This window comes from Niveispirillum sp., assembly GCF_017996735.1.
GTDB lineage: Bacteria > Pseudomonadota > Alphaproteobacteria > Azospirillales > Azospirillaceae > Niveispirillum.
The window spans coordinates 1-56,709 of the sequence record NZ_JAGOGJ010000035.1 but is presented as its reverse complement, the minus strand read 5'-3'; the positions used below and the strand labels follow the sequence as shown (position 1 = coordinate 56,709).

Here is a 56,709-nt window from a genome sequence, read left to right as displayed (position 1 = left end):
CATCGGGGCCGACGGTGGGCAGGGTGACGCCCTCCCCATCGACATCGTCGAACACGGCCAGCGTACCCACGGCCTTCATGCCCAGCCCGTCGGCGGCGGCCTTCACCCAGTCGGCCAGTGAGGCGGGCGACAGCACGGCGGCAGCGTCAGCCCCCTGCATCATGCGGCGGATATGGTCGATATAGGCGTCCTTGCCCCCGAAGGCCGCCGGCAGCGGCAGCGGAGCCGGCACCAGGCCCGCGAACTGGCACGCCGTGAAGGCGCGCATGAAGTCACCATCGCTTTCGGCGATGATGGCCACGCGGTCGCCCTTCACCAGCCCCTTGGCCAGCATACGCTTCGCCAGGGCGATGCCCTGTTCGTACATCTGGCTGTAAGGCAGCGCTTCGGTCAGTTCGCCCTTGCCGGAATAGAAATTCAGGCCGGTCTCTCCCCGGGCGGCGTAAACGATCGCTTCCGGCACCGTGGCAAAATCCGCCCGGCGGGAGGCGAGCGCGTGCTTCGAAGGCGTGGGACTGACCATGGCATACTGTTCCGAAACAAGGTTTGAATGCCGTTCGTCCAAACATAGGACCGGCATCGCGCCCCCAGGTGAAGGAGGCCCGTCCATCGCGGCTCATACCAGAGCGGGAGGTTTCCGGCAATCCGTGCGGATGTCGTGGCACGTCTGTCCGGCGTCAAACGGCATGTGACAGCCATTGCGCCAGCAATTGGGCATTGTGCCGGCCGGGATTGGGGGTCGACAGGTCGAAATTGGCGGCAAAGGCTTTTTCCTGTGCCTCCCGCCATTCGCCATGGCGGACAAAGGCTGCGTCCAGATGCACCAGCAGTTGGGGTACATCCGCGGAGGACAGCACCGGCCCCAGGGTCCAGAAACGATAATTCGGGTTCCCCCGCCAACTGACATCATGGGTGTTCAGGAAAACGCAGGGCCGTGGCCGGCACAGGAATTCGTAGACCTGGCTGCTGACATCCCCCAGATAGAGATCGGCACCCATCGTATAGGTCATGTCGCAACTGGCATCGGACCCCAGGTCGATAAGCATGTGCGAAAGGCCCTTGTACCGGGCGAAAGGGGCGAGTTGCGCAGGAGCGGAGGAATGGAACAGCCGCATATGGGGCGCGAAGACCAGATTGTACCGGTCCTGCGCCGCCATAAGGTCCAGCACCTTCATGCCGACTCCGGGCCAGGATGACAGCGCCGGTTCAAAATGCGGATTATAGAGCACGGTTGGCCGGCCATTGGTGAACAATGGCGGCGGGGCCTTGTCCCGGCGATGGATGATGTCGAACTTGGCATAGGCAGACAGCGCGTAAGCCCCCTCGCGCAGGTAGCCTTCGTCCAGCAGCCGGCGCACGGTCTTGGGGCTGGGGATCAGGTTGAAATCGAATCTGGCGACACGCGGGTCGAAAGTGACGTCCCGGTCACCGGCCCCATGTTCGGTATTCACCAGTTTGGGATGGGTGACGCCGAACCGGCGCATCCACAGGCTGGTCTTCTCCGTCGTGACCAGCGCGTCGAAACGGTTCAGGAAAGCCCGGTTATGCAGCAGCGACCAGACCTTGGGCGGCAATGGCAGCGGCCGGAAATGACGGAACGCCTCCACCGCCAGCGGCTGGCGCAACAGGCGAAGCACGACGTTGGCCCCAGGATAGAGCGGGATAAAGCGGCCGACATAGTCCAGGTGCGTCTGCGACGGCACCAGGATCTCCACCTGCCAATCGGGATGCAGGATCGACAGCTCCAGCGCCGTGGGCAGCGAATGAAGGATCTGATGGTTCTGGCTGTTATAGAGGAAGCCGATCCTCATACCTTCTGCCGCTCCTCCGCCAGCCGATGCCGGAACCAGCGCACCACGGGAACCAGAAAGGCCACCAGCACCAGCACCGCCGAGAACATGCGGGCCCACCCCGCGCCGATCAAGCCATACCAGTGAATGGAAGCGAGGAGTACGGGAATATAGATGGCCGTGGTCCAGATGCGGACCACCAGCGCCTTGTGCGCATCACCCGCCGACACCATCACCGGTTCCAGCGGAAAGGACCAGATGCCGACCACGGCGGCAGCCACCAGCCACATCATCACCGGCCAGGCCGGCACAAATTCAGGCCCCACGATCAGGCGCAGCCCCACCTCTCCGATACCCCAGCAGATGACCAGGGCCAGGATGGCGCCGGCACCGGCCAGAAGGGCGGACCGTTCGATCAGGGATCGCATCTCCCCGAACTGCCGCGCCTCGATCATGCGGGACAGTTCGGGATAGATGGCGGGGATCAGCAGCTTGGCCGGCTTGGCCAGCGCTTCCCCCAACTGGCGCGCAATGCGGAACAACGCCGCCTCGCGCGGGCCCAGCATCCAGCCCACGGCCAGGGTGCCGATATGGGTATAGGCCAGTTCCAGGGTGGAGGCGAGGTTGGTGGACCAGACAAAGGCCCAGACCCCATCAAATCCACGGGACATGGGTTGCCCGTCGCCACGCCAGGTGAAGCCTTCCAGCAGGCCGCGCTTGCGCAGTTCCGACCAGCCCTTGGCGATCAGATAGATGCCGGCAATGGCCGTGGCGGCATACCAGGCGACCAGGAAGGCCACGATTCCCCCCCCCATCACCCAGGCGATGCCGCCGCCCAGCATGCGGATGATGGCACCCAGCGTGCTTTGCACCGACAGGATGTCGAACTTGTCGATCAGGCGCAGGATGCCCGTGGGCGTGGCCTGCACCATGAACAATACAGAGGTCACATAGATCAGGGCCGCGGGCATCAGGTCGGGCGGCCAGTCGAAGGACGGGCCCAGCATCCAGGCAACCGCCACCGACAGGAAGGTGCCGGCCACGGCACTCCACCCGTCCAGATGGGCCGTGAAGCGCAGCAGGCGCTGAAAATCGCCGATCCGCCCCTCGTTCAACGCGGGGGTGCCATAGCGCAGCACGGCCTGCCAGCTCTGGAACTTGGCGATTTCCCCGATGGTCTGGGTGAAAGTGTGGATCAGGACCAGCACGCCGAACTGTTCCACGCCCAGGGCCCGGGCGGCGATGGCCAGGCCCGCCAGACCGGCAATGGCATTCACCGTCTTGCCGCCCAGCAGGATGCCGGCATTGGCGAACAGCCGGCGCAGACGATCATCGCCGAACCAGACACGGAGAAGGGAACGGGAGTTTCTGGATGTCACGGGGCGGCGCTGTCGGACTGGCTGATTGGGATAGGACCGCCCATTTAGCAGCATGGCCGTTCGCCGCATAGGCCATGCATGCCGGGTTAGACAAATTGCAGCGTTGGCAATGACACGGTTAACTGTGACAGTTATCACTTTGCAGCGCGGCATAGCGGCCTAAATGAACAGGGTTCGCACCTGCCACGCTGCCCGCTCGCCTACGATTTCTTGAGGATTAGCATGTCCCGCCCGTCCACCACCGCTCTTCTGCGCCGCACGGCGATGGCAACGCTGCTGGCGCTGTCGGCCGCTACCCTTCCTGCGGCTGCACAGGACAGCGCGCCCGCGCTGAATGTGGACAATGCCGCCTTCGCCGACATGCAGGTGGCCGCCGGCCCGGCAGAAGATGTCAATGATCCGTTCGAACCCGTGAACCGGGCCGTCTTCTGGGTGAATGAAGGGCTGGACGTGGTGCTGATCCGGCCGGCGGCAAAGGTGTATCGCACCGTGCTGCCCACGCCGGTGCAGAAAGGCGTGCGTAATGTGTTGCGTAACCTGCGCTCCCCGCTGGACCTGACCAACCAGCTTCTGCAGGGGGACTGGCACGGGGCCGGCGACGTCCTGCGCCGCTTCACCATCAACACCACCATCGGGCTGGGCGGCCTGATAGATGTCGCCGCCGACCATGGCATGCCCTACGAGTATGAAAGTCTGGACCAGACGCTGGCCGTCTGGGGCCTCCCGGAAGGGCCGTATCTGGTGCTGCCGCTGGTGGGGTCGTCGTCGGTTCGCGACGCGGCCGGCTTCGCGGGTGAATATTTCGCCGACCCCGTCTCCAACTATGCCAGCAATACCGACCGGGACTGGATCACCTATACCAGGGCGACCCTGACAGTCCTGGACACGCGGGCCGAATATATCGAGGCGCTGGACGATGTGAAGCGGAACAGCTTCGACTATTACGCCTCCATGCGCTCCCTCTACCGCCAGCGCCGCGACGGCTGGATTCGCGATGGCAAACCCAATGTCGAACAGATGCCGGACATCCCGGATTATCAGTGATCCCGATCCGCCTGGACCGTGACCGGTCAAGGCGGAGTGGAGGTGCTTGATCAGGCCAGCCACCTGTCCACAATCTCCACCAGATTGCGCAGGCTGAGCAGCATGATGACGACAGCCACCAGGATCATCATCGGCTTGTCAGGCAGTTTCTGCGTGACCATGGCGGCGAAGGGGGCCGCCACAACGCCGCCGATGATCAGGCCCAGGATCGCGGGCCAGAGGTCCAGGCCGATGGTGAAGATGAAGGTGAAGGACACCGTCACCGTCACGAAAAATTCGGCAAGATTGGTGGAACCGATGGCATAACGCGGAGTCGTGCCGCCGCCGATCAGGGTGCTGGCCACCATGGGCCCCCAGCCGCCCCCGCCGATGGCATCCAGGAAGCCCCCCGCCAGACCCAGCCCCGCCACCTTGCGCGTGGACAATTCGTGGGGTGGCGGGGGATGCAGAGCCTTCCACAGGATCAGGCCGCCCATCACGATCAGGTACAGCGCCACCAGCGGCCGGATAAAATCGCCCTCCACCCCCGACAGGATATAGGCGCCAAGCGCACCGCCCAGCATACCGGGCAAAGCCAGACGCCAGACAAGATCCAGCCGGACGTTGCGGGCCCGCCAATGGGCAAAGCCGGACGCCCCCGTGGTGAACATCTCGGCCACATGCACGCTGGCACTGGCTGTGGCCGGTGGTACGCCCATCGACATCATCACCGTACTGGCGGTTACGCCATAGGCCATGCCGATGGCGCCATCCACCATCTGGGCCGCGAAACCCACGGCGATAAACAGCAGGATATCTTCGAGCATTTGTCCTCCTGCTGATCAACCTAAGCGTAAACGCCCACCCCTGCCAACCCCGTCGCGGTCAGCGTGGCGGCCATATGGGGCGGTGGCGGCGCTACCGCCATTATTTCGGAACCGGAACCATCGATGTTCGGAAAGCGGATGGACCGGGCCAGCAAATGAAGCGGACAGGGCGCCGGCCGGTCGGCGCCATAGATCGGATCGCCCAGGATGGGCATGGCCATATAGGCACAATGGGCGCGCAACTGATGCATGCGGCCGGTACGCGGATAGAGCTCCAGCAGCGCCAGCCCGCCGGCCCGGCCCCGGCATTGCCAACGGCTCAAGGCCGGTTTTCCCGTTACATCCACCACCACCTTGGACCCACCCGGCACCCAGACCTTTTCCAGCGGCAGATCGATCACGCCATCCCCGGCCTTGGGTCCCGTCAGGACGACGGCCCAATATGTCTTCTGGACCCGCCCGTCCAGGAACATGGCACCCAGCCGCGCCGCCGCTTCCGCATCCCGCGCCAGAACCAGACAGCCGGCCGTGTCCTTGTCCAAACGATGGGCAAGGCGTGGAGGTTCCGGCCGGTCGCCCTGGATCAAGGGCAGATACAGTTCCAGATGGTCTTTTGTTCTGGTTCCGAAATGAACGGGCAACCCATAGGGTTTGTCCAGGATGATGATACGGTCGTCCTGATACAGCACGCGCCGTTGCATCTCCTCCGCGTCATAGGGCATCCGCCGGCTCCGTCCATGGGCCGGCCTGTCATAGCGTGCATGACCATGCGCCGCCAAGAAGATCAGGTGGAACCGATCACAGCGCGGGCCTGCACCCGGACCCCGTCCAATATCCGCTCTGACAAGGCGGGGTCGGTGGCGGCGACAGCGCGGGCCAGGTTCAGCCCCCCCACCAGGATCGACACAAGGGCGGCGGCGCGTCCTTCCGCCACCGGATCGTCGGCGACCATATGGGCACGGATGGCAGCCACATACCGCGCCACCCCGTTGGAGAAATGGTCCCGGACAGGGCCGGACAGGCGGGATACATCGGCGCCCAGCGCCACCATGGGACAGGGCCCTTCCCGGTCACGATGCTCGGTGGACACATAATAGTCGATATACTCTTCCAGACTGGCCGACGCCTGCACCCGTCGCACGGCATTGCTGAAGCTGCGGTCACAAACCTCCGCCGCCAGCGCCTCCTTCGACGCGAAATGGCCATAAAATCCGCCATGGGTCAGGCCGGCCGCCTGCGTCACCTCCGCCACGCCCACCTTGTCGAAGCCACGGGCGCGGAACAGGCGTGACGCCGCGATCAGGATGGCGTCGCGATGCTCCCCCGCCTTCTGCTTTGACACCCGCACAACCCACCTCCCTTAAAAAGGCCGATGATCCCGCTTGACCGCTTTGATGATACACATCATGAATATTTTATCATTACGATCATCATCAATACCAGCGGCTTTCGCAAGACCGGTGGCGGGGGGTGTGGATTGTTCCTGTCTGATCGTCTGGCGGCACGGCTGGCCGCGCGCAACATCCATTATGGCTGGGTCGTGGTGGCCGCCACCTTCCTCACCTCCATCACCGCCGCGGGGGCCGTGGGGGCACCAGGCGTGCTGATGATCCCGCTGCAGAAGGAATTCGGCTGGACCGCGTCGGAAATATCGACGGCGCTCGCCATCCGGATGGTGCTGTTCGGCCTGATGGGGCCGTTCGCGGCGGCGCTGATCAACCGGTTCGGCGTGCGGCGCATGGCGCTGACCTCCCTTTCCATCATCGGCGGCGGGATGCTCCTGTCGCTGGGGATGAACAGCCTGTGGGAACTGATCCTGCTCTGGGGCGTCGTCGTGGGCCTGGGCACGGGCATGACGGCCCTGGTGCTGGGCGCCACCATCGCCACCCGCTGGTTCACGGCGCGGCGCGGGCTGGTGATCGGGCTGCTGACCGCCAGTTCTGCCACGGGGCAACTGGTCTTCATACCCATGACGGCCTGGCTGGCGGAGGAGATCGGCTGGCGCACCGCCCTGTCGGTGATCTGCGCCATGCTGGCGGTGGCGGCCACGGGTGTGCTGCTGCTGATGCGCGACCGGCCGGGCGATATCGGCCTGCGCGCCTATGGCGAGGCACCGGGCGCGCCGGAACCGGCCCCGCCGCCGCCCGCCGGGTCCGTCGCCTTCGCCGCCATCGACACCTTGCGCATGGCGGCCAAGACGCGGGTCTTCTGGGTGCTGTTCGCCACCTTCTTTGTCTGCGGGGCCAGCACGAACGGCCTGATCCAGACACATCTGGTGCCGATGTGTGTGGATTTCGGCATGCCGGCGGTGAAGGCGGCGGGCATGCTGGCGGTCATCGGCATCTTCGACTTCATCGGGACGGTGGCGTCGGGCTGGCTGTCCGATCGTTATGACAATCGCTGGCTGCTGTTCTGGTATTACGGCCTGCGCGGGCTGTCGCTGCTGTACCTGCCCTATTCGGATTTCACCTTCTACGGCCTGTCGCTGTTCGCGGTCTTCTATGGCCTGGACTGGGTGGCGACGGTACCGCCGACAGTCAAGCTGACGGTGGAGCGCTTTGGACGGGAAAAGGCCAATCTGGTGTTCGGCTGGGTCTTCGCGGGGCACCAGTTGGGGGCGGCCTGTGCCGCCTTTGGCGGCGGCTTCTCCCGCACCTATCTGGAAAGCTATATGCCGGCCTTCTATGTTGCCGGTGTGCTGTGCCTGTTCGCGGCCCTGATCTGCCCGTCGATGGGGCGGAAGGCATCACCCGTGGCGGCGTAATGCCAACGGCCGAAGATCGTGACCGATGGTCACTATCTTCGGCAACGCAAGCGGCGACCGTCACCGCCGGACCAGAGGTGACGGTGCCACCCCTAGAGCCCCGCCAGGAAAGCCGCCACGCGCGGGGCGATCAGGGCACGGTGGGTGAAGATGGCGGCATGCCCTCCCCCCTCCACCGTCAGCAGGTCCGCCCCCGGGATGCGGCGGGCCAGTTCCAGCCCATGGCGCTCGTAAGACAGCAACGGGTCGCCCGTGCCATGCACCACCAGCGTGGGAGCGCCGATTTCCGCCAGCGCGAAACGCTGTCTGCGGGTCACGTCGATATCATTCGCCGTCCCCGGCAATCGTTCGGCCAGCCGGTCGAACATGCCCACCCGCAATTGCCGGTACAGCGGCATGGCCACCGGATCGGCAAGCAGAGCCTCCCGTTGCTCCGGCTCGGGGATGGAGCGGGCGGAGATACGGTCGGCATTCCGCAACGCCCTGGCCTTCATCCACCTGACAAAGGCCGGCCATCGGGCCAGAAACACCATCAGGCCGAAGCCCGCCGGGATCGGCATCGGGTCCGGCCCGGCGCAGGTGGAGACCAGGACCAGTCCCCGGCAGCGGTCGGGATGGCGCAAGGCGAACATCAAGGCGGACGCCCCGCCGCCCGACACAGCGATCACCGCCACCTTCTCCAGCCCCAGATGGTCCAGCAAAGCGGCATAAAGATCGGCCTGCGCCTCCGGCGTCTTACCGGATGACAGGGGCGTGCCCGGATAGCCCGGCCGGGCCGGCGCAATGACCCGCCCGGCATCGGCCCCGGTGACACGCGCCAGGATCATGCCCTGATCGATGCCTCCCATGGCACCGTGCAGCGACAGGACCGCCGGGCCTTCCCCGGCATCGGCATAATGAAGCGGGCCGCGCGATGTGGCGGCCGTGAATTCAGCAATCGACATGGACATGGCTGTTCCCCGTCTGTCGTGCCGATCCTTGATGGATGTCGGTGGTCGCCGGCTTCCGACCTGGCACGGCTTTTCAGGAAAAGCGGTCGGTCGATGGAAAGGGGAATGATCGTGAAAACGGATTCGCGATGGCAGGTTTAGCTTTCCCGGAGGGGAACGGCGACGCCTGGGTGTACTGCCGACCGACGCGGAGCTTAGCGCGAAGGGCGATTATTGGCAATCCATCGCTGTGCTACGGCAATAGGCCGCCAATCGCGGCCCTGTCGCGCGGGCATAAAAAAGGCCGGCGTTTTGCGCCGGCCTTTTGTCTGGATCACGTATCCAGGAAGCTTCGCAGCTTGCGGCTCCTGCTGGGGTGCTTCAGCTTGCGAAGCGCCTTGGCCTCGATCTGGCGGATACGTTCACGCGTCACGCTGAACTGCTGCCCCACCTCTTCCAGGGTGTGGTCGGTGTTCATGCCGATGCCGAAGCGCATGCGCAGCACACGTTCCTCACGGGCCGTCAGCGTAGCGAGTATGCGGGTCGTGGTCTCGCGCAGGTTCGCCTGGATGGCGGCATCGAGGGGCAGAACAGCGTTCTTGTCCTCGATGAAATCACCCAGATGGCTATCCTCCTCGTCACCGATCGGCGTTTCGAGAGAGATCGGCTCCTTGGCGATCTTCAGGACCTTGCGGACCTTTTCCAGCGGCATCATCAACCGCTCGGCCAGTTCCTCCGGCGTCGGCTCGCGCCCGATCTCGTGCAGCATCTGACGGCTGGTCCGCACCAGCTTGTTGATCGTTTCGATCATGTGCACGGGGATACGGATGGTGCGGGCCTGATCGGCGATCGACCGTGTGATCGCCTGCCGGATCCACCAGGTGGCATAGGTGGAGAACTTGTAACCGCGCCGGTATTCGAACTTATCGACCGCCTTCATCAGGCCGATATTGCCTTCCTGGATCAGGTCCAGGAACTGCAGGCCACGGTTCGTATACTTCTTGGCGATGGAGATCACGAGGCGCAGATTGGCCTCCACCATCTCCTTCTTGGCGCGGCTGGCTTCCTTCTCGCCCTTCTGCACGGTGGAGACGATGCGGCGGAACTCACCGATGGGCAGACGGGCCTGGCTGGACACTTCCGAGATATTCTCGCGGACGCGGCCCACCTCATAGGACGAACGCTCGGCAAACTTGGCCCAGGCCTTCGACAGGCTCTTGCACCGTTCCAGCCATTTCGGGTCCAGTTCCGACCCGTAATAATGCTGCAGGAAATCCTCGCGCTTCACCCGGCAATCGGTGGCCAGACGCAGCAGACGGCCTTCGAAGCCCAGCAGCTTGCGGTTCAGGGCATAAAGCTGTTCGACAAGCTGTTCGATACGGCCATTGTTCAGGCGCACGGAATTGACCAGCTCGGTCAGCTCGGCCTTGACCTTGTCGTACTTCTTGTCGGAACCCTTGGGCAGATCCTGACCGCTTTGCAGCAGGGTGAGGCGTTCTTCCTGCAATTTGTGCAGGCGCTCATAGGCTTCCTCGATCTTTCCGAACGTCTCCAGCACCTTGGGCTTCAGCTCGGCTTCCATGGCGGAAAGGGAGACATTGCCCTCCTCCTCGCCCTCGCCTTCGGCGGCGGGACCGCCCTCACCCTCGGGCCGTTCACCTTCCTCTTCCTCACGCTCCACGGCGGGACCGTCCAGCGCTTCGGGCGGCAGCTCACCGGCTTCCGGGTCTACGCCGTAAGACGCGTCCAGATCGATGATGTCGCGCAGCAGCATCTTGCCGTCCTGCAGCGACTGGTGCCACTCGATGATGGCCTGGATGGTCAGCGGCGATTCGCAGATCGCGCCGATCATCATCTCGCGACCGGCCTCGATGCGCTTGGCGATGGCGATTTCGCCCTCGCGGCTCAGCAGCTCCACCGACCCCATTTCGCGCAGATACATGCGCACGGGGTCGTCGGTACGGCCGATATCGTCATCGTCCAGGTTACCGGACTGACGGCCCTCGCCCTCGCTCTCGCCGCCACTGGCCTCGTCGGCTTCCTCAGCCTCGACGACATTGATGCCCATTTCGGACAGCAAGGCCATCGTGTCTTCGATCTGTTCGGACGAGGAGCTGTCCGGCGGCAAAGCCGCATTCAATTCGTCATAGGTGACGTACCCGCGCTCCTTGCCGCGCGCGATCATCTTCTTGACGGCAATGGCCATGCCATCCATCAGAGGGCCATTGGCTTCCTCTTCCCGCTGCTCCGACACTTCCGCCGTCTGCGCCGCTTTCGTCGCCATTCGTTCGCTGCCCCCGCACTTCACAGGCTGCCACCGGTAAACGCAAATGGACGACTCGGGCAAGTGCCCGGCCATCCGTCGAAACTCTTCCTGGCTATAACTTAGGTAAGCGGCCGGAAACTGTGTTCGCCAAGACACAGTTTTGCCGGACAAATGCGTTGCACGACGCCCGAGAACCCGGCCGCCCGTCTGTCATCCGTCCATCTCCGTCAGATTGTCGGCATGGCCCCGGAGAATCAGCAACTCCTTCTGCAGTGCGCGTAGTCTCGCCAGATCATTCTCATGGAATGTCTCGGCAAACCGTCTTTCGGCATCGCGCAGCTCACGCTGGAGCAAACCATCCTCGGAACTAAGCCAAACCTCCTGCCAGCCACTCTTCGCGGTTTCGAACGACGCTCCTGGTTGCGCGAATTTCGGCGCGTCCGCACTCAGCAGACTGTCCAGCGTCTCGGAAAAACCACGACCAGACAGGTGGCGCTTCAAGCCCTCCGCGTCAAGTGCTGATTCGGCCGTCAGGCATGCGACAAGCGCTTGGCGGAGCGCCTCCATCTCGCCATCGGCGAATTCCGCCCCGGCCAAAATCTCCCCAACATCCTGGAAAAGCTCCGGGTGATGGATGATGGCCAGGACAAGATACCGCTCCCGGCGACGTGGTTCGGTGCGCAGCGTGCCCGACCGGAACCGGCTGTCCCACAGGCGGCTGACCGGTACCTCTCCCGGGATCTGCCGGCGCTGGCGACCGCCCCCGGCGGCAAAGCCCGCCCCCCCGAACCCGCCGCCGCCGGCCCGGATGGCGGCGCGCAGCTTCTCCCGCAGGACGGAGCGGTAGCTGTACTGGACCGCCTTGTCGGCCACCTTCTCCATCATCTGGTTGATGCCGGTTTCGATGCGCAGGCGGCCGTCGGCGGTCTTCGGGTCCTCCCCCTGGCGCACCATCTCCCAGATAAAATCCTCCAGCGACAGGGCGCGGTCGAGAATGGCGGTGAACGCGTCCGGCCCGCCGGACCGGATCAGGCTGTCCGGGTCCTCCTTGTCGGGCATGAAGGCGATACGGACCGTGGCGTCGGGCACCAGAATGGGCAGAACCCGTTCGACGGCCCGTTGCGCCGCCCGCCGGCCGGCATTGTCGCCGTCAAAGCAGAGGATCGGGTTGCGCTGGCCCTCGGGCGCCAGTTTCCACAGAACCTGGATCTGTGTCTCCGTCATGGCGGTACCCAGGGGCGCCACCGCCCCCTCGAACCCCGCCTGGACGCAGGAAATGACGTCCATATAGCCTTCGGTGACGATCAGCCGCTGCCCGTCCGCCGCCGCCTGACGGGCGCGCGACATGCCGTAGAGCAGGTTGCCCTTGTGGAACAGCGGGTTCTCGGCCGAGTTGATATATTTCGGCCCATCGCCTTCCAGCACACGCCCGCCGAACGCCACCACCTGCCCCCGCCGGTCCGTCACGGGGAACATGACGCGGTTCCAGAAGAAGTTGCGCAGGGGCCGGCCCGGTTCGGCCCGCTTGAACAGGCCGACCTCCACCATGTCGGCCTCGCTATAGCCTGCGTCCGCCAGCAACGCCTTCAGCGGCCCGCCCTCCTGCGGGGCGTAGCCCAGGCGGAAGCGCGCAATTCCCTCATCATCCAGCCCCCGGCGCCGCAGGTAATCCAGGGCATTGCGCCCGGAGGGGCCGTACAGTTCCCGCTCGTAATATTTCGTGGCGCGTTCAACCAGATCATAGAGCGATTTCTGCCGCTCATATTGCTGGCGCTCCTGGGGGCTCGCCTGCGGGACCTGCATCCCGGCTTCACTTGCCAGATGTTCGACGGCCTCCATGAACGACATGTTGTCATGGCGCATGACAAAGCCGATCTGATCACCATGGGCGCCGCAACCGAAACAATGAAAGAAGTTCTTCTGGTCGTTGACGTAGAAGCTGGGCGTCTTTTCATTGTGGAAGGGGCACGGGGCCTTGAACTCCCGGCCCGCGCGCTGCAGGCGCATACGTTTCATCACCACTTCCGACACGGAAAGGCGGGAACGCAACTCTTCCAGGAACTGCGGCGGCAGGGCCATCAGGGACGCAATCTCAAAAGCTTCAGGTGCGGATCAGCCGGGCAGCATAGCCCAGGCGGCAGGGCAAACACCATGCGGACCGGTTTTTATCCCCACATTGCCCCGCAATCCACACCCTGTGGATATTTTCAATCTGGTTCGAATTTCGTCGGTACGGAGATTGCTTGACTTCGGACATAAAATGTCCCGACCAAAGGCATGCACCATGAATATCGGCTCCATGTTCTCCCCTTCCGCGATTCTGTCGCGGTTACAGGTGAAGTCACCGACCGGTACCCCCACCCAGACACCCGCCGCCAAGGCCGGTGGCACCCCCGTCGATCCCGCTGCCCAGCAGAAGGAGGAGATGGCATCCCTGAAGAAGGACCGCGCCGCCTATGACGCGCAGCGGACCAATGAAATCGGCAAGCGCCAGCAGGAATTCGAACAGACATATGGCCGCAAGTACGGGCAGGAAGGCGACCCGCCCCTGGCCTTCCAGATGGCCATCCCGGTCAATGCGCGCGGCTATCAGCCCTTCGTCACCGCCGACCAGCAGAAGACCATCGACGGCATCACCGACAAATACCGGAACCAGGAAAATCTTGCCCCCATGTGGGAAGAATTGACCGCCATGGGGCTGAATTCCGACCAGTTGGCCAAGTCGGCAAAATATTTCATCTCCATGGATGGCCGCATGGTCACGCGGGAGGAGGCCACAAAGGGCGTGGATATCAAGGTGTGAGGATGGCGCCGATCAGCGTGGGGCCATGCGAACTTGGCAATAAGGAAACGCCCTATCCCAGCAGGACGATCCCGTAATCGCCGATGATCCGGAAGCCAAGGGCCAGATAGGCGCGGCGCGCCGGCGCATTCTCCTTGCCCGTGAACAGCACGGCGGTCTTCGCCCCGTCTTCGCGGGCCGCCAGCAGGGCGGCCGCCACCGCCGCCCGCGCCAGGCCCTGGCCACGCAGCCGAACGGGCGTCCAGACGCCACCGATCTGCACCGTATCGGGGATGCGGGCATTGTGGGTGGCCATGGAGAGTGGCGTACCGTCGGGGCCGGTTATCAGGAACACATCCCCCGCCGCGACCCAGGCGGTGACATCGGCCATGGCCCGGGCACGCAGCGCCTCGTCATCCGCCTCACCCAACGTTTCCAGGCAATAGTCGCAGCGCCATTGCGACAGAAGCGGCAGATCCCCCTCCCGCGCCCGCCGCCATGACATCACCTCCCCCGACAGGCGCGGAGGAAGCTGCACATCCGTCAGGCGAAGATCGAAAAGATCCTCCGCCCCGTCCTTCAACAGGGGCCGGTCGGCCAACAGGGATTGGACGGCGCGCACGGCGGGCAACGGACCGATGATGCCCTGCACCTGCCTGTCACCCGCCGCCATATGGAACCGGGCCAGAATGACCGCGTCGGCGGGTTCAGCCTGGATCAGCAGATTGCCGTTCCAGGCGTGCGAGACGACCCCATGGACAAGACCGGCATCATCGACCAGAGCTGCATAGCGGCCCTGGTAGCGCTGGCCCCGATCCTCCAGGCCCGCACGCCGGATGTTGGAGCGCAGGAACAGCGATGTGGCAGGATGCAGGGCCAGATAGGCGTCAAGCCGCCCCTCGTCCCCCGGTCCCAGCCGTACAATCCGCGTCGTCGGTTCAGCCGACAAGCTTTTCGCGCACAAGGGCACTGGCCTTGGTGAAATCCATCTGGCCGGCGAAGCGGCCGCGCAGTTCGGCCATGACCTTGCCCATGTCCTTGACCCCGGTGGCGCCCAGTTCGGCAATAAGGCCGGCGATGGCGTCGCGCGTGTCAGCCTCGTCCAACTGCTTGGGCAGGAAGGCTTCGATCACCTCGATCTCTTCCTTTTCCTGCTGGGCCAGTTCGGTGCGTCCGCCCTGTTCATACATGGTGATGCTTTCGCGGCGCTGCTTCACCATGGTCTGCAGCATGGCCAGGATGGCGGCATCATCAATGCCGTCCTGATTGCCCGTGCCGCGTGCCGCGATGTCCCGGTCCTTCAACGCCGCCAGGATCAGCCGGACGGTGGCGACGCCGCGGCTGTTCTTGGCGCGCATCGCATCCTTCAGGGCTTCGTTCAGCGTCTGACGCAACATGGGTGACCTCTGGGGGCAGGGTGAAACAGCCGGCAACATTATCCAATAGGCCCGGCGGATGCCAGCGAATAGGAATGGCTTGCGTCGCCAACTGGAAACGCAGGCCGGTTCACCCGACACCCAATGATGGCGCGTGGCAGGGCCGCGCCCACGTTGGTTGACCAACACCGCCCGAATGGCTAATTCAGCTTCAGAACCGTACCGGCCCTGGCCGGCGCGCGGCATCGGCGCGGCCCTTCACCCGGCGGGAGCAATCCCGGCGGATGTTCGGACCCGCGACGCGACTGCGGGCAGGCCGCCCCGCCATCCGGCGGGAAGGCCCGGCCTTTCCAACGGCGCTCCCGCGCCGCTCTCGCTGATAAAAGGTGCCCGCCATGTCCGACACCCCGCCGATGGGTTCCCCCACCCGCGCGCCCGCTCCCAAGGGAGCCACGGGCGTTCTCGTCCTGGCCGATGGCTCGGTCTTCTGGGGACGCGGTGTGGGCGCCGTGAACCATAGCGTGGGCGAGGTCTGCTTCAACACCTCCCTGACCGGCTATCAGGAAATCCTGACCGACCCGTCCTATGCCGGCCAGATCATCACCTTCACCTTCCCGCATATCGGGAATGTGGGGACCAACCCCGAAGATATCGAAACCGTCACGCCGGTGGCGCGCGGCCTGATCATCAAGGCCGACATCACCGAGCCCGCCAACTGGCGCGCGACGCAGCATCTGGATGCCTGGCTGAAAAGCCATAATCTGGTCGGCCTGTCGGGCATCGACACCCGCCGCCTGACCCGCCGCATCCGCGACAATGGCGCCCCCAACGGCGTGATCGCCCATTCCCCCGACGGCGTGTTCGATATCGACGCCCTGGTCACGATCGCCCGTGAATGGCCCGGCCTGGAAGGCATGGATCTGGCCAAGGAAGTCACGACCCGCCAGACCTATAGCTGGGATGAGACCATCTGGTCGCTGAAGGACGGGTACGGCACGCAGGACCAGCCGAAGCACCATGTCGTCGCCATGGATTTCGGGGCCAAGCGGAACATCCTGCGCTGCCTCGCCACTTCGGGCTGCAAGGTGACGGTGGTTCCCGCCACGACCACGGCCGAGGAAATCCTGGCGCTGAACCCCGATGGCATCTTCCTGTCCAACGGCCCCGGCGACCCGGCGGCCACCGGCATCTATGCCGTGCCGACCATCGCGCGGCTGGTGGATAGCGGCAAGGCCGTGTTCGGCATCTGCCTGGGCCACCAGATGCTGGCCCTGGCGCTGGGCGGACGTACCGTCAAGATGGACAAGGGCCATCGCGGCGCCAACCATCCGGTGAAGGACATCGCGTCCGGCGTGGTGGAGATCACCAGCCAGAATCACGGCTTCGTCGTCCTGCGCGAAAGCCTGCCGGAGGAGGTGGAGGTCACCCACGTCTCCCTGTTCGACGGCACGAATGAAGGCATCCGCCTGGCCGGCCGCCCCGTCTTCTCGGTGCAGTACCATCCGGAAGCCAGCCCCGGCCCCGAGGACAGCCACTACCTGTTCGACCGCTTCATCGACGCCATCGAAGGGCGTTACTGAGGTGACGGCCGATCCGGGCGTCATCAGACTTGGGCAATGGGACCGTCCTTCCGGCATGCCGGAAGGGCTGGCCGGCCTGGTGGCCGGCTGGCCGGTCGTCAACCGCTCGCCCGCTTGTGAGGCCTTTCTGGATGAAAGCGGCCTGATCCGGGTCAGTGATGTCTGGAACCTGGCCAATGGTGCCTTTCCCACCGACCGGCCCATCGATATCCATGCCGGCTGGGCCGTGGCCCGTCTGGTCGACACGGCGTGGAAAGTAATCGAGATCGCGCCCGCGCATGCACGCGATGCCGGTCGCGCCCTGCTGCGTGACCGTGCCGAACGGCTGCTGCAGGGTCGCCGCTGGACCGGCGGCGATCTGGAGGCGCTTGACAGTCTTTTGAAGATGGCACCGGTGACGCAGGCCGAATGGCTGTCCGCCGATGCCGGGCGTGACCGGGCGCTGAAATCGCTGATGAAGCTGCGTCTGGTCAATCTGGCCGAGGCCACGCACCCTGCCCTGCCCGCCGCTGTCACCGATCTTCTGTCCGGCGGGCCCGTGCTGTGGCTGGATGCGGATGCGCATGAAGTGGCCGAACTGGTCATGGCACACAGCCGCCGCCGCATGGAAGTGTCGGCCAAGCGTGTGGCCCGTGACGACCGGCAGCGCGGGTCGGAGCTGAAGGACAGCATCGCCCAGGCAGTGAGGGCCGTGTTCCCCGGCATGCCCGAGGATGTGTGCCTGTCGGTCGCGGCCCGTCTGGCGCCCGCCGCCATCAAGCTGGGCCGCCGCCCCGGCACCCAGGCCATTGTCGATTGCACCGCCGAGATCCGCCTGGACCGCTGGCGGCAGGTGATCATCGGCGAACCGCGCGTGGCGGCGCGGCTGGCCGCCATGCAGGCCAAGGGTGACAATAACCGGGCCCGCAAGCGGTACCGCGACCAGCGCGCCCTGGAACGCGTGGCCGAGGAAATCGCCCATTGGCGCCGCGATCTGGAGCCCGTCACCTCGCGCTGGCTGGGCGACGCGGTCTGAAACGTAGGTCAATACGTATTGACCTACGTATCCGCGCCGACTGGCGCGGCGGCGGCAGTCGCCGCCGTACCATCGGTCAAGAATTTTGACCGATGGTATAATTTCGTGTTGCCTCACGGCGCCGGGCGGCAGAGGGGCCTTATCGCCCCAGCACTTGCTTGCCCGTCACCGGATCATCGGTGATCAGGCCGTCCACCCCCCAATCGATCAGCCGTTTCATGTCGGCCGGATCATTGACGGTCCAGGGCAGGACCTTCAGGCCCAACGCCTGCGCTTCCTTCACCAGGGCCGGCGTCAGGTTCAGGTGATAGGGCGACCAGATATCCCCACCCGCCGCCTTGATCGCGGCCGGCAGACTGTCGCCATGGCGCACGGGATCAAAACCCGCCGTCCAGGGGCTGCTGCCCGTCATCGATATGGTGCTTTCCTCCGGATCGATGATGGTCAGATAGGCGGTGGGAATGTGCGGCGCCAGCTTATGTACGGCCTGCAGGGTGCGCCAGTCGAAGCTCTGGATCGTCACCCTGTCCTGCATGCCCGCCTCCCGCACCTGCCTGACCAGCAGGGCGGAAAATGTTTCGGGATCGATACTATCGGCGGGGGCCGTGGGATCTATTTTCGTTTCGATATTGAAACGAACTTTGGTGTCGCCCCGCTTCTTCACCAAATCGAACAGGGCGGCCAGGGTCGGCACCGGCGTGCCATCCATGGGGGTCTGCCGAGAGAAGCGCTTGGCATAGGGCGTGTCGGGGCGGATGCGTCCCACATCCAGCACCCGCGCCTCCGCCAGGGTCAGGCTGTTCCAGGTGGGCTGCGGTCCTTCCACCCATTGTCCATCCCGCCGCGCCAGATTGGCATCGACATGCCGGTCATGGGCAATGATCAGCACCCCATCCCTGGTAACACCCGTATCCAGTTCCAGCGTATCGACGCCCAGGTCCAGCGCCCGCTCAAAGGCCGGCAGCGTATTCTCCGGCCAGAGCGCCCGGCCGCCACGATGGGCCTGCAGGTCGAAGGCGGCGGCGGGTCCGGCGGCCAGGATCATGGTCATCAGCAGGGGCAAAAGGCGCATATCGGCATCCGTTCTTTCGGTCTGCTATGGACCATAGGGCGGATGCGTTACGGTTTCATGGCATGGTCAAGGGCAGGCCGTGCCGTTCCCGCGCCATCAGACAGGCCTCGTCCCCCGCCACACAATCGTGACAGACGATGGGCCGGTCGGCATAGATGGTGCAGGCCACATGTTCCCCCACCGTGCCCGCCAGTGCGGCACAGCGTTCGCCGGTCCATCGCATGCCCGACCCGTCGGGCGCCACCATCGCCTCCGGGATACGGGCAATGTCGGCATCCTCCTCCAGGGAGAATCGCGGCCAGTCGGCGGCATAGGCGCAGCAGGCCCCGCATTCCTGACAGGCGAAGGGGGGTGGATCGTCTTGCTGGTCCAAGGGTGCCGCCATGAAAGGGCCGATGCGGGTTTGTGACCGACGCCGGCCCGCTTGGCAAGGGAACATGCTCTGCTATACAGGGCACGAAGCCTGAGGAACGCGCCTATGCTGGAAATCTATGTCGATGCCGATGCCTGCCCGGTGAAGGAGGAGACGTTCCGCGTCGCCGAACGCTACGGGATGCCGGTGCATCTGGTGGCCAATGGCCCGCTGCGCGTGCCGACGGGCGGGCTGGTGCGGCTGGTTGTCGTCTCCGACGGATTCGACGCCGCCGATAACTGGATCGCGGAAAATTGTGGGCCCGGCGACATCGTGGTGACGGCGGACATCCAACTGGCCAAACGCTGCCTGGACAGGGGGGCCAAGGTGCTTGGCAATAATGGCCGCCCCTTCACGGCCGCCAATATTGGTTCCGCCCTGGCGTCACGTGCCCTGATGCAGGATCTGCGCGACATGGGCGTGGTCCAGGGCGGCAATGCCCCCATGACCAAGGCCGACAAGAGCAAATTCCTGCAGGAACTGGACAAGATGGCGAATGAGGTGAAGCGGGGGCGGTGACGCCCTATCCCCTCGTTCTCCTCAAGCGCCGGCGCTGTTTCCGGTCAACCGAAAACAGCTCTACAGATACCGCGCCCGCAGGTGCGCCTTGAAGATGCCGGCATCCAGCGGCTTGCCCGTGGCGCGGATCAGGATGTCGCGGGCCGAGAGGTAGCGTCCCCAGCGATGCACATTCTCGCCCAGCCAGACCACCAGCGCGCGGAAATCCCCCCGCCCGATCTGATCGGGCAGATCGGGAATGGCCGCCAGGGCCGCCTGAAACAACTGGGCCGCCATCATGGCACCCAGCGTATAGGTGGGGAAATAGCCCCAGGCCCCGCTGGGCCAATGGATATCCTGCAGGCATCCCTGCGCCAGATCGGGCGGCGTGATGCCCAGCAGGTCGCGCATGCCCTGGTTCCAGGCGTCGGGCAGATCAACCAGTTCCATCCGCCCCTCGATCAGCGCCTGTTCCAGACGCCAGCGCAGGATGACATGGGCGGGATAGGTCACCTCATCCGCATCGACGCGGATGAAGGTACGGTCCACGCGGCGGAAACGGCGGCGCAGATTCTCTGCCGACCAGGCATCCCCTTCACGGTCAAACGCCTCAGCCAGTTGCGGCGCCAGCCATTCCAGGAAGCGCGGATGCCGGCCCACCTGCATGTCGAAGGTCAGGCTCTGGCTTTCATGCACGCCCAGCCCGCGCGCCTGCCCCACGGGCTGTGACACCCAGGCGGCGGGCCGGCCCATCTCATAGAGCGCGTGCCCCGCCTCATGCAGGCCGGATTTCAGTGATTTGAAAAAATTGTCCGGGTCCAGGCGGGTGGTGATGCGCACATCCCCCGTGGCCCCGCCACAGAAGGCGTGCAGCGACTGATCAACCCGACCCTGGAAACCCAGGATGCCGGCCAGCTTCTGCACCAGGGCGCGCTGTGCCGCCACCGGGAACGGACCCTCGAACGGCTCCGCCCTTGGCTCGCCGGCCTGCGCGGCCTCCACCTCCGCCAGGAAGCCCGGCAGGAAGGCGGCATATTCGTCGAAGACCGGGCCGTAATCGGCCACGCGGCTGCCCGGCTCATACAATTCATGCAGCGCGTCATAGAGGCCGCAATCCAGCACGGCGGCATTGGCGGCCGCGATCTCCCGCTGATGGTTCAACACCTTCTGCAGGTGCGGCAGCAGCAGGGCAAAATCATTCTCTGCCTTGGCCGTGCGCCAGATCACCTCGCACCGGGCCGCGTCGCGGGCATTGGCCTCGACCAGATCGGCGGGCACGGCGGTGGCCAGCCGATATTCGCGCCGCATCTCGGCCAGATTGGCGCGCTGCCAATCGTCAAGGGCGCGCGCGTCCGACTCGGCCCGGTCCAGCCAGTCGGCCACCGCCGGTTCCAACAGGGCCGCATGGATGGCGCCTTCCAAAGCCGCCACCTGATCGGCACGGGCCGGAGACGCGGCCGCCGGCATCATGGTGCGGCTATCCCAGTTCAGGATCCCCAACGCCCCCTGTAAACCCGCCCGGCGGGCAAAGTGCTTCTCCAGGGCGGCATAGGCGGTCTGTGTCATGGTTCTTCCCGGCGGCGGAAACTGGCGGCGATGAACACGCCGACCAGGGTCAGGGCCAGCCCGTACCAGGTCAGCGCATAGGAAAGATGGTCATTCTTCAAGGCAACGATGGTACGCCCGCCGATGGGCAGCCCGCCAGGGTTGGCGCCGGCATCGGCCTGCAGGACCAGCGGCGCCAGCCTTTCGGTCCCGGCGATGCCGGCCAGGGCCTGCATATCCAGCCAGAAGAAGGTGCGTTTGGCGGGGTCATTGTCGGGCTGCATGAAGGCCCGGTCCTGCGGCACACGGGCAATGGCGCCGATGGTGACGCTGCCCGCCACCTGGCCCTCGACCCGCGTCGCGGGATCACGCTTGTCCAATGGAACCCAGCCGCGATCGATCAGAACGATACCCGCCCCGTCGTCGCGGAGCAGCGGTGTCAGCACATGCACGCCTTGCTCCTGCCGCCCGTCGGGGCGCGGATAAAGGCGGGGGCCGATATAGGATTCGCGGTCATGCAGGAACCGCCCCGTCACCCGCACCCGGACATAGTCCCAATCGGCGGGCTTATCGATGGTGGCGGGCAGGTCCACGGGTTCGGCGGCCAGACCCGCCTCCACACGGCGGATCAGATCGGTCTTCCAGCCCAGCCGCTCCACCTGCCAGGTGCCAAGACCCAGCAGGATGACAAGCGCCAGCAGCGTGGCGATTGAGGGCAGCAGGCGCGGCCGGAACGAACGGCGGGCGGCGGCAGGCATCGGGTTCAGCCTTCCCCGCCCTCTTCCTTGTCGCCGCCGAACTGATCACGGCGGTACCGGTACTGGGCGGCAATGGTCAGCGCCTTGGCCGGGCGCATCAGGCCCAGCGTGGCGCCGATGATGATCGGCCCCCACATCAGCAACAGCACCCATAGCGGCCAATCGACCTTCAAGGCGAAGATCAGGGCGGCAGGCACCAGTGTGAAGCCCAGGATAAAGATCAGAAAAACAGCCGGGCCGTCCCCGCTGTCGGCGGCGGCCAGTTCAAGGCCACATACCGGACAGCGGTCGACGACCCGCATGAAGCCCCTGAACAGGGCGCCCTCGCCGCAGCGTGGGCAGCGGCACCGCAAACCCACGCTGAGCAGGGAGGATGGCGTCTCCGTCACGGGAAGAACCCCGTCCCGGATCAATGGGCGACCCAGGCCCCGCCAGCACCCCACCAGTAGATGGAGATGAACAGGAACAGCCAGACCACGTCCACGAAGTGCCAGTACCAGGCGGCAGCTTCGAAGCCGAAATGGCTTTCGGCGGTGAAGTGGCCCTTCTTGGTGCGGAAATAGCAAACGGCCAGGAAGATGGTGCCGATCAGCACGTGGAAACCGTGGAAGCCGGTCGCCATGAAGAAGGCCGACGAGTACACGTTGGCGCCGAAGCCGAAAGCGGCATGGCTGTACTCATAGGCCTGGAAGCAAGAGAAGATGATGCCCAGCAGGACGGTGATGCCCAGCGCGCGGGCGGCTTCCTTCATCTTGCCTTCCACCATCGCATGGTGCGCCCAGGTCACGGTGGTGCCGGACAGCAGCAGGATGACGGTCATCAGGAACGGCAGGTCGAACGGGTTGAAGGGAACGGTGCCCTTCGGCGGCCACACGCCGCCATTCGCCTCGACGCGGGCATACTGGATGGCCTCGTTATGGAAGATCGAGGCATCGAAGAAGGCCCAGAAGAAGGCCGAGAAGAACATCACTTCCGACGCGATGAACAGCGACATGCCGTAGCGCAGGCCGATCTTCACGACGGGGGAATGGGCCTTTTCGACCACCGATTCCTTCACGATGTCGCGCCACCAGCCGAACATGCAGCCCAGCACGGCGGTCAGGCCGGCGGCCAGCAGGTACCAGCCATGGCCATGGAACTGCATCACAAGACCCGTGGCCAGCAGACCGGCGGAGAACGAGCTCAGCAGCGGCCAGGGGCTGGGATTGACCAGGTGGTAGGGCTGCGGAATGCCATCCCCGGTATTGCCGCCACCGATATGGGCGTTGACGTCAGCCATCTCTCTTTTCCCTCAAACCAAGGAACTTTGGATCATACGTGACTTTCGGGACCAGACCTTACGACCTGTTCCCCGGGGCAGCACCGGGTGTCGGTTTATCCACCGAACCTTGAGCATTCCCTTGGTAATCCTTCCCCTCCGCGCCGTCCAGTGGTCCGGCTGCCGCACCCTTCCCCGGGGTGGGCAGCGCGGCACTCTGACCGGCCGCGCGGAAGAAGGTATAGGACAGCGTGATGGTCTTCACGTCGGCCATTTCCGGGTCGTCGGCCATGGCCGGATCGACATAGAAATTGACCGGCATGTCGATCGACTGTCCGGGTTCCAGCTTCTGCTCCGTAAAGCAGAAGCATTGAAGCTTGTTGAAATACTGCCCCGCCTTTTCCGGCGTGACATTATAGGTCGCAGTGCCGATGACGGCGTGATTTTCCAGGTTCTTTGCGCGATAGGCGATGGTCATCGCCTCACCCACATGCACATTCACGGCATGGGTTTCGGGCTTGAATTCCCAATTGATCGAATTGTTCACGTCGGCATTGAACCGCACCGTGACCACCCGCTCCAGCGCCTTGTCGGGCGCCTTCTCGGCCACCATCGTGGCGCCGCCGAAACCGGTCGCCCGGCAGAACATGTCGTACAACGGTACCGACGCGAAGGACAGACCGACCATACCGGCCACGACCACGCCCAGCTTCACCGCCATGCGCGCATTACGAGGACCAAGATCCTGGGAATTGCCCGGCTTGCCGCTCATGGGAAGGTCCCCCCGCTCATCCGGATCATCGCCACCACATAGATAATGGCCACGAAGGCGAACAAAGCCGCCAGCACGGCGAGGTTCTTGCCCCGCTGGCGCCGATGGACATGGGAATCGCCACCATGCTTGCGCGTCGGTGGGGGTGTTTGTTGCTCGGTCATTGGTCTGTCTCTCCCGCTCAGGCCGCCAGATGTTCGCCGATCAGGATCGCGAACAGCAGGAACAGATAGAGGATGGAGAAGGCGAACATGCGCTTCGCCGGCTTATGATCGTCACTGCGCATCACCTGAACGGCCAGCACCACGAAGGCCAGACCCAAGATGATGGAACCGACCAGATAGGTCAGGCCGCCAATGCCCAGGAAATAGGGGCTGACCGCCAGCGGCAGCAGGATCAGCGTGTAGATCAGCATCTGCTTCTTCGTTTCCGCCTCGCCGGCGACAACGGGCAGCATCGGCACGCCCGCATGCTGGTAATCCAGCTTGCGGAAGATGGCCAGCGCCCAGAAATGCGGCGGCGTCCAGAAGAAGATCAGTGCGAACAGAACGATGGACGCAATCGAGACCTCACCCGTCACCGCGGCCCAGCCGATCATCGGGGGGAAAGCCCCGGCGGCGCCACCGATGACAATATTCTGCGGAGTCCGACGCTTCAGCCACATCGTGTAGATGAAGATGTAGAAACCCGAGGCCAGCGCCAGCAGACCGGCGGCCACCCAGTTCAACGCCAGACCCATCAGGGCCACCGATGCGATGGTCAGGATGACGCCGAAGGCCAGCGCCTCGTCAGCGGGGACCAGACCCTGCGGGATCGGCCGCTTGGCGGTCCGGTCCATCATCGCGTCGATGTCGCGGTCGTACCACATGTTGATGGCACCGGCGGCACCCGACGCCAGCGCGATGCACAGCACGGCCACGAGGGTCAGCACCGGATGCAGATGGCCGGGCGCCACCATCATGCCGGCAAACCCGGAAAACACGACCAGCGACATGACGCGCGGCTTCAGCAGCGCAACATAGTCGCGCACCGTGCCGCTCGACACCTGACTGTCCATGATCTCGGGGGCGATCACGCTGTCGGTCATGATGATGGTCTCTTCAAACTCTAAAAAAGAACTGATGCGGTACCTGGCAAAACCGCGCGACGGTCACCCGCCGCGCGGTTTTTCCGAAGGATCAAGGCCGGTTGAGGACCCTGGCCCTGCTTACTTGATCTTCGGCAGGGTTTCGAACTGGTGGAACGGCGGCGGGGAGGACAGGGTCCATTCCAGCGTCGTGCCACCGGTCTGCCAATAGTCACCCTCGACCTTGCGGCCGAACAACTGGGTGTAGATGGCCATCACGCAGAAGAAGATGGTCGAACCGAAGGCGATATAGGCGCCGTAGGAAGAGACCATGTTCCAGAAATGCAGCGCGTCCGGATAGTCGGGCATGCGGCGGGCCATGCCGGCCAGGCCCAGGAAGTGCTGCGGGAAGAAAATCAGGTTCACGCCGACAAAGGTCGTCCAGAAGTGCAGGTGACCCGCCCAGGCCGGATGCTGACGTCCCGACATCTTGCCGACCCAGTAATAGTAACCGGCGAAGATGGCGAACACGGCACCCAGCGACAGCACATAGTGGAAGTGCGCCACCACATAGTAGGTGTCGTGCATGGCGATATCCATGCCGCCATTGGCCAGCACCACACCCGTGACGCCGCCGATGGTGAACAGGAAGATGAAGCCGATCGCCCAGACCATCGGCACCTTGAAGTCGATGGAGCCGCCCCACATGGTGGCGATCCAGGAGAAGATCTTCACGCCCGTGGGAACGGCGATGATCATGGTGGCGGCGGTGAAATAGGCGCGGGTATCGACCGACAGGCCAACCGTGAACATGTGGTGAGCCCACACGATGAAGCCGACAACGCCGATGGCGACCATGGCATAGGCCATGCCCAGATAGCCGAACACCGGCTTCTTGGAGAAGGTCGAGATGATGTGGGAGATGATGCCGAAGGCCGGCAGGATCATGATGTACACTTCGGGGTGACCGAAGAACCAGAACAGGTGCTGGAACAGGATCGGGTCACCGCCGCCGGCCGGATTGAAGAAATCCGTGCCGAAGTTACGGTCGGTCAGCAGCATGGTGATGGCGCCGCCCAGGACGGGCACAGCCAGCAGCAGCAGGAACGCGGTCACCAGCATGGCCCAGACGAACAGCGGCATCTTGTGCAGCGTCATGCCCGGAGCGCGCATGTTGAAGATGGTGGTGATGAAGTTCACCGCGCCGAGGATCGACGACGCACCGGCCAGGTGCAGCGCGAAGATCGCCATGTCGACCGACGGCCCGCTATGGCCGTACTCCGAGGAGGAGAGCGGCGGATAGACGGTCCAGCCCGTGCCGGCGCCGGGGCCGACAAAGGCGGAACCCAGCAGCAGCAGGAAGGCCGGAACCACCAGCCAGAAGCTGATATTGTTCAGGCGCGGGAAGGCCATGTCGGGCGCGCCGACCATCAGCGGCACGAACCAGTTGCCGAATCCGCCGATCAGGGCGGGCATGACCACGAAGAACACCATGATCAGACCATGGGCCGTGATGAACACGTTCCACTGCTGACCGCTGTCCGCCCCGAAGGCCATCATGTACTGGATTCCCGGATCCTGCAGCTCGAGGCGCATGATCACGGAGAACAGGCCGCCGATGAGGCCCGCCAGCACCGAGAAATACAGATAAAGCGTGCCAATGTCCTTGTGGTTCGTCGAGAACAACCAACGCTTCACAAAACCAGGCTTGTGATCGTGGTGATCGTGGGCGTGCGCCCCGGTGACAGCACCCATGGTATTACCCTCTCTTCCGAACCGTTACTGCGCGGTCGCTTCAGCGACCTGACGCGGCGCGGAGCCATTGCTGTTGAAGGCCTGCTTCTGCTGGCCCAGCCATTCCTGGAAACGCTCCTTCGACACGGCTTCGACGGCGATGGGCATATAGCCATGGCCGGTGCCGCAGATTTCGGAGCATTGTCCGTAATAGACACCCTCGCGGGTGACATTGAACCAGGTCTCGTTCAGACGGCCCGGCATCGCATCCTTCTTCACGCCCAGGGCGGGAATGGCGAAGGAGTGAATGACGTCGGCGCCGGTGACCAGGACACGCACGTCAACGCCGACCGGCACGATGATGCGCTGGTCAACTTCCAGCAGGCGCAGCTGGCCCGGCTGGATTTCATTTTCCGGGATCATCCGCGACTCGAAGGCCAGGCCTTCATGGTCGGGATATTCGAAGCTCCAGTACCACTGGTGGCCCGTGATCTTGACCGTCAGCTCCGGATTCGGCGCCTTGTCCATGAAATAGAGGACGCGGAAGGACGGAATGGCGATCAGCAGAAGGATGATCACGGGAATGCCCGTCCAGGCCACTTCCAGCCAGGTGTGGTGCGTCGTGGTCGACGGCACCGGATTGGCCCGCTTGTTGAAGCGGATCATCACATAGAGCAGCAGCAGGGTGACGAACACGGCGATGGAGATGATCGTCCACAGCAGGATGTTGTGGAAATCATGCAGCTGCTCCATCACGGGCGAAGCAGCGGGCTGCAACCCCAACTGCTTGGGCTGCGGCGCGCCAATGGCCTTGGCCGCCTCCTGCGCCAAGGCCGAGCCCCCGGCCATCGCGCTGACAAACAGGGCCGTCACAGCGGCGCCGATCTTGCTTACAGACATCCCTTACCACTCTCGTCGTTGCCGGGGGTTATCCCCCCGCTTGAGCCAGCCGGACCGCCCGCCCATCCCCCTCACCACCCGCCAATGGCGGTGGGCGGGAAAGTCGCGGCGTGAGGCAGACCCGGAACGGATCAAACCGTTTCGGCGGGACACTACACGCGCGTGGGGCTCACGAACAACACATGCGCCACCAGGACGGGGCGCACATATCGTCGCAGACCATACAGGCAAGCACCGTCAAACGGCAAGATCGTCCGGTATCCGCGCCCTGCAAGGCCGGTGGTCATTGCGTCGCAGGGTGGGCACGGATTGATCTGGCGCATGGCGGGGCCTTGTCGCCGCCGCTGGCCCTTGCCCCCGGCGCGCCGCATCGCCATTGTGACGGTGAGATGTCTTCCGCTTGCCATGAAAGCCTTGCGCCATGTCGCTTTTGACCCAGACCGACGAGATCTTCTTCAACCAGGCAGGCCTCGACCTCGGACGCACCGGCACCCTGGTCGGCAATGCCCTTCGCGGCGCCGATGATGGCGAACTCTTCCTTGAATATGCGCAGAGCGAGAGTTTCGCCTGGGATGACGGCAAGCTGAAAAGCGCATCCTTCGACACCAGCCAGGGATTCGGCCTGCGCGCCGTCGCCGGCGAGGCCACGGGCTATGCCCATGCCTCTGTCCTGACGGAGGATGCCATCCGCCGGGCCGGCGAGACGGTGCGCGCCGTTCATGCGGGCCATAGCGGCATGATGACCGGCGCCCCCATCGGCACCAACCGCCTGCTTTATGCCAGCGACAACCCGCTGGTACTGGTGCCATTCGAGGCGAAGGTGAAGCTGCTGGAGCAGATCGACGCCTATGCCCGGGCCAAGGACAGCCGCGTCCGTCAGGTCTCGGCGTCACTGTCGGGCGAATGGCAGGCCGTGCAGGTGGTGCGGGCCGATGGCAGCCGGGTGGCCGATATCCGTCCGCTGGTCCGCCTGAACGTCTCCGTCGTGGTGGCGGAGGGCGACCGTATGGAGTCGGGCAATTACGGCGCCGGCGGCCGGCGCACCTACCAGCAGTTCCTGGAACCCGAGGTGTGGCAGGGCTTCGTGGATGAGGCGCTGCGCGGTGCCCTGATCAATCTGGGCTCCACGGAGGCCCCGGCCGGCGAAATGCCGGTGGTGCTGGGGCCGGGCTGGTGCGGCATCCTTCTGCACGAGGCCATCGGCCACGGGCTGGAAGGCGATTTCAACCGCAAGCAGACCTCCGCCTTCTCCGGCCTTCTGGGCCAGCGCGTCGCGGCGCCGGGCGTGACGGTTGTCGATGACGGCTCCATCGAGGGGCGGCGCGGCTCCATCACCGTGGATGACGAAGGCACGCCCAGCCAATGCACCGTGCTGATCGAGGATGGCATCCTGAAGGGCTACATGCAGGACCGGCTGAACGCCCGTCTGATGGGCGTGGCCCCCACCGGCAATGGCCGCCGCCAGTCCTATGCCCATATGCCCATGCCCCGCATGACCAACACCGTGATGCGCGGCGGCGACAAGGACCCGGCGGAGATCATCGCGTCGGTGAAGCGCGGCATCTTCGCCGCCAATTTCTCCGGCGGTCAGGTCGATATCGTGTCGGGCAAGTTCGTCTTCTCGGCCAGCGAGGCCTATCTGATCGAGGATGGCAAGTTGGGCCCGGCCGTGAAGGGCGCCACCCTGATCGGCAACGGCCCCGATTCGCTGACCAAGGTCACCATGATCGGCAATGACAGTTGCATGGACCCGGGCATCGGCGTCTGCGGAAAGGCCGGCCAGGGCGTACCCGTCGGCGTCGGCCAGCCCACCCTGCGCATCGACGGGCTGACGGTGGGGGGGACGAAGGCGGCGTGAGCGCTGACAAGTTGTTGCCTTCCGACGCGATGGCAAATCGCGCCGGAAGGCATAGTCTTGAGCGATCCTGAGGAGGCGTCCTTGTGAATAGCTCAGCCCACCAACTCCCGCTTCAAGAGCGAACAGTGACACGGGTGCATGAGGGCAAGCTGGGTTAAGGAGCCCCTTCTGGACGCAATCGCGGACCTTCAGGCACTGGCAGCGCGGTTCGGTGATCCTTCACGCAGCCTGGCCGATGAGTTGATTGCAGAACGTCGGGCCGCTCGTGGGGAATGACCTCGTCTTGGACAGTCGGCGCGCTGCTGTTCTGACGGCCGATGGGGCCTGATGCCAACTCGACGGCGACCTCGGGTTCAGCATCACAAATATTCGCCAGCCGACCTGACCCAGCAGAAACAAAAAAGCCCGCCAAATGGCGGGCTTTTTCGTAATTCGAACCGGCCAGATGCTCAGTGCAGCTTGGACGGCAGCTCGCTGATGGCGGCGTCGACCAGCACGCTATTGCGGGCTTCATCGACATTCTGGACCAGCAGCTTTTCGGTAGCCTGGACGGCGATTTCGACGGCCAGATCGCGAACCTGCTGGATGGCCAGCGCTTCGGCCTGGGCGATCTTGTCGACGGCCTGCTGCTCACGGCGCTTCAGGCTGGCCTCCAGATCGGCAGCGGCATGGGCACGCAGCCGGGCGGCTTCTTCACGGGCCTGCGTCAGGATGGCCTCGGCCTCCTTCAGCGCGTCACGCTGCTTGCGCTGGAACTGTGCCAGAGCGGCCTGCGCGTCTTCGCGCAGCCTCTGGGCCTGTTCCAGCTCGTCGGCGATGCGCTTGCTGCGACCATCGAGACCCGCAAGGATGCCCTTGCCGGCAAGGCGGGCAACCACGACCACGAAGATGACGAACGCGACGGCATACCAGAAAGTGCTATCGAGATGCATCACGCACGCTCCTTCAGAACGCTCTCCACCGCGGCGGCGGCGGCTTCCGACGACGGCGCGGCACCCGACAGACGGGCCGTGGCGGCCAGGGCAGCCTCCGCGGCGACGCTGCTGAGGTTGGACAGCGCTTCCTGCTTGGCGACCTGGATGCGGACTTCCGCATCACGAGCCTTGGCGGCCAGCTTGGCACCCTGCTCCGTGTTGGAACGGGCGGCCTCGGCATCGGCGGTGGCGACAGCGGCGGCCACTTCCTTCTGCGCGTTCGCCCGGGCATCCGACAGGGCCTTTTCATAGGCCTGCATGACGCCTTCGGCTTCCGCCTTCAGGGCAGACGCCTTCTCCAGGTCATTGGAGATCTTTTCCTGGCGGGCTTCCAGCACCTCGGCGACGCGCGGCAGCGCCACCTTGGACATCAGCCAGAACAGCAGGCCGAACGTCACCACCCACCAGAACACCTGGGAGGCGAAGCTATCCGGATTGAGCTGCGGCAGGCCCTTCTTGGCATGCTCGCCCTCAGCAGCGGCCAGGACGGGCGCGGCGAAGACGATGGCCGTGGTCAGCGCCGTCACGGCGCCGGCGCACAGGCGCGAAAAGCGTTGGACAGGCATAGAAGCACCCATTCACTGCTGACCACCCGCAATCCGGGCGATCACGCCAAATTCCCGTCAGCGCCTGAGGGAAAAGCTCGATCAGGCGGGCCATGAGGCCCATAGAGCGACCGCCGCTGTCGGATGATAACCCGGCAGCGGCGGCGATCCCGGCGCTGAAGCCCCGACGCCCAAAGGCGCCGGTTCTAAGAAACTGTCCGCCGATCAGGCGAACAGGATCAGGAAGGCGATAACCAGCGCGAACAGACCCGTCGCTTCGGTCAGCGCGAAGCCGATGAAGACGAAGGTCTTGTAGGAGTTCAGAGCGGCCGGGTTACGCGAAGCAGCCTGATACAGGCCGGAGAACAGGTTACCCAGGCCGATACCGACGCCCAGCAGGGCGAGCATGGCGAGACCAGCACCGATGAACTTTGCGGCTTCAGCTTCCATTTTGAAGTTCCTCTAGGTTGGAAGTGTCTTTTGTAACGAAGACGGGTTGGACAGCGGAGATGCTTAGTGCATCTCCAGCGCGTCACGCAGATACACGCAGCTCAGCAGCGCGAAGATGTAGGCCTGAATGCCGGCGACCAGGAATTCCAGGGCGAACAGCGCGACGTTCAGGAGAACCGGGAGCATGCCAACCGCAGCCATGCCACCACCAGCGGCGACCATCGACACCGTGAAGCCCGCGAAGACCTTCATCATGGTGTGGCCGGCCAGCATGTTGGCGAACAGACGAATGGACAGGCTGATGGGGCGCACGAAGTAGGAGATCAGTTCGATGGGAACGATCAGCGGCGCCAGCCACAGCGGCGTGCCATGCGGCAGGAAGAAGTGGAAGAAGTGCAGACCGTGCTTCACGAAGGCAACGATGGTCACCACCACGAACACGAACAGCGCCATCGCAAAGGTCACGATGATGTGGCTGGTGAAGGTGAAGGACCAGGGGATCAGACCCAGGACGTTGCCGAACAGCACGAAGATGAACAGCGAGAAGATGAAGGGGAAGAACTTGCGGGCCTGCGGGCCGGCATTGTCCCGAACCATCTCCGCCACGAACTCGTACAGGATCTCCGCGATCGACTGCAGACGACCCGGCACCAGGGCGCGGCCGCGCATGCCATAGACCAGCAGGAAGGTCGAGGCCACGACAGCGATCACCATCCACAGCGCGGAATTGGTGAAGGACAGATCAAGGTTGCCAACCGGCAGGCTGACCAGGCGCTTGATCTCGAATTGCTCCAAAGGACCAGCCACGATGCCCTACTCCCCACCGTCCCGCTTTTGGGACTTGTCGAACCCCGCCGCATACCCCTGACCGGAGGTCAGGCGGTACACATTCATAAATCCGGCGATCGCGCCCAGGAAGATCAGGATGATCATTCCCCAGGGTTTGGTATCCAGCCACCAGTCGATGCCATATCCGAGCGCGAGCCCGAAAAGCACACCGGCGACCAGTTCCACCCCAACGCGCAGACCCAGTGCCATGTCTCCGTTCGACACGCCCCCGGCCGGTTGCCCCGGTGGGGCATCTGGCGGGTCCATGCCGGCGACGCGGCGGGCCTCACGCAGGCGGGCATCCAGTTCCTCTAGCGAGGGGGGCGTGCGCTCATCGGACATGAAGCGGGCTCCCTTCCGCCAGAATGTTAGATACCGTGCGAAAGCGGCGGCACCATACGGTTAGGCCCTGATACTGTCAAGGGTAAGGCACCCCTACTTAAGTACCTGAAAATCAATGATTTCCACCCCGCGCATAGGTCCGATGCCGCAGCGCATCATACCTTTTGCGTGGGAAACGGCCCTTTTACCCCCCAAAAAGCCGGTAACGGCCGGCGTCACGTTACACAAAAGCAGGGTCAGCGTCCCCTGGCACGATGCGCGGCGATGGCTTCCACCATCTGTTCAGGTGTCGTGTCCTTGGCGAAAACAGTGACGAATGACCCGTCGGGCGCCATCAGATAGGAGAAGGTGGAATGGTCCATCAGATACTGGGTCGGGTCCGGTTCCCCCTGGGAACGGGCGTAATAGACACGGTATTCCTTGGCCACTGCCGCAATCTGGTCCGCCGTTCCCGTCAGGCCGATGATGGAGGGATGGAACAGCGCGACATATTCCGCCAGCACGGGGGGCGTATCGCGGGCGGGATCGATGGTGATGAACAGCGGCTGCACATCCGCACCGGAGTCGCCCATCTGATCCATCGCCTGCGCGATGGTCTGCAGCTCCGTCGGGCAGATGTCGGGACAGAAGGTGTAGCCGAAGAAGACCAGCCGGTACTTGCCCTGGAAATCCGTATCGGAGACGGTACGCCCGTCGTGCGCCATCAGGGTGAAGGGACCGCCGATGCTGGCCGGCGCCACACCGGTGGCCACCCCGCCCGCCTGGCGCTGATCATGGCGGACGGTCATCCAGGCGATGACGGCCGCCATGATCAGGCCCACCAAAGCCGCCAATGCCATGCGGATCATGCGTTCCCGCTTCATCGTCCCTCTCCTGCCTGCGCAACCGGTGCTATGTTTGCCCCATGGGGGATGCTTCCACAACCTGATAGGGGAACAAGATGGCGATGGGAATGGCCGGGGTCGCGGCATTGGCTTTGACGCTGGCCCTGACCGGGGTGGCGGGGGCGACGGGAAAACCTTCCTGCGAGGATGAAAGCTTCGGCTGGAGCGCCACGGAACCGTCCATCAACCTGCGCCACGTGCTGTGCGGGGAGATCAAGAAGAATGGCGACGTCGTCGGCATGCATTCCCGCGCCATCATCGACACGGCCCCCGTCAAGGAAGTGCAGACACAACCCGCCCAGCCTGACGGCCTGTACAGTACGCGCGTGTTCTTCGAGAACGGCAAGGCCAAGAACTCCACCTTCTATCCCGACAATTGCAGTGTCGAGCAGGTGACGAACTCCATCCTTCATGCCGTGAGGAACAGCCATGGCCCGGCCAAGCCGTGGGGCAAGCTGGGCTGTTCAGCCCCGGCCAAGCCGGATGCCAGATATTGCACGGGTCCGGGCGGCGAACGATTCGTCATCCGTTTCGCTGAATTCGACGACGGGCGCATCAACACCGCCTTTCCGCAGATGGGGGAGACCTGTCCGAAATGAACCATGATCCTGCAGAATGGCTGGCCGACTGGCTGCAAACCGATATGAGCGGCGACCATCAGGGGATTTCCGCCTTCATCACCGGCCTGACCGGCGGCACCAGGCCCGAGCGGCGCGTGGGCAATCTCTATGCCGCCAGCGTCTCCGACGACGGGCTGGTGCTGGAGAACATCATGCAGGACGATTGGCCACCGGTTCTGGTGCCGGCCGCGATGGCATTGACGGCGCTGACCGTAGGACGGGACCCGTCGGAGTCGGTCATCGGATAAGGCGGGATCAGAACCCGATCAATGACCGCGGGAGCCACCCGCCGCCGGCCCCTGCGCGCGGGAAAACTGTCCGGCGGGATGGCCATTTGTGCCGCCGGATCAGGGCTTTGCCTCCTTGGGCATATCCTCCCCCGCCGGCTGTGGCAGGAAGAACAGGTTGCGCAGGAAGCCCGGCGCCAGAACCGCCAGCGGGTTGACACTGACATCCAGGTTGTCCGTCGGTCCCTTCACCTTGTAGGTGGCCGCGAACAGCCCCTGCCCTTCCCCACCGACCAGCAGGTCACCCAACAGGGGAATGACGCCCAGCAGCTTGTTGACGGTGGTGAAGGGCACGATCGTGCCCTGCAGCGCCACATCGTTGCGCTTGATATCGACATTGCCCTCCAGCGTCAGGCCCACCTGTGACCCCGATGTGCGCATGTCGCGCAGGGTGATGCCATCCTTGTGCCACAGCCAGTCACCCGACAGGCGGGAGAAGGCGATGGGCTGGCCCGACATGAAGTTGGCGAATCCACGCGGTGACGCGGCGGAGAGCAGCCGGGCCAGGACCGGCGCATCCTGCACCTGATAATTGGTCAGATCGGCCTTGCCCACCAGGGCCTGTCCGGGGTCATCGGTCATCGACCGTCCGGCCAGGGTCAGCTTGCCCCCCTTGATCTGGCTGATCACGTCCAGTCCGCGCAGCGTGGCGCCGGCATCGTCGGTTTCCGCCACCAGGGTCAGGATACGGGCATCGGCCGGGTCGGGCGCATAACGGACACGCAAGGTGCCCTTCTCCCCTACATCGGCGTCAAGGTCGGTGCGGTACCAGATACGCGTGTCACGTTCCATCCGGCCCTTGGCCTGCCTGATCTCCCGGCCATCATCGCCCATGATGGCGCGGCCCAGATCGAAGGAGATGGACAAGGGGGTCTTGGGCGCCGCCTCCTCCGCCGGGTCGGGGGGGATCACCTTGCCATCTGGACCCTTGTTGCGGCTGCGGAACGGGCGCACGTCGAAACTGTCGCCGCGCACATCGATGGCCAGTCCGCCCTTGCCATCCGTATCCCGGATATCGATGCGCGCATCGCTGTTGCCCAGCTTGAACTGGTCCAGCAACAGGTGGGACAGGCCGTAATCCACCTCGCGCAGTTCCATCGACCCGACGGCGCTCAACTCCTCCGTCGTCACCACGAAGGCGGGGATCAGCACGGGCTTGCCATCCTTGAACCGCGCGGTGACGCGGCCCTGGCCCGGCTTGCCCGGCTCCTTGCGCCATTTCAGCATATCGATGCGCAGGGTCGACGGGGTGATGTCGAGATCGGCCTGGATGGTCTGCTGCCGCCCCTGGGCCGTGCGCTCGCTGGTATAGACCATGTCGACAGCGGCCGGGCCGTTCAGCCAGTCCGGGAAATCCAGGCGGAAGCGGCGGCGCTGTTCATCATCCAGCCGGCCGCGCACCCGCACCTGGGTGCCGATGGGCGCGTCGGCGGGGAAATTCTCCACCCATTCCACCTGCGACGGCACGCCATTGAGCTGTGCCGTGCCCGTCATGTGCAGGTCATGGCCGGTGACCGTCAGGTCCAGCACCCCGTCGGTCGCATCGATATCCGACACGATGTCGGGCACGGCGACGCCGGTCAGGCTGGCCTTGCCGTCCAGTTCCACCATGTCCATGGTCAATGCCGCCACCAGCGGGAAGGCGAAATGCAGTTCCGCCCTGGCCTGCCCCGCCGCCTTCTCCGGCACCAGATTGACCTTGGCGGCATAGCCCAGCGGCGGGTGGTCCAGCACGGTCAGGGCCGAGGAAAGCGCCCCTTCCAGCGCCACCCGGATATCGATGCGATGGTTATTGTCGGTGTCCAGGCCCAGAATGCGAATCCGGCCCGGCCCCGCCTTCATATCCAGCAGCGCCCCTTCCTTCACGTCGATATCGAAGCTTTTGCCGTCGAAGGTCGCGGTGGCGGACACGTTGGTCACGGGCGGCAGGGGCGGCCGGTAATGAACGGTGAAACCGGACAGGGAAAAATCGCCCTGCATCTTGGCGACATGGAAATTGCCGGGATCGTCCACGGGACCCGACCCTTCCAGCCGGAAGGTCGTGCGGTCGAAGGTGCCGTCGGCCAGGTTATGGACCATCCATTCGCGGGTATTGTCCTTCACACCCTTGGGCCAGTACCGGTGCAGGTCCGCCATGGGCAGGCCCGTGATCTCCGTCGTCAGGGCCAGTTCGATGGTCTTTTCCCGCTGGCGGGCCGTGCCGCTGATGGTCAGGTCCGTCGGCCCGGCCATGTCCAGGTTGAAGCGCGTCAGTTCCAGATGGCGCCCGGCATCATCCAGCGTGCCATGCAGTTCCACATGGTCGAATTCCAGCGGTTCGGGCAACTGGTCGGGCAGCGACAGCCGGCCCTTGCCGCCCGTCAGTCCCAGCACGAGGTTCTGGGGCGTCAGGTCGGATTTCAGTTCCAGCATGATGGTGCCGGCCAGCGTCACATCAAGGGCGCGCAGCGGGTGCAAGACGGGGGCGATCTCCGCGAATTCGGCCGGCACGATGTCGGCGATCTCACTGCGGAGGGTGATGCCACCATCCTCGGCCCGCCAGACGATTTCGGCCGAAATCTGGTTGATCTGCCCACCCATGTCGATATCGGCGGCGGCCGTCCCGCGCACGCCGCGCACATCGCGGCGCAGACGCAGGTCAAGGCGCGGCACCTGCCATTTCGTATCGGTGGCCAGATTGGCGACCACCAGCCGGCCGCGGGTGATGCGCAGGTCACGCAGGGCCCCCATGGTGGCCTCCGGGTCCGGCGGACGGCGCATCTGTTCAATCAGGTCGGACAGGATGCGGGCGCCGGCCTCCGGATCGGAACTGTCATCGCCGATATCCAGGCGAAAGCCCCCATCGGCGGTGCGTTCCGCGTAAAGGCTGGGTTCCACCAGATCGATGCGCGTCGGCGCCACACGACCGCGCAGCAGGGCCGGCACGGACAGGCCCAGGCGCATTTCGGGAACGGCGGCCAGCAGCGCACCCGTGGCGCCATGCGCCTCCACCCCCTTCACCCGGATGTCGATGGGCGTGCCAAAGCCGACCCAGGCCAGTTCCGTGCGGTCGACCTCCAGCCGGACCGGTCCGTCGCGCGACAGTTCCTGCACCAGATAGGGGGTGATGAAATCGATGGCGATCGGTCCCTGCTGCGTCAACCGGAACGCCGCGTACCCGCCCGCTGCCAATACCACCAGCAACAGGCCGGTGACCAGTTCAAGCAGGATAAGGGCAGTGCGACGCAACATCGATCTCGGTTCTCCGGCGGACCTGGCCGGGCATTACGGGCAGCTTGACCTGATGCGCGGACGATGGGCAGTCTGGCCCCCCGCCAACGCGGCACGCTTGGGATAGCCCGGTAGACGCCCCATGTTCAATCAAGAATCCCTTCCCCGCCTTGGCGATCCGCAACGTGCCGCCGTCGGACTGGAACATTGGCACGAAGCGACAGGTTCCGGCTGTGACCCCGATCTCGCCGCGTTTGCACGATCCTATGCCGCCGACCCCAGCGGAAAGCGCGTGCTGGAAGCGGTTTTCGCCAACAGCCCGTTCCTGGGACAGGCCCTGGTGCGGGAGATGGGTTTTTTCCGGCGCCTGCTGGAAACCGGCTTTGACGCCGCCTTCGACGACCTTGTCCAGGCACTGTGGCGCGATCATGGCGCGGAAACCAGCGCCGACCGGCTGATGAAGGCCCTGCGCATCGCCAAGCGCCGCGCGGCCCTGCTGATCGGGCTGGCCGACATGGCGCAGGATTGGCCGCTGGAAAAGGTGACGGGCGCCCTGTCCGACTTCGCGCAGGCGGCCCTGCAACTGGCCGTGCGCGTCGCCCTGCGCCAGGCGGTGAGCAGCGGCAAGCTGGAGGTTCCCGATCCGGCGCAGCCGGAAAAGGGCAGCGGCTATATCGTGCTGGCTATGGGCAAGTTCGGCGCGCGCGAACTGAACTACTCCTCCGATATCGACCTGATCGTGCTGTATGATGACGGCATCGTGCAGGTGCCGGATGGGGAGATGACGAAACATTTCGTGCGGGTGACGCGCGAAATGGTGCGCATCATGGATGACCGCACCGCCGACGGCTATGTCTTCCGCACCGACCTGCGCCTGCGCCCCGACCCCGGCGCCACGCCCGTGGCTGTCAGCGTGTCGGCGGCAGAAGCCTACTACAGCAGCCTGGGCCAGAACTGGGAACGGGCGGCCATGATCAAGGCCCGGCCAGTGGCCGGCGATCTGGAGGCCGGCAAGGGCTTCATGGACATCATCCGGCACTTCATCTGGCGCCGGAACCTGGATTTCGCGGCCATCCAGGACATCCATTCCATCAAGCGCCAGATCGGCGCCCACAAGGGCCACCGCGAAAAGACCGTCAATGGTCACAATATCAAGATCGGGCGCGGCGGCATCCGGGAGATCGAATTCTTCGCCCAGACCCAGCAATTGATCTTCGGCGGCCGCGACCGGTCCTTGCGCACCTGCGGCACCGTGGAGACGCTGTACGCCCTGGTCGCGTCCGACCGCGTTGAACGGCAGGTGGCGGACGATTTGTCGGAGGCCTACCGCTTCCTGCGCACCGTGGAACACCGGGTGCAGATGGTGGATGACCAACAGACCCACCAATTGCCCAAGACCGATGATGGCGTGGACCGCATCGCCGCCTTCCTGGGCTTTCCCGATACGCAGGCGTTCCGCGACCGGCTGATGGCCACGCTGACGGTCGTGGAGGATCATTATGACCATCTTTTCTCCGAAAGCCCGGCCCTGTCCGGCTCCGGCAGCCTGGTTTTCACAGGCACGGAGGATGACCCCGACACGATGGTCACCCTGCGGGAGATGGGATACCAGAACCCGTCGGCCGTGGCGGGCCAGATCCGGGCCTGGCACCATGGGCGTTACCGCGCCACACGCAGCCAGCGGGCGCGGGAGCTGCTGACCGAACTGGTTCCCACCCTGCTGGCCGCCTTTGGCCGCACGGCCCATCCCGATCAGGCCTTCCTGAAATTCGATGAATTCCTGTCGCGCCTGCCGGCGGGCGTGCAGTTGTTCAGCCTGTTCTATGCCAATCCCAACCTGCTGGACCTTGTGGCGGAGGTGATGGGTACCGCACCGCGTCTGGCCGAACAGTTGGCGCGGCAGCCGCAGGCGCTGGATGCCGTGCTGCTGCCCGGCTTCTTCGGCACCCTGCCGGGGCGGGAGGAGCTGGAGGCCGGGTTCGAGGCACTGGTGGGCGGGGCGCATTATTTTGAGGAGGTGCTGGACCTCACGCGGCGCTGGACCAACGAACACCGGTTCCGCGCCGGCGTCCATATCCTGCGCCATGTCAGCGATGCCGACCGGCTGGGCGCCTTTCTGAGCGATGTGGCCGAGGTGGCGCTGGTGGGGCTGCAGCGCGCCGTGGAGGATGAATTCGCCAAGCGCCATGGGCGCCTGCCCGATGCCGGCATGGCCGTGCTGGGCCTGGGGCGGCTGGGGGCGCGGTCGCTGTCGCTTCGTTCCGACCTGGACCTGATCACGGTCTATGAGGTGCCGGACGACGTTGTGCAGTCAGATGGGGCCAAACCCCTGTCCCCCAACGATTATTTCATCAAGCTGACCCAGCGTCTGGTCAATGCCATCACGGCCCACACGGCAGAGGGGCAGCTTTACGAAGTGGATATGCGCTTGCGCCCGTCCGGCAATGCCGGGCCGCTGGCCGTCAGCTTCGAAGGTTTCGCCAAATATCAGCGTAACAGTGCGTGGACCTGGGAACATATGGCCCTGACGCGTGCCCGCGCGGTGACCGGCCCCGACAGCCTGCGCGCCAGGCTGGCCGGGGAAATCAAATCCGTGCTGACCCGCCCGCGCGACCCCGCCAAGCTGCGCGAGGATGTGGCGTCCATGCGGACCCGCATCGATCAGCAGCACCGCACGGACGATATCTGGACCGTGAAATATGTCCGGGGCGGCATGATCGATATCCAGTTCATCGCCCAGTACCTGACCCTGCTGCACGCGCCGGAACGGCCGGATATCATTGATCCCAACACGACCGGTGCGCTGGCCTGGCTGGGGGATAGCGGCTTTATCGATGTGGCCACCGCCAATGTGCTGATCGACGCGCACAAGACCTGGCGCCGCGTGCAGGGCTTCCTGCGCCTGACGGTGGAGGGCGGATTCGACGCCGCCAAGGCGCCGCCGGGCCTGAAGGCCGGTCTGGCCCGCGCCGCCCTTCCCGATCTGCCCGAAGGCACCGCGTTCGAGGTGGTGGAGGCGGCGCTGAGGGAAAAGGCGACGAGGGTCAAGGACGCTTTCGACCGGATCGTCGGGGCGGCCTGATACCAATCTTCCTTGATCGTGACCAATCCAGGAAGATTGCGTGTTCCTCAGACGCCGGGCGCCGCCATCCGGCGGCTTGGCTTTCGGCACCACGCGGTGCCGGGCCGGCCGTCGCCGGCCTCCAATCTGCCAAGCGTCAAAACCTCGGCAGATTGGTATGACCCGACCCGGCATGCGGAAATCATGCACCGCGTTGCGCAAACAAAAAGGGCGGCGTCCGGGGGGAGGACGCCGCCCTTTTGACCGGAGCCGGCCTTCAGGGGGAGGGGGCGGCCGGCCCCGGCATGTCAGACCCTGTCAATCAGGCCGCACGCGGCAGATCGGCCAGGATCAGCTCGGCCTCTTCAAGCACCTCGATGGTCAGGACCTCTTCATCCTTCACCGCGGCGCCGTCACGGGCGTCAAGGGTCAGGCCGTTGACCTTCACCTTGCCCCGGGCGGGGACCAGATAGGCCAGTCGATCACCCAACCGATGCGTCAACACCGTACCGGCCGGCAATGTTCCACCCAAAAGTGCGGCATCCTGGTGAACATAAAGCGCACCTGAGTCCTTGTCCTGATCACGGCCGGAGGCCAGCACGCGCAACTGACCCTGGGCGTCGGTGCCCTTGGGGAATTTCGCGGCTTCCCAACGCGGCTTCACGCCACGCTTGTTGGGGATGATCCAGATCTGGAACAGGGTGGTTTCACCCGGTTCGCGGTTATATTCGGCATGCACGATGCCGGTACCGGCCGACATGACCTGCACATCACCCGCTTCCGTGCGGCCCTCATTGCCCAGGAAATCCTGGTGCGTGATGGCGCCCTTGCGGACATAGGTGACGATTTCCATGTCCTGATGGGGATGCGGGTCGAAGCCGGTATTGCTGTCGATCGTGTCGTCGTTCCACACCCGCAGCGGTCCCCAATGGACCCGCGACGGATTGTGATAGCCGGCGAAGCTGAAGTGGAAATTGGCGCGCAGCCAGCCATGGTTGGCCTTGCCCAGGCCGGCGAAGGGGCGATGTTCGATCATGACACGTCTCCTTGATGGCTCCCCGTACCGTCCCGGAAAGGCGGCGATACGGGGACCGTGGGTCATGGGATTATGGGCCGAAGGTCATCCCGTGATGACCTTCGGACGCCGGCGACCGCCGGCCCGGCGCTCATGCGCCGTGAGACAAGCCGCCGGACGGTGGCGCCCGGCGGCTTGAGGAACAAGCACTCAATCAAGCCGACAGCTTGGCCGCCAGGCGGGCAACATGGGCACCCTGGAAGCGCGCACCCTCCAGCTCGTTCTCCGACGGCTGGCGGGAACCGTCGCCGCCGGCGATGGTGGTGGCGCCATAGGGGCTGCCGCCCGTCACTTCGTCCAGGCGGGTCTGACCGCCGAAGCTGTAGGGCAGGCCGGCGACGACCATGCCATGGTGCAGCAGGGTGGTGTGGAAGGACAGCAGCGTCGATTCCTGACCGCCATGCTGGGTGGCCGTGGACACGAAGACAGAGCCGACCTTGCCGATCAGCGCACCCTTGGCCCACAGACCGCCGGTCTGGTCCAGGAAGTTGCGCATCTGGCTGGCCATCATGCCGAAGCGGGTCGGGGTGCCGAAGACGATGGCGTCATAGTTCGGCAGCTCGTCCACGGTGGCGACGGCGGCGTCCTGGTCCAGCTTGATGCCGGAACGCTTGGCCACTTCATCGGGGATCAGCTCGGGCACGCGCTTGACCACCACTTCGGTGCCGGCGACCGACGCCGCGCCCTCGGCAACGGCCTTGGCCATCGTCTCGACATGGCCGTAGGAGGAGTAGTAGAGGACCAGAACCTTGCTCATTTCGCTCTCCGTAATGTGCGGTGTGTTGCGCTGTTGAGAGGAAGATAGGCCGTTGCGCCGTTCCCGATAATGGTACAATTTCGAACAGCTTTGTCCCGCTGGGTGGGATAATCGACGGGGAACAAAATGGACCGGCTTGAGGATCTGCGGCTGTTCACGCTGGTGGCGGAGGGGCGCAGCTTCACCAAGGCCGCCGACAAGCTGGGCCTGTCGAAATCCGCCGCCAGCCGGCGCATCGGGGAACTGGAGGCCCGTCTGGGCGCCCGCCTGTTCAACCGCACCACCCGCCATATCAGCCTGACCCAGGTGGGCGAAGGCTTTTATGCCCGCGTCACCCAGGCGCTGGAGGCGCTGGAGGAGGCGGAACAGTCGGTCGCCAGCCAGCATGCGGCACCGCGCGGTGTGCTGAAACTGGCGGCGCCCATGTCCTTCGGCATTGTCCACCTGTCCGGCGCCATCGCCGATTTCATGGCGCTGTATCCGGAGGTGACGGTCGATATGGACCTGTCCGACCGGTTCGTCGATCTGGTGGAGGAAGGGTATGATCTGGCGGTCCGCGTGGGGCGGTTGAAGGACAGTTCTCTGGTGGCCCGCCGGCTGTGTCCGGTGCGCGCCGTCATCTGCGCCAGCCCGGACTATCTGGCCCGGCGCGGCACGCCGCAGAAGCCGGCCGACGTTGCCGACCATGATTGCCTGATCTACACCAATGTGCAGACCCCTGATCAATGGAGCTTCCGCACCGCCCCCGGATCGGAAGGAACGCAGAACATCAAGCTGAAGGGCCGGCTGCGCGCCAATAACGGCGATGCGTTGCGGGAGGCGGCCCTGCATGGCCAGGGGCTGGTGCTGCTGCCCACCTTCATTGTCGGCGATGCGCTGGCGGCGGGGCGGCTGATCCCGGTGCTGGATGCCTGGCTGCCCGGCCCCGTGGCGGCCCACGCCGTCTATCCCGCCAACCGCCATCTGAGCCCCAAGGTCCGGGCCTTTGTCGATTTTCTGGCGGGACGGTTCGGACCGGTACCGTACTGGGACGCGGCGCTGACCGTAATGAAGGGCGGCTGACCCGCGCCGGGGCTTCACAAATCCTTCACGGCTTTCTGGCATGACTTCCGGGTTTAGTTCCATGCAGACGGGGGCGGTTTTGGACCGGCATACAGGGGAGGCCCCGGCGATGGACCTTGCTGCGGCAGACGCAGCCTGGACGGCGGCGCGGCTGTGCCGTCCGGCCCCATCCGTGATGGAACGGACCAGTTGCGGGGCCGTGGCCGAACTGTTCCAGACCGATCCCGACCTGCCCGGCGTCATCGTGCTGGACACGGACGGAAGGCCCCTGGCCCTGGCCGACCGCGCCACCTTCCTGCTGCACTTTTCCCAGCGGTATGGCCGCGACCTTTATGCAAGGCGGCCCGTCACCCATCTGGCCGACCGGCAGCCATTGCTGGTGCCGCTGCAGACAGGCCTGTCCGACCTGAACAACCTGATCGCGCAACGCAAGCCCGATGCCCTGCATCGTGGTTTCGTGCTGGTCGACCCCGATGGGATGGCGGTGGGGCTGGGCCAGGGCATCGACGTCATGCGCCTGACGGCGGAGGAGATGGCCCGCACCCTGGACCGGCTGCGCGCCACACAGCGCGACCTGATCCAGGCGGAAAAGATGGCGGCGCTGGGCGGGCTGGTGGCCGGGGTGGCGCATGAGATCAATACGCCGCTGGGCGTGGCGGTAACGGCCGCCACCGCCTTTGCCCAGGATACGGAACGGTTTTCCGCCGCCTGGCGCGATGGGACGCTGCGCCGCAACGACCTGCAGGATTATGTGGCGTCCGCGACGGAGGCGATGGGTTACGTCCTGGGCAACATCACACGCGCCGCCGATCTGGTGCATAGTTTCAAGCAGGTGGCCGTGGACCAGACCACCGATCAGGTCCGCCGCTTCGACCTGGGCGATTATCTGGGTGAGGTGCTGCGCAGCCTGCAGCCGCAACTGCGCCGCCTGCCCCACCGGCTGGAGCCGGAACTGGCCGAGGGGCTGGTGGTGGAAAGCGCGCCCGGCGCCATTGCCCAGATCGTCACCAACCTTGTCATGAACGCCCTGACCCATGCCTTCATGGGCCGGGCGGGGGCGGGCCGCATCCGTGTCGTGCTGCGCCCGGCATCCGGCACGCCCGGCTGGGTGGAACTGTCGGTCATGGATGATGGCAACGGCATCGATGCCGCCACCCTGCCCCGCATCTTCGATCCGTTTTTCACCACGCGGCGCGATGCCGGCGGTACCGGCCTGGGCCTGCATCTGGTCTATAATCTGGTGACGCAGCGCCTGGGCGGGCGCATCGATGTCGACAGCCGGGTCGGACAGGGCACACGCTTCATTGTCGCCTTTCCCCGCCGGGGCGCCGACTGACCCCTTGTCACCCATCGCGGGCGCGATAGCTCATCATTGTTGACGCGCCGCGTCAGGAACATATCATGAACAAAATCCTATTCTCCTGTCAGGTCCCTTATGGCCAAATCGCTGAAACAACGCCTCGCCATCCTGTCGGATGCCGCCAAATATGATGCGTCCTGTGCGTCCAGCGGCACGCAGCGGCGCGATTCGTCGGCCAGCGGCGGGCTGGGATCGACGGAGGGCATGGGCATCTGCCACGCCTATGCACCGGACGGGCGCTGCATCTCCCTGCTTAAAATCCTGCTGACCAATTTCTGCCTCTATGACTGCGTCTATTGCGTGAACCGGTCATCCAGCAATGTGGAACGGGCGCGATTTTCGGCGGAGGAGGTGGTCTGGCTGACCCTGGAATTCTATCGCCGCAACTATATCGAGGGGCTGTTCCTGTCGTCCGGCATCATCCGGTCGTCCGATTACACGATGGAACAGCTTGTCCGCGTCGCCAAGGATTTGCGCACCCTGCATAATTTCAGGGGCTATATCCATCTGAAGACCATCCCGGAGGCGTCACCGCAACTGATCGAGGAGGCGGGGCTTTATGCCGACCGCCTGTCGATCAATATCGAACTGCCGACCGACCAGGGCATCGAACAGTTCGCGCCGCAAAAACATCCGGCCCGCATCCGCCGGTCCATGTCCGATCTGTCCCTGAAGATCGAGGCGGCGAAGGAACCGACATTGAAGACGAAACGGCGGCAACGCTTCGCACCGGGCGGGCAAAGCACACAGATGATCGTGGGCGTGGATGGCGCGACTGACGCCACCATTCTGGGGTCCAGCGTCGATCTGTACAGCCGGTTCCGTCTGCGCCGCGTCTATTATTCCGCCTTCAGCCCGATCCCCGATGCGTCCAGCGCCCTGCCTTTGTCGCGCCCGCCGCTGATGCGGGAACATCGTCTGTATCAGGCGGACTGGCTCTACCGGTTCTATGGATTCAACGTGGCCGAGATCACGTCGGTGCGGGCCGATGGCAATCTGGAACTGGATATCGATCCGAAACTGGCCTGGGCGCTGGCCAACCGCGACCGGTTTCCCGTGGATGTGAACCGGGCGGAGAAGGAGATGCTGCTGCGCGTGCCGGGGCTGGGCACGACATCGGTGCCTTCCATCCTGTCGGCCCGCCGGCATAAACGGCTGCGGCTGGACGATCTGGAACGGTTGCACGTGTCGGTGCGCAAGGTCAGGCCCTTCATCATGGCTGAAGGTTGGTCGCCCCTGCGCCTGACCGACCGGACCGACCTGCGCGAGCTTTTTGCGCCCAAGCCCAAGCAATTGAGCCTGTTCGGATGATCCGCCTGTGTTTGCGCGGTCGCGGCGATCTGGCCGAATGGCGGGATGCGGCGCGCGCCCTGCTGCGGGCCGGGGTGGGGCCGGGCAATGTGGAATGGCAGGTGCGTGATGCCGGGGCCGATCTGTTCGGTCTGGCCGATGATCCGCTGCCCCCGGCCGACCCGGCCCTGCCCGCCCCCACGGTGCCCAGCGCCTTCCTGACCCTGGCCGATGCCGTCATCTGTCACCGCGACCCGGCGCGGTTTGCCCTGCTTTACCGGCTGCTCTGGCGCGTGCAGGGGGAACGGGCGCTGCTGTCCATCCCGTCCGACCCCGATGTGGCGCGGGCGGAGATGCTGGAAAAGGCCATCCGGCGCGATGCGCACAAGATGAAGGCCTTTGTCCGGTTCAAGGAAATGGGGGCGCCGCGTGATGGCCGCCGGCGCTTTGCCGCCTGGTTCGAGCCGGACAATTTCATCGTCGGCCGCACCGCCGGCTTTTTTCAGCGCCGTTTCACCGACATGGACTGGATCATCGCCACCCCCAAAGGCTCGGCGGCGTGGGACGGGCAGACACTGACCCTGTCAGACGAACCGTCGGAGAAGCCCAACCTGATCGACGATACCGACGATCTGTGGCGCACCTATTTCGCCCATATCTTCAACCCGGCGCGGTTGAAGGTGCAGGCGATGCAGTCGCAGATGCCCAAGAAATACTGGAAGAACCTGCCGGAAGCGGACCTGATCCCCGACCTGATCGCAGGGGCCGAGGACCGGATGCGCGACATGATCGACCGCGAGGCGACCCAGCCCAGGCCGTTCCATTACCGCATCCGGGAGCGGGAATAGGCACCGCACACCGATGAAGGGGCGGCCCGACCGGACCGCCCCATCCGCACCTTAATGCCGGAAATGGCGCATGCCGGTGAAGACCATGGCCAGCCCACGCTCGTCGGCGGCGGCGATCACCTCCGCATCGCGCATCGACCCGCCCGGCTGGATCACCGCCGTCACACCGGCGTCGGCAGCGGCCAGCAGGCCATCGGCAAACGGGAAGAAGGCGTCGGACGCAACCACGGACCCCTGGGTGCCCGCCTCTTCCAGACCGGCGGCCTTGGCGGCGTCGGCGGATTTCCAGGCGGCGATGCGGCTGCTGTCAACGCGGCTCATCTGACCGGCGCCGATGCCGACGGTGGCCCCGGCCTTGGCATAGACGATGGCGTTCGACTTCACATGCTTGCCCACGCGGAAAGCGAACAGCAGATCGGCCAGTTCGGCGTCGGTCGGGGCACGCTTGGTGACGACCTTCAGGTCGGCCTGGGCAATGCGGCCATTGTCGCGGGTCTGCACCAGATAACCGCCGGCCACCGACTTCACGAACAGGCCGGGCTCGGCCGGGTTCGGCATGGAACCGGTCAGCAGAACGCGCAGGTTCTTCTTGGTCGCCAGGAAGGCCTTGGCCGCCTCGTCCGCGTCGGGCGCGATCACCACTTCGGCGAAAAGCTTGGCGATCTGCTCGGCAGTGGCGGCGTCCAGGGTCCGGTTCATGGCGATGATGCCGCCAAAGGCCGAAACGGGGTCACAGGCCAAGGCGCGGGTGTAGGCGTCCAGCAGGTTATCCCCCTCGGCCACGCCGCAGGGATTGGCATGCTTGATGATGGCGATGGCCGGACGGTCGAATTCCGACACCAGCTCGAACGCCGCATCCGTGTCGTTCAGGTTGTTATAGGACAGTTCCTTGCCCTGAAGCTGGGTCGCGGTGGCGATGCCGGGGCGCTTGTCGCCGGTCGTGTAGAAGGCCGCCGACTGGTGCGGGTTCTCACCGTAACGCAGGGTCTGGCGCAACTCCCCGCCGAAGGTCAGGCGCTGGGGATATTCCTGGCCCAACTGACCGGCGAACCAGCGGGAGATGGCGGCGTCATAGGAACCGGTACGGGCATAGGCCTTGGCAGCCAGGGTGCGGCGGAAGGACAGGGTGGTCTGCCCGTCATTGGCCTCCAACTGAGCCAGCAGCTCGGCATAGTCCGACGCATCGGTGACCACGGCCACGAAGTCGTGATTCTTGGCCGCACCGCGGATCAGGGATGGGCCACCGATATCAATATTCTCGATGCAGGTCTCGAAATCCGCACCCTTGGCCACCGTCGCCTCGAACGGGTACAGGTTCACCACCACCAGATCGATGCCGGGAATGTCATGGGCCGACATGGCACCGGTATGGGTCGGGAAATCACGGCGCGCCAGGATGCCGCCATGGATCTTGGGATGCAGCGTCTTGACGCGGCCATCCATCATCTCCGGAAAGCCCGTATGGTCGGACACTTCCGTCACGGCGATGCCGGCATCGGCCAGTGCCTTGGCCGAACCGCCGGTCGACAGGATGTGAACGCCGCGCGCGGCCAGTGCCTTGCCCAGATCGATCAGGCCCGTCTTGTCGGAGACGGAGATGATGGCGCGGCGGATGGGGACGAGATCGATGCTCATGGTTCGGTACCCTGGCGGATGCTGCATGGAACAAAAGGAACCGGGCCGATCCTGGTGGACCGGCCCGGCGGTGATGGTGACGCGGATCGCGCGTCAGGTATCGATGTCGCTGCCTTCCCGGCGGAAGCCCCATTTGACCAGGGTATCCCCCAGTTGGGTGGTGCCGCGCAGCACGATCTGGGTGGTCGGCCGGGGATCGGCGCCCTGCCCCAGATAGATGCTGTCGGCGGTTTCGATCTCTGCACCGCTGGCCCGGAATTTCCATAGGGCCCCGGACGGCAGCCGCATCAGCAGGGCCGCCTCATCCTCCAGAGTCGCCACGCGCACGCCGGGATGCAGGTGGAAACGCACGGCGAATTCATGGCCCGGCGTGCCGGTCAGCTTGTCCTGCCCACGCAGATCCTCGCCGCTTTCGGCCAGGAACAGGCGGCGATGATGGACGATGCCGCCCCGGTCAAAATAGCCGTCATGATGGGCATCGACCAGCGTGCCCTCATCCCCGTCCTGGCGCAGGCACTGCACCCTGGACGGGCGGCGGGACAGGCCCCCCTCCTCGTTCACGCCGCTTGAATTGGTGTCATCGATGGCCAGGGTGGAATGGGCGGCCGTGGCGGCCAGCGCCTGACGCCAGACACCCTGGTCGCCTGGATGCGCCCCGCAATTCACCACCAGCCGCTCGCGCCCCACACTCATCTCAAACGACAGGGTGCCGGCATGGGCGTGTTCATCCAGCCCGGGCGCCGGTGGCGCGCCGACATCCATCAACAGACAGGTCCGCCCCGCCGTGACACGTTCGAACCCGATATGCGGGGTGGATTTCAGGGGGCGGCCACGGGCATCCGCCTGGCCCAGCACGGTGTCGATCAACACCGCCTCCCCCTCCTGCGCGCCATTGAACAGGGCCAGACCACCATCACCATGGCGGAAGAAGCGCAGGGTGGGGGTCATGCGGTCAATGGCGTGCTGTACCGCCTCCGGCACATCCTCCCGCCCCGCGCGATAACAGCCGCGGATATCGATCAGGTGGCGCAGCACCAGCAACTGGGCCGCCGGGGAATGTTCGACATGGCCGCCATCGGGCAGCACCTGCCTGGGCAGTTCCCGGTTCAGCAGGGCGCGGGCACGGTCGGTGACCCGCGACAGGCCGTTCAGGCAGATGCCGCCATAAACCATGCCCTTGATGGCGCCCAGCAGCGCGGTCCCCTTCAGGCGGCCCGGAACCGTATGTTCCAGAAAGCGCACCTGACGGGCCAGACTGTCGAAGACACGGGCGCGCAACTGGTCATCGGCGCTGGCCAGGAAAAAATCATGCTGGCCGATCCAGGCGGCGATGCGCGTGGCCAGCACATCGGGCGCCCAGGCCACGGGATGCCAGCGCTTGCCGAACAGGTCCAGCCAGTGGCTGACCAGCACACGGGCCTGGCGCCGGGCGGCATCCCCCCCGGTGGCGCGCAGATGGCGCAGCCAGTCGAAACCATGCATTTCGGCCAGCCAGGGAGCGGACGCCGTCGGTTCCAGCCAGGGCGGCATCTCGTCAAAAAAAATCTGGCCGGCAAAACGGAAACGGTTGTTCAGCAATTCCTGGCCATGATGGGCATCGCCGGGCCAGGGGTCGGGCGGCACCAGGGATAGTTGCTGCGGCGCCGGCCCCGATAGGGCCATCATCTGGTACAACCCGGTTCCGCGATACCAGCCGCCGGCACCGGGATTGAACCTTTTATGCGCCATGCCCCCGGCCATGTGGCGCATCAACCGTTCTGGCCGCGCAGCGCGCGCATATTGGCTTCATAGGCCGACGGGCCGCCGACAAAGGTGGCCGTGCCAGCCACCAGCACATCGGCACCGGCCGCGATGCACTGCTTCGCCGTCTCCACATTGACGCCGCCATCGACCTCCAGGTCGATCTGTCGTCCGCCCTGGGCCGCCGACACGGCGTTGATGCGGCGGCGAAGCTCCGCGATCTTGTCCAGTTGCGAGGTGATGAAGCTCTGCCCCCCGAAACCGGGATTGACCGACATGACCAGCACCAGATCCAGGTCGCCCAGCAGATAATCCACCATCGACAAGGGCGTGTGCGGGTTCAGCACGATGCCGGGCTTCTTGCCCAGCGAGCGGATCAGTTGCACGGTCCGGTGCGGGTGCGGACCGGCTTCGGGATGGAAGCTGATGATGTCGGCACCGGCATCGGCGAAACCCTGGATGAAGTTATCGACGGGTGCGATCATCAGATGCACGTCGAAGACCTTCGCCGTGTGCGGGCGCAGCGCCTTCACCACACCGGGGCCGATGGTGATGTTGGGCACGAAATGCCCGTCCATCACGTCGATATGGATGTAATCCGCACCGGCGGCGTCAATGGCGCGCACCTCCTCGCCCAGACGGGCAAAGTCGGCGGACAGGATGGACGGGGCGATCTTGACGGGCTTCGTAGTCATGGGCCGGTTGGTATCAATAACAGGCCCCGCCGACAAGCCGGGTTCGGCGCATGAAAGGCCGGTTCCGGGAACATGGCGGTGACACTTTGAGCCCGCCCTCAGCCGCCGGGCGCCGCCATCCGGCGGCTGGGCTTACGCCGCACGTGCGGCGGGCCGGCAGTCGCCGGCCTCCAGCGAGATAAGGCAAGCTCAAGCCGCCGGTTCACGGCGCCGGATACAGCCATTGCAGCCCCTGGATCAGGCCCACGGGGAAAGTGGTTTCATGATAGGTGCCCTGTGACACCTCTGCCATCACCTGCAGGCCCGGATATTTACGCGCCCGCAGGCGTTTGGCCATGTCTTGCTGATCGGCCACCATGTCGCGGTTCTTGTTGTAGCGGGCATCACCAGGCTTCGCCGCCTCGAACGAGCCAGCGGTCATATAGACCCTTGCCTTCAGATCCTTGTGCGCCTTGGCGTAATCCGCCTCCAGCCCCCGCAGGGCGTAATCCTTGTACCAGATGGACGGGCTGGTCAGGATGTAGCTGCTGAAATGCTGCGGCTGGGTGAACAGGACCCAAAGGCCGAACAGCCCGCCATAGGACTGGCCCACCAGGGTGCGGCGGGCCGGATCGATGCGATAGGTCTTTTCCACCAGCGGCATCGCCTGCTTCACCAGGAAATCCAGATAGGCGGGCGCCCCGCCCGATACGCCGGACAGGTCCGGGTCGGTCCAGGGGGTCAGGTCACGGCGACGGCTGTTCATCCCATCCTCCCCCTTGGCGGTGGGCAGGCCGACCAGGATGAATTCTTCCAGCCGTTTCAGATTATGGGCCAGCCGCGTGATGCCGGACGCCACCTGGAACGTATAATCCCCATCGGTCAGGTACAGCACGCCATAGCGCCTGCCGGCATTTTTCGGGTCCGCATAACCCGGCGGCAGCTTCACATAGAGATCATAGGTCCGGCCGCTCTGATCCGACGTGACGGTATGAACGCTGGTCCGCTCCACCTGATAGGCGGGCAATGCCTCCTGCGCACGGACGGCCGGCATGGTCAAAAACAGGGCAGCGGCCAGAAGCCAGACAGAACGCATGAGCACTTTCCCCACCGGGTTGCGGATCGGGCCTGTCTACGAACCCTGCGTTTGCCCCGTCAAGCATTGACGCCGCGCCCGGCACTGCCCACTCTGAGGACAGAGCGCCCATCCCCCGGAGGCCGGCCATGGACAGCGTGAACCTTGCCGACGTCGCCAGCAACCTGACCCGCCTGATCGAACGGGCCGAGGCGGGGGAGGAGATCATCATCTATCGCGCCGGCCGCCCCGTGGCCCGGCTGATGCCGCCGGCGGAAGGGGGCGAAGCGACCACGTCAACGCACAGTCCCCGTCAATTCGGGCAGTTGGCGGGCCGCATCTGGATCGGGGAAGATTTCGACGATCCACTGCCCGAGGATATCGCAAAGGCCTTTCGGGGTGAAAACCCATGAGGTTGTTGCTGGATACCCACATTTTACTGTGGACCGCTGGCAATCCCGAACGACTATCACCCACCATACGGGGATTATTGGCGGACAACCAGAATCAGTTATATTTCAGCGTTGCCAGCGCTTGGGAAATTGCGATCAAGGTCAATGCCGGGCGGCTGGTTTTTCCGCTGGAAGAGCTGCATTCCACGCTGGCCGCACAGCGGCTGATCCTTCTCGACATTACCCTGCCCCATGCCATGGCTGCCGCCGCCCTGCCCCCGCACCACAATGACCCGTTCGACCGCATGTTGATCGCGCAGGCCAGGATGGAGGCTTTGCTGCTGGTGACGGCGGATGGGATGATCCCAACCTATGACGTGAAAACCCTGTCGGCACGGACATGAGAAAGGGCGCTCCCATGGTCGAGGTGCATGTCGTTCCGGCATTGACCGACAATTACATCCACATCATCCATGACGCGGCCCATGGGCTGACCATCGTGGTCGATCCCGGAGAGGCGGCGCCCGTGCGGGCCTTTCTGTCGGAACGCGGCTGGCGGCTGACCCATATCCTGGCCACCCATCATCATGGCGATCATATTGGCGGCATCCCCGACCTGCGCGCCGACAGCCATGCCATGCTGATCGGCCCCCGGGCGGAGATCGACCGTATCCCCGAAATGGACGCCACCCATGGCGAGGGCGATATCTTCACCCTGGGCAGCCAGACGGTCCGCGTCTTTGACACGCCCGGCCACACGCGCGGTCATTGCGCCTTCTTCTTTGAGGAGGCGCGTCTGCTGTTCAGCGGCGACACCCTGTTCTCGCTCGGCTGCGGCCGGCTGTTCGAAGGCACACCGGCCCAGATGTGGGACAGCCTGTCGACGCTGCGCGCCCTGCCCGGCGATACGCGTGTCCATTGCGGTCATGAATATACGGCCAGCAATGCCCGTTTCGCGCGCTCCATCGATCCGGACAATGCCGCGCTGAAGGCACGAGCCGAGGAGGTGGCTGCCCTGCGGGCCAAGGGCCTGCCCACGGTTCCCTCGCGCCTGTCGGATGAGATTGCCGCCAACCCCTTCCTGCGCGCCGACGATCCGGGCCTGGCCGCCCATTTCGGAATGACCGGCGCGCCCCCTGCCACCGTCTTCGCCGCCATCCGCAAGGCGAAGGATGAGTTTCGGGGCTGATCCCGCCCCGCCGTCACGACCCCCAACCCGGATATTCCCATGAAGCTGCGTTACAGCCAGACATCCCCCTTCGTGCGCAAGGTTCTGATGGCCGCGCATGAGGTCGGCTTGGCCGACCGGATCGAGGTTTCACCCACCGATGTCTGGTCCCCGGACAGCCCCATCGTGCGCGAGAATCCGCTGTCCAAGATCCCGACCCTGCTGACCGATGACGGCATGGTGCTGTTCGACAGTCCGGTCATCGTGGAATATCTGGACAGCCTGCATGAAGGCCGCAAGCTGATCCCCGCCACCGGCCCCGCACGCTGGGTGGCCCTGCGGCAGCAGGCGCTGGGCGACGGGATCTGTGATGCCGGCGTGCTGCGCCGGGTCGAAACCCTGCGCCCCACCGCCCTGCGCTCCGCCGAATGGGACAGCCGGCAGCGCGCCGCCATCTCCCGTGCCTTCGACCGGCTGGAGGTGGAAGCCGGCGACCTGCCCGACCCGGACCAGCCGAACGTGGGCGGTCTGGCCATCCTCTCGGCCATGGGCTATATGGATTTCCGCTTCGCCCACGAACCCTGGCGCACCGGCCGGCCGACACTGGCCCGCTGGTTCGACGGCGCCGCGCGGCGCGCCAGCTTTCAGGCCACCCTGCCGCCCCGGGAATGAGCGCCATGTATCCCCCGACCCTGAAGCCCCAGCAGATCATTGACCTGCTGGGCATGAAACCGCACCCGGAAGGCGGCCATTATGTGGAGACCTTCCGCGCAAAGGCCGCCGATGGCGGGCGGGCGGCCCATACCGCCATCTATTTCCTGCTGCAGGCGGGGGAATATTCGCATTGGCACCGGGTGCTGGACGCCGACGAGATCTGGCATTTCCATGCCGGGGCGCCGCTGGTCCTGACCCTGTCGCCCAACGGCCATGACGCGTCGGCCCATCATCTGGGCAGCGATCTGGCGGCCGGACACCGGCCCCAGATCATCGTGCCCGCCGGCCATTGGCAGACGGCGGTCAGCCTTGGCGCCTGGACCCTGGTCGGCTGCACCGTGGTTCCCGGCTTCGAATTCGCACAGTTCGAACTGGCCCCGCCCGACTGGCGGCCAAGCCCACGTAAACCTTCCGGGGGCTAAACCGTCTCCGTCTTGAACGGCCGCGTCATCAGGGCGTCGATGATGGCGTCCAGGTCGGCGCCATGGTTCAACAGGGCATCCACGGCCTGGCACAACGGCATGTCTACGCCCTTTGCCACCGCCAGCTTGGTGACGGCGCGGGCCGTGTAGACGCCTTCGGCCACCGACCGGCGCTCGCCCAGCACTTCTTCCAGCGTCCGGCCCTGGCCCAGGGCCGCGCCCAGCGACATGTTGCGCGATTGCAGGGAGGAGCAGGTGAGCGTCAGGTCGCCCAGCCCCGACAGGCCCATCAGCGTTTCGGCCCGCGCGCCCAGCCGGGCGCCCAGCCGCGCGATCTCGGCCAGACCCCGGGTGATCAGGGCGGCACGGGCATTGTCGCCCAGGCTGCGGCCATGGACGATACCGCAGGCGATGGCCAGCACATTCTTCACGGCCCCGCCCACCTGCGCACCCACCAGATCATCCGACAGGTAGGGCCGGAAGGTGCGCCCGCCCAGCGCGGCCAGCAGACGGTGGCCCAGCGCCGCATCCTGGATGGCCAGCGTGACGGCCGTGGGCAATCCCTTGGCCACCTCCGCCGCGAAGGTAGGCCCCGACAGCACGGCCAGCGGCTGGTCGCCCAGTTCCGCCTGGGCTGCCTCGCTCATCAGGCTGCCGGTATCGATCTCGATCCCCTTGGCGCAGATGACGACTGGCGCACCGGACCGCAGGGCGGGCTTCAGCGCGCGGCAGGCCGTGCGCAGATGCTGTGCCGGGGTGACCAGCAGCACGGCATCGGCATCGGCGGCCACCGACAGGCTGTCCGTGGCGCGGATGGCGGGGTCCAGGGCAATGCCGGGCAGGAACAGGCTGTTCTCGTGGTGCGTATTCACGCTTTCCACCACCTCGGCCTCGCGCGCCTGCAGGATCACTTCCGCGCCCGCGCGTGCCGCCGCCATGGCCAGTGCCGTGCCCCAGGCCCCCGCCCCGATCACACCGATACGCCGCATGGCCCGTCCCCTTCGTTTGTCGGTCCGGGACCTGTCGTCCCGTTCATGCAAGAAGGCTTAGCGTGCGGGAACGCAAAAATAAACAGGGCCGGGCGGGATACCCCCCGCCCGGCCCGCAATTGTCAGGCCCGAATGGCCTTACTGCACCGACGTTCCGGCCGTTGAGGCCTGGATGGAACAATTCGTCCCCTGGGTTTCACACTGCACCAGGGCATCGGCGCGGGCCTGCTCCTCGGTGTCACGGACGACCCAGCCGAAGCCGCCATCCTCTGACATGGCCAGGGCCTTGGCGCCGGCCGCCTTCTCGTAATCCGCCACAACCTCGCCGCGCAGGTCGCCGGCGTCCGTGTGGCTGCGGGCCAGTTCGCCCAGGGTGCTGCCACCCGCCAGCGCCTGTCCGTCAACGGACACGATGCGGCACGTCTCGCGGGTCACTTCGGCGCAACGGGACAGGGCGGCAATGCGGGCTTCGGCGCCATCAACGCCGGAGGCGTAACCGACGGCACCATCCGGCGCCAGGGCCAGCGCCTTGGGGCCCTGCAGCTTGCCATACATGGCGATGGCTTCCTGGCCCACGCCCGACAGATTGGTGATACCCTTTTCCGGCGTGGCCGCATGGGCCAGCATCGGGAAGGCGACGATAGCAGCGGTAGTGGCCAGCACGAACTTGATCTTCGACATGATATCCCTCCGTGGATGTCGG

56 protein-coding genes are annotated in these 56,709 nt (G+C 65.1%); 19 read left to right on the top strand and 37 right to left on the bottom strand.

Annotated features, from left to right (window positions below; all coding sequences use genetic code 11):
• From KBA48_RS13480 to KBA48_RS13470, 3 genes are all read right to left on the bottom strand, one after another.
• Positions 1-523: AMP-binding protein (locus KBA48_RS13480; RefSeq protein WP_292907136.1), on the bottom strand; the 523-nt coding region annotated here is incomplete at its 3' end.
• 154 nt (positions 524-677) lie between these two features.
• Positions 678-1,811, bottom strand: a complete 1,134-nt coding sequence (locus KBA48_RS13475; protein WP_292907134.1) for a sensor domain-containing protein — start codon at positions 1,809-1,811, stop codon at positions 678-680.
• Positions 1,808-3,169 (bottom strand): lipopolysaccharide biosynthesis protein, encoded by a 1,362-nt coding sequence (locus KBA48_RS13470; protein WP_292907132.1) that lies wholly within the window; start codon positions 3,167-3,169, stop codon positions 1,808-1,810. The genes KBA48_RS13475 and KBA48_RS13470 overlap by 4 nt, the downstream gene beginning before the upstream one ends.
• 222 nt (positions 3,170-3,391) lie before the next feature.
• Between KBA48_RS13470 and KBA48_RS13465 the strand changes: the two genes are divergently transcribed.
• The gene (locus tag KBA48_RS13465) at positions 3,392-4,213 is read left to right on the top strand and encodes a VacJ family lipoprotein (protein ID WP_292907130.1); all 822 of its coding nucleotides are present in this window, start codon (positions 3,392-3,394) and stop codon (positions 4,211-4,213) included.
• Between the two features lie 50 nt (positions 4,214-4,263).
• Here the strand turns inward: KBA48_RS13465 and KBA48_RS13460 are convergent, their stop codons facing one another.
• The 3 genes from KBA48_RS13460 to KBA48_RS13450 all read right to left on the bottom strand — a co-directional run bounded on the left by KBA48_RS13460 (position 4,264) and on the right by KBA48_RS13450 (position 6,367).
• Positions 4,264-5,019, bottom strand: coding sequence for a sulfite exporter TauE/SafE family protein (locus KBA48_RS13460; RefSeq protein WP_292907128.1), 756 nt, complete (start codon positions 5,017-5,019; stop codon positions 4,264-4,266).
• A 20-nt stretch (positions 5,020-5,039) separates the two neighbouring features.
• Positions 5,040-5,741, bottom strand: a complete 702-nt coding sequence (locus KBA48_RS13455) for an RluA family pseudouridine synthase (protein WP_292907126.1) — start codon at positions 5,739-5,741, stop codon at positions 5,040-5,042.
• Between the two features lie 62 nt (positions 5,742-5,803).
• Positions 5,804-6,367, bottom strand: a complete 564-nt coding sequence (locus tag KBA48_RS13450) for a TetR/AcrR family transcriptional regulator (protein WP_292907124.1) — start codon at positions 6,365-6,367, stop codon at positions 5,804-5,806.
• 129 nt (positions 6,368-6,496) lie between these two features.
• Between KBA48_RS13450 and KBA48_RS13445 the strand changes: the two genes are divergently transcribed.
• Positions 6,497-7,783 carry an MFS transporter gene (locus tag KBA48_RS13445; RefSeq protein ID WP_292907122.1) on the top strand — a complete coding sequence of 429 codons (1,287 nt, stop codon included), beginning with the start codon at positions 6,497-6,499 and terminating at the stop codon, positions 7,781-7,783.
• A 92-nt stretch (positions 7,784-7,875) separates the two neighbouring features.
• Here the strand turns inward: KBA48_RS13445 and KBA48_RS13440 are convergent, their stop codons facing one another.
• From KBA48_RS13440 to dnaG, 3 genes are all read right to left on the bottom strand, one after another.
• Positions 7,876-8,733 carry an alpha/beta hydrolase gene (locus KBA48_RS13440; RefSeq protein WP_292907120.1) on the bottom strand — a complete coding sequence of 286 codons (858 nt, stop codon included), beginning with the start codon at positions 8,731-8,733 and terminating at the stop codon, positions 7,876-7,878.
• A gap of 313 nt (positions 8,734-9,046) precedes the next feature.
• A complete protein-coding gene (gene rpoD, locus KBA48_RS13435; protein ID WP_292907118.1) occupies positions 9,047-10,996 on the bottom strand; it encodes an RNA polymerase sigma factor RpoD in 1,950 nt (649 codons plus the stop codon).
• Between the two features lie 192 nt (positions 10,997-11,188).
• A complete protein-coding gene (dnaG, locus tag KBA48_RS13430; protein ID WP_292907116.1) occupies positions 11,189-13,057 on the bottom strand; it encodes a DNA primase in 1,869 nt (622 codons plus the stop codon).
• A gap of 181 nt (positions 13,058-13,238) precedes the next feature.
• On the opposite strand from dnaG, the gene KBA48_RS13425 reads away from it, so the two are divergent.
• Positions 13,239-13,781: a hypothetical protein gene (locus KBA48_RS13425; RefSeq protein WP_292907114.1), complete on the top strand. Its 543-nt coding sequence runs from the start codon at positions 13,239-13,241 to the stop codon at positions 13,779-13,781.
• A 52-nt stretch (positions 13,782-13,833) separates the two neighbouring features.
• Here the strand turns inward: KBA48_RS13425 and KBA48_RS13420 are convergent, their stop codons facing one another.
• Complete coding sequence (locus KBA48_RS13420) at positions 13,834-14,709, bottom strand: GNAT family N-acetyltransferase (protein ID WP_292907112.1); 876 nt, start codon at positions 14,707-14,709, stop codon at positions 13,834-13,836.
• On the bottom strand, positions 14,699-15,157 hold the full coding sequence (locus tag KBA48_RS13415) for a GatB/YqeY domain-containing protein (protein WP_292907110.1): 459 nt from the start codon (positions 15,155-15,157) through the stop codon (positions 14,699-14,701). The genes KBA48_RS13420 and KBA48_RS13415 overlap by 11 nt, the downstream gene beginning before the upstream one ends.
• Before the next feature lie 374 nt (positions 15,158-15,531).
• Here KBA48_RS13415 and carA point away from each other — a divergent pair, with 374 nt between their 5' ends.
• Together carA and KBA48_RS13405 are read left to right on the top strand one after the other, a co-directional pair.
• On the top strand, positions 15,532-16,716 hold the full coding sequence (gene carA / locus KBA48_RS13410) for a glutamine-hydrolyzing carbamoyl-phosphate synthase small subunit (RefSeq protein WP_292907108.1): 1,185 nt from the start codon (positions 15,532-15,534) through the stop codon (positions 16,714-16,716).
• 1 nt (position 16,717) lies between these two features.
• Complete coding sequence (locus KBA48_RS13405; RefSeq protein WP_292907106.1) at positions 16,718-17,731, top strand: hypothetical protein; 1,014 nt, start codon at positions 16,718-16,720, stop codon at positions 17,729-17,731.
• 139 nt (positions 17,732-17,870) lie between these two features.
• Here KBA48_RS13405 and KBA48_RS13400 read toward each other — a convergent pair whose 3' ends face one another.
• Both KBA48_RS13400 and KBA48_RS13395 read right to left on the bottom strand, forming a co-directional pair.
• On the bottom strand, positions 17,871-18,803 hold the full coding sequence (locus KBA48_RS13400; RefSeq protein WP_292907104.1) for a glycerophosphodiester phosphodiesterase: 933 nt from the start codon (positions 18,801-18,803) through the stop codon (positions 17,871-17,873).
• A 55-nt stretch (positions 18,804-18,858) separates the two neighbouring features.
• A complete protein-coding gene (locus tag KBA48_RS13395; protein WP_292907102.1) occupies positions 18,859-19,188 on the bottom strand; it encodes a YkgJ family cysteine cluster protein in 330 nt (109 codons plus the stop codon).
• Between the two features lie 96 nt (positions 19,189-19,284).
• On the opposite strand from KBA48_RS13395, the gene KBA48_RS13390 reads away from it, so the two are divergent.
• The gene (locus KBA48_RS13390) at positions 19,285-19,734 is read left to right on the top strand and encodes a YaiI/YqxD family protein (RefSeq protein ID WP_292907140.1); all 450 of its coding nucleotides are present in this window, start codon (positions 19,285-19,287) and stop codon (positions 19,732-19,734) included.
• 60 nt (positions 19,735-19,794) lie between these two features.
• Here KBA48_RS13390 and KBA48_RS13385 read toward each other — a convergent pair whose 3' ends face one another.
• The 9 genes from KBA48_RS13385 to coxB form a co-directional block, all read right to left on the bottom strand.
• Positions 19,795-21,279, bottom strand: a complete 1,485-nt coding sequence (locus KBA48_RS13385) for a carboxypeptidase M32 (protein ID WP_292907100.1) — start codon at positions 21,277-21,279, stop codon at positions 19,795-19,797.
• Positions 21,276-22,016, bottom strand: coding sequence for an SURF1 family protein (locus KBA48_RS13380; protein WP_292907098.1), 741 nt, complete (start codon positions 22,014-22,016; stop codon positions 21,276-21,278). Before KBA48_RS13380 ends, KBA48_RS13385 begins: the two co-directional genes overlap by 4 nt.
• 5 nt (positions 22,017-22,021) lie before the next feature.
• Positions 22,022-22,405 (bottom strand): DUF983 domain-containing protein, encoded by a 384-nt coding sequence (locus tag KBA48_RS13375; RefSeq protein WP_292907096.1) that lies wholly within the window; start codon positions 22,403-22,405, stop codon positions 22,022-22,024.
• 20 nt (positions 22,406-22,425) lie between these two features.
• Positions 22,426-23,295, bottom strand: a complete 870-nt coding sequence (locus tag KBA48_RS13370) for a cytochrome c oxidase subunit 3 (protein ID WP_292907094.1) — start codon at positions 23,293-23,295, stop codon at positions 22,426-22,428.
• A gap of 58 nt (positions 23,296-23,353) precedes the next feature.
• The gene (locus KBA48_RS13365) at positions 23,354-24,046 is read right to left on the bottom strand and encodes a cytochrome c oxidase assembly protein (protein ID WP_292907092.1); all 693 of its coding nucleotides are present in this window, start codon (positions 24,044-24,046) and stop codon (positions 23,354-23,356) included.
• Positions 24,043-24,210, bottom strand: coding sequence for a hypothetical protein (locus KBA48_RS13360; RefSeq protein ID WP_292907090.1), 168 nt, complete (start codon positions 24,208-24,210; stop codon positions 24,043-24,045). The genes KBA48_RS13365 and KBA48_RS13360 overlap by 4 nt, the downstream gene beginning before the upstream one ends.
• A gap of 17 nt (positions 24,211-24,227) precedes the next feature.
• A complete protein-coding gene (gene cyoE / locus KBA48_RS13355) occupies positions 24,228-25,103 on the bottom strand; it encodes a heme o synthase (RefSeq protein ID WP_292907138.1) in 876 nt (291 codons plus the stop codon).
• 150 nt (positions 25,104-25,253) lie between these two features.
• Positions 25,254-26,867, bottom strand: a complete 1,614-nt coding sequence (ctaD, locus tag KBA48_RS13350) for a cytochrome c oxidase subunit I (RefSeq protein WP_292907088.1) — start codon at positions 26,865-26,867, stop codon at positions 25,254-25,256.
• Positions 26,868-26,891: 24 nt separating this feature from the next.
• Positions 26,892-27,746: a cytochrome c oxidase subunit II gene (gene coxB / locus KBA48_RS13345; RefSeq protein WP_292907087.1), complete on the bottom strand. Its 855-nt coding sequence runs from the start codon at positions 27,744-27,746 to the stop codon at positions 26,892-26,894.
• 421 nt (positions 27,747-28,167) lie between these two features.
• Here coxB and tldD point away from each other — a divergent pair, with 421 nt between their 5' ends.
• Positions 28,168-29,604: a metalloprotease TldD gene (gene tldD, locus KBA48_RS13340; RefSeq protein WP_292907085.1), complete on the top strand. Its 1,437-nt coding sequence runs from the start codon at positions 28,168-28,170 to the stop codon at positions 29,602-29,604.
• Between the two features lie 449 nt (positions 29,605-30,053).
• Here tldD and KBA48_RS13335 read toward each other — a convergent pair whose 3' ends face one another.
• From KBA48_RS13335 to KBA48_RS13310, 6 genes are all read right to left on the bottom strand, one after another.
• A complete protein-coding gene (locus tag KBA48_RS13335; RefSeq protein ID WP_292907083.1) occupies positions 30,054-30,536 on the bottom strand; it encodes a F0F1 ATP synthase subunit B in 483 nt (160 codons plus the stop codon).
• Positions 30,536-31,144, bottom strand: a complete 609-nt coding sequence (locus KBA48_RS13330; protein WP_292907081.1) for an ATPase — start codon at positions 31,142-31,144, stop codon at positions 30,536-30,538. The genes KBA48_RS13335 and KBA48_RS13330 overlap by 1 nt, the downstream gene beginning before the upstream one ends.
• A gap of 204 nt (positions 31,145-31,348) precedes the next feature.
• The gene (locus KBA48_RS13325) at positions 31,349-31,573 is read right to left on the bottom strand and encodes a F0F1 ATP synthase subunit C (RefSeq protein WP_102111671.1); all 225 of its coding nucleotides are present in this window, start codon (positions 31,571-31,573) and stop codon (positions 31,349-31,351) included.
• Between the two features lie 63 nt (positions 31,574-31,636).
• On the bottom strand, positions 31,637-32,380 hold the full coding sequence (locus tag KBA48_RS13320) for a F0F1 ATP synthase subunit A (protein ID WP_292907077.1): 744 nt from the start codon (positions 32,378-32,380) through the stop codon (positions 31,637-31,639).
• A gap of 6 nt (positions 32,381-32,386) precedes the next feature.
• Positions 32,387-32,743, bottom strand: coding sequence for an AtpZ/AtpI family protein (locus KBA48_RS13315; RefSeq protein WP_292907075.1), 357 nt, complete (start codon positions 32,741-32,743; stop codon positions 32,387-32,389).
• A gap of 236 nt (positions 32,744-32,979) precedes the next feature.
• Positions 32,980-33,606 (bottom strand): SCO family protein, encoded by a 627-nt coding sequence (locus KBA48_RS13310; RefSeq protein WP_292907073.1) that lies wholly within the window; start codon positions 33,604-33,606, stop codon positions 32,980-32,982.
• A gap of 77 nt (positions 33,607-33,683) precedes the next feature.
• Between KBA48_RS13310 and KBA48_RS13305 the strand changes: the two genes are divergently transcribed.
• On the top strand, positions 33,684-34,226 hold the full coding sequence (locus KBA48_RS13305) for an EndoU domain-containing protein (RefSeq protein ID WP_292907071.1): 543 nt from the start codon (positions 33,684-33,686) through the stop codon (positions 34,224-34,226).
• Positions 34,223-34,495, top strand: coding sequence for a hypothetical protein (locus KBA48_RS13300; RefSeq protein ID WP_292907069.1), 273 nt, complete (start codon positions 34,223-34,225; stop codon positions 34,493-34,495). The genes KBA48_RS13305 and KBA48_RS13300 overlap by 4 nt, the downstream gene beginning before the upstream one ends.
• A gap of 99 nt (positions 34,496-34,594) precedes the next feature.
• Here the strand turns inward: KBA48_RS13300 and KBA48_RS13295 are convergent, their stop codons facing one another.
• Positions 34,595-37,765, bottom strand: a complete 3,171-nt coding sequence (locus tag KBA48_RS13295) for a DUF3971 domain-containing protein (RefSeq protein WP_292907067.1) — start codon at positions 37,763-37,765, stop codon at positions 34,595-34,597.
• 121 nt (positions 37,766-37,886) lie between these two features.
• On the opposite strand from KBA48_RS13295, the gene KBA48_RS13290 reads away from it, so the two are divergent.
• Positions 37,887-40,826, top strand: coding sequence for a bifunctional [glutamine synthetase] adenylyltransferase/[glutamine synthetase]-adenylyl-L-tyrosine phosphorylase (locus KBA48_RS13290; protein ID WP_292907065.1), 2,940 nt, complete (start codon positions 37,887-37,889; stop codon positions 40,824-40,826).
• A gap of 301 nt (positions 40,827-41,127) precedes the next feature.
• Here the strand turns inward: KBA48_RS13290 and KBA48_RS13285 are convergent, their stop codons facing one another.
• Positions 41,128-41,841, bottom strand: coding sequence for a pirin family protein (locus tag KBA48_RS13285; RefSeq protein ID WP_292907063.1), 714 nt, complete (start codon positions 41,839-41,841; stop codon positions 41,128-41,130).
• Positions 41,842-42,034: 193 nt separating this feature from the next.
• Positions 42,035-42,637, bottom strand: coding sequence for an NAD(P)H:quinone oxidoreductase (gene wrbA, locus KBA48_RS13280; protein ID WP_292907061.1), 603 nt, complete (start codon positions 42,635-42,637; stop codon positions 42,035-42,037).
• A 126-nt stretch (positions 42,638-42,763) separates the two neighbouring features.
• On the opposite strand from wrbA, the gene KBA48_RS13275 reads away from it, so the two are divergent.
• The 4 genes from KBA48_RS13275 to KBA48_RS13260 all read left to right on the top strand — a co-directional run bounded on the left by KBA48_RS13275 (position 42,764) and on the right by KBA48_RS13260 (position 47,197).
• On the top strand, positions 42,764-43,699 hold the full coding sequence (locus KBA48_RS13275) for a LysR family transcriptional regulator (RefSeq protein ID WP_292907059.1): 936 nt from the start codon (positions 42,764-42,766) through the stop codon (positions 43,697-43,699).
• A 109-nt stretch (positions 43,700-43,808) separates the two neighbouring features.
• Positions 43,809-45,035 carry a sensor histidine kinase gene (locus KBA48_RS13270; protein WP_292907057.1) on the top strand — a complete coding sequence of 409 codons (1,227 nt, stop codon included), beginning with the start codon at positions 43,809-43,811 and terminating at the stop codon, positions 45,033-45,035.
• A 99-nt stretch (positions 45,036-45,134) separates the two neighbouring features.
• Positions 45,135-46,370, top strand: coding sequence for a putative DNA modification/repair radical SAM protein (locus KBA48_RS13265; protein WP_292907055.1), 1,236 nt, complete (start codon positions 45,135-45,137; stop codon positions 46,368-46,370).
• A complete protein-coding gene (locus KBA48_RS13260) occupies positions 46,367-47,197 on the top strand; it encodes a TIGR03915 family putative DNA repair protein (protein ID WP_292907053.1) in 831 nt (276 codons plus the stop codon). Before KBA48_RS13265 ends, KBA48_RS13260 begins: the two co-directional genes overlap by 4 nt.
• A gap of 51 nt (positions 47,198-47,248) precedes the next feature.
• On the opposite strand, the gene purH is transcribed toward KBA48_RS13260, so the two are convergent.
• From purH to KBA48_RS13240, 4 genes are all read right to left on the bottom strand, one after another.
• Positions 47,249-48,832, bottom strand: coding sequence for a bifunctional phosphoribosylaminoimidazolecarboxamide formyltransferase/IMP cyclohydrolase (gene purH, locus KBA48_RS13255; RefSeq protein ID WP_292907051.1), 1,584 nt, complete (start codon positions 48,830-48,832; stop codon positions 47,249-47,251).
• Positions 48,833-48,925: 93 nt separating this feature from the next.
• Complete coding sequence (locus KBA48_RS13250; protein WP_292907049.1) at positions 48,926-50,560, bottom strand: heparinase II/III family protein; 1,635 nt, start codon at positions 50,558-50,560, stop codon at positions 48,926-48,928.
• Between the two features lie 20 nt (positions 50,561-50,580).
• Entirely contained in the window at positions 50,581-51,267 is a 687-nt protein-coding gene (gene rpe, locus KBA48_RS13245; RefSeq protein ID WP_292907047.1) for a ribulose-phosphate 3-epimerase, read from the bottom strand.
• Between the two features lie 202 nt (positions 51,268-51,469).
• Positions 51,470-52,342, bottom strand: coding sequence for an alpha/beta hydrolase-fold protein (locus KBA48_RS13240; protein ID WP_292907045.1), 873 nt, complete (start codon positions 52,340-52,342; stop codon positions 51,470-51,472).
• A gap of 128 nt (positions 52,343-52,470) precedes the next feature.
• On the opposite strand from KBA48_RS13240, the gene KBA48_RS13235 reads away from it, so the two are divergent.
• From KBA48_RS13235 to KBA48_RS13215, 5 genes are read left to right on the top strand one after another with little or no spacing between them, the layout of a single operon-like run.
• The gene (locus KBA48_RS13235; RefSeq protein WP_292907043.1) at positions 52,471-52,734 is read left to right on the top strand and encodes a type II toxin-antitoxin system Phd/YefM family antitoxin; all 264 of its coding nucleotides are present in this window, start codon (positions 52,471-52,473) and stop codon (positions 52,732-52,734) included.
• Positions 52,731-53,117, top strand: a complete 387-nt coding sequence (locus tag KBA48_RS13230; RefSeq protein ID WP_292907041.1) for a type II toxin-antitoxin system VapC family toxin — start codon at positions 52,731-52,733, stop codon at positions 53,115-53,117. The genes KBA48_RS13235 and KBA48_RS13230 overlap by 4 nt, the downstream gene beginning before the upstream one ends.
• Positions 53,114-53,902 carry a hydroxyacylglutathione hydrolase gene (gloB, locus tag KBA48_RS13225; protein WP_292907039.1) on the top strand — a complete coding sequence of 263 codons (789 nt, stop codon included), beginning with the start codon at positions 53,114-53,116 and terminating at the stop codon, positions 53,900-53,902. Before KBA48_RS13230 ends, gloB begins: the two co-directional genes overlap by 4 nt.
• Before the next feature lie 39 nt (positions 53,903-53,941).
• Entirely contained in the window at positions 53,942-54,553 is a 612-nt protein-coding gene (locus tag KBA48_RS13220; protein WP_292907037.1) for a glutathione S-transferase N-terminal domain-containing protein, read from the top strand.
• Positions 54,554-54,558: 5 nt separating this feature from the next.
• Positions 54,559-55,017 carry a cupin domain-containing protein gene (locus KBA48_RS13215; protein ID WP_292907035.1) on the top strand — a complete coding sequence of 153 codons (459 nt, stop codon included), beginning with the start codon at positions 54,559-54,561 and terminating at the stop codon, positions 55,015-55,017.
• Here KBA48_RS13215 and KBA48_RS13210 read toward each other — a convergent pair.
• Positions 55,014-56,006, bottom strand: coding sequence for an NAD(P)H-dependent glycerol-3-phosphate dehydrogenase (locus KBA48_RS13210; protein WP_292907033.1), 993 nt, complete (start codon positions 56,004-56,006; stop codon positions 55,014-55,016). The two genes, KBA48_RS13215 and KBA48_RS13210, sit on opposite strands and share 4 nt — an antisense overlap.
• A 138-nt stretch (positions 56,007-56,144) precedes the next feature.
• Positions 56,145-56,687: a hypothetical protein gene (locus KBA48_RS13205; RefSeq protein WP_292907031.1), complete on the bottom strand. Its 543-nt coding sequence runs from the start codon at positions 56,685-56,687 to the stop codon at positions 56,145-56,147.
• Positions 56,688-56,709 lie beyond the last annotated feature (22 nt).

Coding starts and splice junctions, on each gene's coding strand:
- ctaD (WP_292907088.1), bottom strand. CDS start 26,867: ATGGGTGCTGTCACCGGGGCGCACGCCCACGATCACCACGATCACAAG.
- KBA48_RS13460 (WP_292907128.1), bottom strand. CDS start 5,019: ATGCTCGAAGATATCCTGCTGTTTATCGCCGTGGGTTTCGCGGCCCAG.
- wrbA (WP_292907061.1), bottom strand. CDS start 42,637: ATGAGCAAGGTTCTGGTCCTCTACTACTCCTCCTACGGCCATGTCGAG.
- tldD (WP_292907085.1), top strand. CDS start 28,168: ATGTCGCTTTTGACCCAGACCGACGAGATCTTCTTCAACCAGGCAGGC.
- KBA48_RS13415 (WP_292907110.1), bottom strand. CDS start 15,157: ATGTTGCGTCAGACGCTGAACGAAGCCCTGAAGGATGCGATGCGCGCC.
- KBA48_RS13330 (WP_292907081.1), bottom strand. CDS start 31,144: ATGCCTGTCCAACGCTTTTCGCGCCTGTGCGCCGGCGCCGTGACGGCG.
- KBA48_RS13235 (WP_292907043.1), top strand. CDS start 52,471: ATGGACAGCGTGAACCTTGCCGACGTCGCCAGCAACCTGACCCGCCTG.
- cyoE (WP_292907138.1), bottom strand. CDS start 25,103: ATGGACAGTCAGGTGTCGAGCGGCACGGTGCGCGACTATGTTGCGCTG.
- KBA48_RS13475 (WP_292907134.1), bottom strand. CDS start 1,811: ATGAGGATCGGCTTCCTCTATAACAGCCAGAACCATCAGATCCTTCAT.
- KBA48_RS13455 (WP_292907126.1), bottom strand. CDS start 5,741: ATGCCCTATGACGCGGAGGAGATGCAACGGCGCGTGCTGTATCAGGAC.
- purH (WP_292907051.1), bottom strand. CDS start 48,832: ATGAGCATCGATCTCGTCCCCATCCGCCGCGCCATCATCTCCGTCTCC.
- KBA48_RS13290 (WP_292907065.1), top strand. CDS start 37,887: ATGTTCAATCAAGAATCCCTTCCCCGCCTTGGCGATCCGCAACGTGCC.
- rpe (WP_292907047.1), bottom strand. CDS start 51,267: ATGACTACGAAGCCCGTCAAGATCGCCCCGTCCATCCTGTCCGCCGAC.
- KBA48_RS13300 (WP_292907069.1), top strand. CDS start 34,223: ATGAACCATGATCCTGCAGAATGGCTGGCCGACTGGCTGCAAACCGAT.
- KBA48_RS13385 (WP_292907100.1), bottom strand. CDS start 21,279: ATGACACAGACCGCCTATGCCGCCCTGGAGAAGCACTTTGCCCGCCGG.
- KBA48_RS13230 (WP_292907041.1), top strand. CDS start 52,731: ATGAGGTTGTTGCTGGATACCCACATTTTACTGTGGACCGCTGGCAAT.
- KBA48_RS13285 (WP_292907063.1), bottom strand. CDS start 41,841: ATGATCGAACATCGCCCCTTCGCCGGCCTGGGCAAGGCCAACCATGGC.
- KBA48_RS13400 (WP_292907104.1), bottom strand. CDS start 18,803: ATGCGCCTTTTGCCCCTGCTGATGACCATGATCCTGGCCGCCGGACCC.
- KBA48_RS13465 (WP_292907130.1), top strand. CDS start 3,392: ATGTCCCGCCCGTCCACCACCGCTCTTCTGCGCCGCACGGCGATGGCA.
- KBA48_RS13275 (WP_292907059.1), top strand. CDS start 42,764: ATGGACCGGCTTGAGGATCTGCGGCTGTTCACGCTGGTGGCGGAGGGG.
- KBA48_RS13260 (WP_292907053.1), top strand. CDS start 46,367: ATGATCCGCCTGTGTTTGCGCGGTCGCGGCGATCTGGCCGAATGGCGG.
- KBA48_RS13360 (WP_292907090.1), bottom strand. CDS start 24,210: ATGACCGAGCAACAAACACCCCCACCGACGCGCAAGCATGGTGGCGAT.
- KBA48_RS13440 (WP_292907120.1), bottom strand. CDS start 8,733: ATGTCCATGTCGATTGCTGAATTCACGGCCGCCACATCGCGCGGCCCG.
- KBA48_RS13370 (WP_292907094.1), bottom strand. CDS start 23,295: ATGGCTGACGTCAACGCCCATATCGGTGGCGGCAATACCGGGGATGGC.
- rpoD (WP_292907118.1), bottom strand. CDS start 10,996: ATGGCGACGAAAGCGGCGCAGACGGCGGAAGTGTCGGAGCAGCGGGAA.
- dnaG (WP_292907116.1), bottom strand. CDS start 13,057: ATGGCCCTGCCGCCGCAGTTCCTGGAAGAGTTGCGTTCCCGCCTTTCC.
- KBA48_RS13325 (WP_102111671.1), bottom strand. CDS start 31,573: ATGGAAGCTGAAGCCGCAAAGTTCATCGGTGCTGGTCTCGCCATGCTC.
- KBA48_RS13265 (WP_292907055.1), top strand. CDS start 45,135: ATGGCCAAATCGCTGAAACAACGCCTCGCCATCCTGTCGGATGCCGCC.
- KBA48_RS13365 (WP_292907092.1), bottom strand. CDS start 24,046: ATGAGCGGCAAGCCGGGCAATTCCCAGGATCTTGGTCCTCGTAATGCG.
- KBA48_RS13250 (WP_292907049.1), bottom strand. CDS start 50,560: ATGGCGCATAAAAGGTTCAATCCCGGTGCCGGCGGCTGGTATCGCGGA.
- KBA48_RS13270 (WP_292907057.1), top strand. CDS start 43,809: ATGGACCTTGCTGCGGCAGACGCAGCCTGGACGGCGGCGCGGCTGTGC.
- KBA48_RS13205 (WP_292907031.1), bottom strand. CDS start 56,687: ATGTCGAAGATCAAGTTCGTGCTGGCCACTACCGCTGCTATCGTCGCC.
- KBA48_RS13215 (WP_292907035.1), top strand. CDS start 54,559: ATGTATCCCCCGACCCTGAAGCCCCAGCAGATCATTGACCTGCTGGGC.
- KBA48_RS13310 (WP_292907073.1), bottom strand. CDS start 33,606: ATGAAGCGGGAACGCATGATCCGCATGGCATTGGCGGCTTTGGTGGGC.
- KBA48_RS13210 (WP_292907033.1), bottom strand. CDS start 56,006: ATGCGGCGTATCGGTGTGATCGGGGCGGGGGCCTGGGGCACGGCACTG.
- coxB (WP_292907087.1), bottom strand. CDS start 27,746: ATGTCTGTAAGCAAGATCGGCGCCGCTGTGACGGCCCTGTTTGTCAGC.
- KBA48_RS13305 (WP_292907071.1), top strand. CDS start 33,684: ATGGCGATGGGAATGGCCGGGGTCGCGGCATTGGCTTTGACGCTGGCC.
- KBA48_RS13315 (WP_292907075.1), bottom strand. CDS start 32,743: ATGTCCGATGAGCGCACGCCCCCCTCGCTAGAGGAACTGGATGCCCGC.
- carA (WP_292907108.1), top strand. CDS start 15,532: ATGTCCGACACCCCGCCGATGGGTTCCCCCACCCGCGCGCCCGCTCCC.
- KBA48_RS13395 (WP_292907102.1), bottom strand. CDS start 19,188: ATGGCGGCACCCTTGGACCAGCAAGACGATCCACCCCCCTTCGCCTGT.
- KBA48_RS13380 (WP_292907098.1), bottom strand. CDS start 22,016: ATGCCTGCCGCCGCCCGCCGTTCGTTCCGGCCGCGCCTGCTGCCCTCA.
- KBA48_RS13335 (WP_292907083.1), bottom strand. CDS start 30,536: ATGCATCTCGATAGCACTTTCTGGTATGCCGTCGCGTTCGTCATCTTC.
- KBA48_RS13240 (WP_292907045.1), bottom strand. CDS start 52,342: ATGCGTTCTGTCTGGCTTCTGGCCGCTGCCCTGTTTTTGACCATGCCG.
- KBA48_RS13220 (WP_292907037.1), top strand. CDS start 53,942: ATGAAGCTGCGTTACAGCCAGACATCCCCCTTCGTGCGCAAGGTTCTG.
- gloB (WP_292907039.1), top strand. CDS start 53,114: ATGAGAAAGGGCGCTCCCATGGTCGAGGTGCATGTCGTTCCGGCATTG.
- KBA48_RS13425 (WP_292907114.1), top strand. CDS start 13,239: ATGTCCCGACCAAAGGCATGCACCATGAATATCGGCTCCATGTTCTCC.
- KBA48_RS13295 (WP_292907067.1), bottom strand. CDS start 37,765: ATGTTGCGTCGCACTGCCCTTATCCTGCTTGAACTGGTCACCGGCCTG.